The organism is Clostridium sp. L2-50 (assembly GCF_000154245.1).
In the GTDB taxonomy this organism is placed as follows: domain Bacteria; phylum Bacillota; class Clostridia; order Lachnospirales; family Lachnospiraceae; genus Coprococcus.
Genome location: NZ_DS480327.1, coordinates 1 through 57,671 on the forward strand (window position 1 = coordinate 1; position 57,671 = coordinate 57,671).

Consider the following 57,671-nt stretch of genomic DNA (forward strand, 5'->3'; position numbering starts at 1 on the left):
CAACAAAGAAGGTTAGTGAATATCTTGGATATGGATAGAAAGTATGCGTCGTATGTAAGAAATATGATGGTAAGCTGGAGTATATCGTAGAACCCGGAGTGGGTGATTACAGATATATACTTACAGCAAAAAGATGAAATATAAAAAATATGCTTAGAAACAAAAAGTCCTATGATCTGTTGCGTGATTGTGTAAGCCGGTTAGCAGACCATAGGATTCTTTTTCCTTGGTTTGTAGGTTTGTCAAACATATGTTACACAGATGCCAGATAATCCTTTAGTACAAGATTTGCTGAAAGTTATTGAAAATTACTGAGTTTTGCTGAGTTTTAGAATTTGCAGTTGAGGCTTTATGTAAAATGTGATAGACTTAAAAAAGTCATGCTAATTATATGAAGGAGGCATTAATGATGGCAGAAGAATCAATCGGGAAAAATTTTATTGAACAGATTATTGATAAAGATATAGCGGAGGGCAAGGTAACGAAGGTAGTCACAAGATTTCCTCCGGAACCGAATGGATATTTGCATATAGGACATGCCAAATCCATATTATTGAACTATGGTCTTGCACAGGAATATGGCGGACAGTTTAATCTGAGATTTGACGATACAAATCCAACAAAGGAAAAGACAGAATTTGTAGAATCCATATTAGATGATGTAAGATGGCTGGGTGCCGATTTCGGAGACAGAGTATTCTTTGCATCCAATTATTTTGACCAGATGTATGAAGCAGCAGTCAAATTGATCAAGAAAGGCAAGGCATTTGTATGTGATCTGACAGCAGATGAGATCCGCGAATACAGAGGAACTCTGACAGAGCCGGGTAAAAACAGCCCATACAGAGACAGAAGTATTGAAGAAAATCTTGCATTATTTGAAGCAATGAAGAACGGAGAGTTCCCGGATGGAAGCAAGGTGCTTCGTGCAAAGATCGATATGGCTTCACCGAATATTAATATGCGCGATCCTGTTATCTATCGTGTTGCCCGTATGACACATCATAATACAGGGGATAAGTGGTGTATTTATCCAATGTATGATTTTGCTCATCCGATTGAGGATGCGATTGAAGGTGTAACGCATTCTATCTGTACACTGGAATTTGAGGATCACAGACCTTTATATGATTGGGTAGTACGGGAACTGGAATATGAGAATCCACCAAAGCAGATCGAATTTGCAAAGTTATATCTGACAAATGTAGTTACAGGTAAGAGATATATTAAGAAGCTGGTAGAGGATGGTATCGTAGATGGCTGGGATGATCCAAGACTTGTATCGATCGCAGCACTCAGAAGACGAGGATTTACTGCTTCTTCTATTAAGAAGTTTATGGAGTTGGTTGGTATCTCAAAGAGCCAGAGCTCTGTTGATTATGCGATGCTTGAGTATTGTCTGCGTGATGATCTGAAGCTTACAGCAAACCGTTATATGGCAGTCCTGAATCCGATCAAGCTGGTGATCGATAATTATCCGGAGGATCAGGTAGAATATCTGCCGGTTGAAAATAATCAGGAAAATGAGGAAGCAGGCTCCAGAGAAGTTGCATTCAGCAAATATCTCTATATTGAAAGAGATGATTTCATGGAAGAACCGCCTAAGAAATATTTCCGTCTGTTCCCTGGCAATGAGGTACGTCTGAAGAATGCATATTTTGTAACCTGTACAGGATATGAGAAGGATGAAGATGGAAATGTAACAGTTGTTCACTGTACTTATGATCCTGCAACCAAGAGTGGTTCAGGATTCGAAGGAAGAAAGGTAAAAGGAACGATACATTGGGTATCAGCAGAAAGTGCAATTGATGCTGAGGTTCGTTTATATGAGAATATCGTGGATGAAGAAAAAGGTAAGTTGAATGAGGATGGTACTTTGAATCTGAACCCAAATTCATTGACCGTATTACAGGGATGTAAGCTCGAGAAAGCATTTGAAGATGCAAAACCTGGTGAAGCATTCCAGTTCCTTCGTAATGGATTTTTCTGTGTAGATTCCAAAGACTCTACTAAGGAGCATCCTGTATATAACCGTATTGTTTCATTAAAGAGTTCCTATAAGCCGGGAAAATAATATTTAGCCTATTAAAAGTATGAAAAATGATATATCAGAATTAGAAAACAGAAAATTATATATCCTGATCTCCAAGACACACACAGTTCCTGCAAGAATCATCAAATTCTGGACAAAAGAGCCATATGCACATGCATCCATTGCATTGGATCTGGAGCTTCGGGAGATGTACAGCTTCGCCAGAAAGGGAATCTATAATCCGTTCAACTGTGGATTCATTATAGAAGATATTGATACCGGAATATTTGGCAGAGATGTTGAAACAAGCTGTGTTGTTCTGGAACTGACCGTGACAGATAAGCAGTACAGACATGTACTGCAGGAGCTTGCGGCATTTAAAGCAAATGCTGATCTCTATCGGTATAATTTTTGGGGACTTTATGGTGTTATACGAAATAAGGCGATTGAGAGGAAATATAATTATTTCTGTTCCCAGTTCGTGGCAAGTGTGTTAGAATGTTCTGGTATACATATTCTCGATAAACAACCGGGGCTTGTAAGGCCGGATGATTTTCGGAAGAGCAGTAATGTTAAGGTGATTTACAAAGGCCTGCTCAGAAGATATCGTGAATACCTGTGGACACATGATCTGGCACAGGCATTTGGCGGTCATGTAACCAAACAGGCAATGTAAAAAAAGTGACAATATTGCTGTGAATTTTATACTATATAAAAAATACTGTGTACATTACACTCACTATTATGAAGCAAACCTGCCCGAACGCCAGTCCTTAGTGAGCCATATAATACGGCGAACTTAGTACTGCTGCGTTGAGGGTAGAGCGAAAGCGTTTTGCGGAATAATATGTGAAGTGCAATGTACACAGTATTTTTGTGTGTATCCTATGTTTATCAGGCAGTAATATTGTCGCTTTTTATTCTACAAATGTATGATTAGCCTTGATTATGCCGCGAGGTAGGGCATCCTTTGAGTTCTTCCATGGTTCATTCTTGAATCGATAGTCGAATTTATCGATGAACCATCCGATATCTCCGTTGACACGTTCCATGTTTTCAAAATATAAGTGATTCAAAGCTTCTATGAATTCTTCACATTGGTTTTTGGACAGCTTTGTGACAGAGGTATCGTAGAGGATACCGTAGTGGTAAGTACAGAAGCCCTTGCTGCTTTTGAAGGTATCCTTGAATTCAGGATCTTTTTTCCACATATGAAAGATCGTATCGACATAGCGGTCAAAGGTACGATTCATACGGTCACAGATAAAGCAGGAGCTTTCCAGTTCTTTGATATATGCACCGACACCGGAAAAATTTGACTGCTTGGAAAAAAGTCCTGGTTTTGCAGGAGTTCCTTTTTCTGATAAAGCTTTCAGATCCCGGATCGTTTTATCAGTGTGTGTCTTTAACATCAGGGCAAGTCCCAGACGATTCTTTTCTTTATATAACATGCCGATGTGATGGGAGCAGAAGCCCATTTTATCTGTCATAGCACGATTATCGTCTTCCATATAGCTTGGTCCCATCGTATATTCGATGGCATGTTCCTCCAGCGTTTTCTGCATCTGACAGAGAGGACATTCACAGTCTGCATGAAAGGCATCGTTGACAGGTATTGTGTATAATTGTTCAGCCATAGTATTCTCCATTTCTATATATCATTTGGATAGCAGCCTTTGAACAGGCGTTATCCTGTATCATGTCAGAAATCATCGGTTTGATTCCTGTATTAGAAGCATATCATGCAACACCTGAATTTACAAATCAAAATCGCCGGTTTTCGTTCTGAATTCAGGGTATATTTCATATAATGTAAGAGACCTTGTCCATTTAATATATTTTTTATCATTTTAGGGGTTGATTTTTTCCACAAAATGAATACAATAATAATTGTGTTAGCACTCGAGAGATATGAGTGCTAGGAACTGCCGGAGTACATAAGGCAGATAAGAACGGATTTAATATGTTAGGAGGAATATATATTATGAAATTAGTACCATTAGGAGACAGAGTTGTATTAAAACAGTCCGTAGCAGAAGAGACAACAAAATCAGGTATTGTATTACCGGGACAGGCAAAAGAGAAGCCACAGTATGCAGATGTTGTAGAAGTTGGTCCCGGAGCTGTTGTCGATGGCGTTAAGGTTCCTATGGAAGTAAAGGCAGGAGACAGAGTTATTTATTCTAAATACGCAGGAACAGAAGTTAAGCTCGGTGATGATGAATATATCATCGTAAAACAGAGTGACATTCTTGCAGTTGTAAGCGAATAATCAGATAGCAGAAAAACAGTTGGAGGTAGAAAGAAATGGCAAAGGAAATTAAATACGGAGCAGAAGCCAGAAAGGCTCTTGAAGCAGGCGTAAATCAGTTAGCAGATACAGTAAGAGTAACACTTGGACCAAAAGGAAGAAACGTAGTTCTTGCAAAGTCATATGGTTCACCACTTATCACAAATGATGGTGTTACAATTGCAAAGGATATAGAGCTGGAAGATGCATTTGAGAACATGGGTGCTCAGATCGTTAAGGAAGTAGCAACAAAGACAAATGATGTTGCAGGTGATGGTACTACAACAGCTACTGTTCTTGCTCAGGCAATGATCAATGAAGGTATGAAAAACCTTGCAGCAGGAGCAAATCCAATCATCCTTAGAAAGGGTATGAAGAAGGCTTGTGACAAGGCTGTAGAAGCAATCTCAGAGATGAGCCAGACAATCAACGGCAAAGAGCAGATCGCAAGAGTTGCATCTATATCAGCGGGTGATGATGAAGTAGGGCAGATGGTTGCAGATGCTATGGAAAAGGTATCAAACGATGGTGTTATCACGATTGAAGAGTCCAAGTCCATGAAGACAGAGCTTGACCTCGTAGAAGGTATGCAGTTCGACAGAGGATATATTTCAGCTTACATGTCAACTGATATGGAGAAGATGGTTGCAGAACTTGATAATCCATACATCCTGATCACAGATAAGAAGATCTCAAATATTCAGGATATCCTTCCGGTACTTGAGCAGATCGTACAGGGTGGTCAGAAGCTTTTGATCATTGCGGAAGATGTAGAAGGCGAAGCACTTACAACATTGATCGTAAACAAGTTAAGAGGTACATTCCAGGTTGTAGCTGTTAAGGCTCCTGGTTATGGTGACAGAAGAAAAGAAATGTTACAGGATATCGCTATTCTTACAAATGGTAAGGTTATCTCTGAAGAACTCGGTTATGACTTAAAGGATACAACATTAGATGACCTTGGCCGTGCTAAGAGCGTAAAGGTAACAAAAGAGAATACAGTTATCGTAGATGGATTCGGAACAAAGGAAGATATCCAGGGCAGAGTAAATGTTATCAAGGCTCAGCTTGAGGAGACAACATCTGAATTTGATAAAGAGAAGCTTCAGGAAAGACTTGCAAAGCTTGCAGGTGGTGTAGCAGTTATCCGTGTTGGTGCAGCTACTGAGACAGAGATGAAGGAAGCTAAGCTCCGTATGGAAGATGCATTAAATGCTACCAGAGCTGCTGTAGAAGAAGGCATCATCGCAGGTGGTGGATCAGCATATATTCATGCAGCTAAGAAGGTTGCAGAACTGGTTGCAGACCTTGAAGGCGATGAGAAGACAGGTGCTAAGGTAGTTCTTAAGGCTATGGAAGCTCCGTTATTCCACATTTCAGCAAATGCCGGTCTGGAAGGATCTGTTATCATCAATAAGATCAAAGAATCACAGCCGGGTATCGGTTTTGATGCATACAATGAGAAGTATGTAGATATGATCGAAGCAGGTATCATCGATCCTGTTAAGGTTACAAGAAGTGCTTTACAGAACGCAACATCCGTAGCATCTACATTACTGACAACAGAATCTGTTGTAGCTGATATTAAGGAAGATGCTCCAGCTATGCCGGCAGGTGCAGGTATGGGCGGCGGAATGGGTATGATGTAAAAATAAAATATCACTCATAAAGTTCAAATAGAGAATAAAAAGGAAGATAGTATTGTTTATTATCGTGTAAGATACATGATAGTGACAGGCTATCTTTCTTTTTTTATACACGCATAGACCATATTTCCAGACCTAGTGAAACATTTCATGCCGTTTTTCAGACATTTCGTGCATAGAATCCGGTAAGGAGAAATGATTATGGTACAATACCAGAAAATAACTTATTTGGAACAACATAATGAGATATGCAGATATAATTATACTATATGTTGTATTATGTGTTGTATTCAGATGAATGAAAGGGGATAAGAAAATATGGTAAGACGACTAAAAGAAAACAAAGTTACAGGCATCCTGACGGCCTTGCTGGTTGGCATTGTTATGTTTGTTGGCATGGGAACAATGAAAGTAAATGCAACAGAATACAGGTCAGAAACGATTGATCCTACGACTCTACAGGTAGGGGATACGGTTTATGTAGGAGCTGAGTTATCTCCAGACAAACAGATAGTAGTTTGCAAGCAATGTCATATGATCTGGATAACATACGGTGGCTCTTCGCAATATGGAATTGGAGACAGAATCAATTCTATTGTAATGAGATCAGATGCACACAAAGATCATGCCGGTTATGTTGGATATAGTGAGTTTAATTTTTACTTCACAGGAGAATATTTACCTAGTAATACTCCATATACAGTTATGGGAAATTCAAATCTTGGATATACGATTAAATATAATACAAATGGTGGTAGTGCAATAGCAGATGCTGTTAAACAGACACATATACCGAGTATATTTCCAACGACGACCAGAATAGGATATATGTTAGAGGGCTGGTACACAGATGAGGAATGTACACAGGCAGCTCAGCGAGAACTTTCAATATTTGAAGATATAACATTATATGCAAAATGGATAGAAATAGGTGCACATGAGCATACATTTTCTGATAATTGGAGTAGTAATGCTTATGGACACTGGCATGCGGCAACCTGTGAACACAGTAATTTGGAGGAAAATTATCAGAAACATTCATATGGAACCACAGGTGAAGACAGATATACATGCTTAATCTGTAAGTACGTAGATGCAGACAAGAAAGCTGCGGCTGAGGTTGTAGATGCATCAAAGATAGTATTAAAAGCAGATGAAGTGCAGGTTGGGGACAAGATTTATTTTGGTAATCAGCTATCACCTAATAAATGGATCACTGTATGTAAGAAGTGTCATATGATCTGGATCACATCTGCTGATTCTGATCCGGATGATATAAGCGTTGGAATCGGTGTTGGAAGCCAGAAGTGTTACGAAGTTGAGCAGACGGATGAACATAAAGACCATAAAGATGATGTTGGATATGCAGATTTTAATTGGTATACAACAAATTCAAACAGTCCATTAGAGAGAAATGTTCCATATACAGTTATCGAGAATGATAACCTTGGATATAAGATTACATATAACACAAATGGCGGAAGTGAAGTAACTGAAGCCGTACATCAGAAGAAGCTCCCGGATGTGCTTCCAACAACAAGTAAAGCTGAATATGAATTTGCAGGCTGGTACACAGACGAGGCACTCACAAAGGCGGCTGTGCCGGGCAAAGCTTTAACAGGAAATACAATTCTTTATGCAAAGTGGACAGTGAAGCAGTCTACGCCATCAGATCCAGAGCCTTCAAAGCCAGTAGTAAAAGCAAAACGGACAAAAGTAAATGATCAGGCATTAAGCTCCAAGTTCAGTATCACTACAGGAAAGACGATAAAAGTAACGTGGGGTAAGGTTGCAAAAGCAGATGGATATGATGTATATATGGCATATTGTAAGAAGGGAAAATACACCGTTGTTAAGTCTGTAAAAGCTGCAAAGACCTTATCTGTGACGATCAATAAGCTGAACAAGAAGGCTGTAAATCAGAAAGATAATGTAAAATGTTATGTAGTTGCATATAAGAAGGTTGACGGCAAGAAAGTGACCATTGGAAAATCCATTACAGGTCATGCGGTTGGCAAGAAGAATACGACTGTAACAGATGTCAAGAAGATTCAGATAAAGAAATCTGCTTACAGCCTGAAAAAGGGAAAAACAGCTAAGATAAAAGCAACTATTGTTAAAAAGAATAATAAACTTCCACTTTTTGGTCATACAGCAAAATTCAGATATGACACATCAAATAAAAAGGTAGCAACTGTATCCAAAGATGGCAAGATCACAGCAAAAGGAAAAGGCACCTGTTATGTATATATCTATGCAGTAAATGGATGCGCTAAGAAAGTAAAGGTAACAGTTAAATAAAAGTAAATAGAAAGAAGTTATAAATTCGGCAGTGGCTTGGATGGACAGTAGTCTGAGACCACTGCTGATAAATGTTTCTGATAAATATTTCTAAAATAAGATGTTGACACACATGGATACATTTGATAATATTTATCGAGTAACTTAATATTCCATGAGGGAGTAGTTAGCGCGAAAGTGTGATTTGTCAACATTCTGATTATAATAAGAGAGTATAATCTGGCAAATCTTAAATAATGAGACTCATGTATATCGATTAACAGCTTGTGTAATATACACCGGCGGATAATTGATATACATGAGTCTTTTTTAATCTGTCGGACATACTTTATAGTAGCAGACAGTTCGGCTGACATCACTGGTATGGATAGAGAAAAAGGAGAACAATATGGAAAAATTCATTAACAATGCCCCGTTTGCTCTTGTAATTGTAATTCTTGTGATCGGTTTTGTACTGCTGATCAAAGGAGCGGATTTTTTTGTAGAGGGAAGCTCGAGTGTAGCAAAGAGACTGCATGTTCCATCTATAATTATTGGACTTACAATTGTTGCGATGGGAACATCACTTCCGGAAACAGCGGTCAGTGTATCAGCATCAATAGCAGGCAATAATGAACTTGCAGTTAGTAATGTAGTTGGTTCTAATATTTTTAATCTGATGGTTGTTATCGGAGTATGTGCAATATTAGCCACAGTAAATGTTGCAGGAGAAACGATAAAGAGAGATATTCCGCTTTCGCTTATATGTGCCGGACTCTTAATGCTTTTAGGAATAATCGGCCTTGGAGACAAAACAGGCATGACGTTGGGACATATGGATGGTGCTATATTTATTGGTTTATTTGCAGGATACATTTTTTACATGATCAGGATTGCATTAAAGGCCAACAAAGAAGGAAAGAAAGTTGAGATTGAAGGTGGCTCGGATGAGGAAATTAAGCTTGTATCCGTTCCGGTCAGTATTCTGTTTATCGTTGGCGGAGCAATAGCGATTGCAGTCGGAGGGGATGTGACCGTTGATGCGGCATCAAGAATTGCAAGTGATCTCGGAATGAGTCAGACACTGATCGGACTTACAATCGTTTCGATAGGCACGTCACTCCCGGAGCTTGTGACCTCAATTGTTGCAGCCAGAAAGAATGAAGTTGATATGGCGCTTGGTAATGCGATCGGTTCAAATATATTTAACATACTTATGGTACTTGGTATTGCATCAGTGATCAGTCCGATCAGTATAATCAGAGAGAATATTATTGATCTGTGTGTACTGGTTGCATTTACTGTGTGTGTATGGATATTTGCAGGGACAAAGAAGAAAATCGGAAGAATCGAAGGTTTGTGTATGGTTGCTCTCTATGCAGTATATGCAGTTTATATTGTAATAAGATAAATGTGGGTATAGCAAATGATATTATTTTTAAAGGTATTTTTTACGGAATTCATAGCGGAGATGGGAGATAAGACACAGCTTATGTTGATTGCTCTTACGTCTAAGTACAAATTAAAAGATATCATATTAGGAACTGCTGCCGCAATTCTTGTACTGAATGGTCTGGCGGTTCTTGCAGGTGGACTTGTCAGCGAATTTGTTCCGGAATGGCTCATTAAGAATATTGCAGCACTTGCATTTCTTTACTTCGCAGCATCAACGGTTTCCGATGGCGACGAAGAGGAAGAAGAAAACGGAAGATCAAAGATCAAGTTTGCGCCATTGGCTGTTTTCTGTACTTTTTTTGTAGCTGAGCTTGGAGATAAGACTCAGCTTACCGCTATAACATTTGGTGCAAATGAAGGTATGGGGGCAGCACTTATTGTATGGATCGGTTGTTCGCTCGGACTATTTGCAGCGGACATTCTTGGAATGCTGATCGGTTACCTCTTAAAGAGCAAAACTCCGGATGGACTGCTTAACACACTGGCATTTGTGATATTCTCGATATTTGGTGTGTATACACTTTATCAGGGCCTTAAGCTCATCTCTTCAAGTGTCTGCCGGATTCCGGTACTGCTGATACTTATAGCTGTAGTCGTTGTATTTGCGGGCTTATGTGCATTCCTTTTCGTACGGCGAAAAAAGAAAAAAAGGGAAAAAATACAGGAAACGAATAGAATACAAATCTCATTTCATTAAATAAATAGTCTGGATGTCAACGATAAGATTAACAATTCTGATAGATTATTGCGGTGAAATAGTAGAAATAGTGCCATTTTTGTTTGATATTATACAAGAAACACATAAAGATATATCGTATTATTGATAATATATGTTATATTTGTATGTAAGGAGAAAACATGATGGTTGAAAGGAAAACATTATCGCAATTATCTGTGCCAATATGCCTGGAAACTTTATTCTATATGCTTTCAGGGATGGTTGATACACTTATGTTATCATCTGTAAGTGATCAGGCTGTGGGAGCAGTGGGAACAGCAAATACTTATATAGGTGTTTTCATTGTTATGTTTGGAGTGATATCATCGGGTATGATAGCTGTTATGTCACAAAATATAGGAGCGGGAAGACCCGGGATAGCATATCAGGCCAGACAGCTTGGACTTATGTTTAATGCGTTCATAGGTATTCTGATGTCTGTTGTTCTTGCAATTTTTTCCGGCAGAATACTTAAAATAGTAAGTATTGCTTCTGCTTTGTTTGAACCGGCTGAAACATACCTCAAAATTGTTGGTGGAACATGTTTTTTAAATGCGCTTATTCCTATTTTTTCCAGCTATTTGAGAGTATTTGGATATACAAAGCATTCCTTGATAGGAACTATTGTTGGAAATGTTCTTAATATAATACTAAATTCGGTATTCTTATTTGTATTTAACTGGGGAGTAGTGGGAGTTGCCGTTGCCACGGTTATTTCAAGGGTTGTAAATCTTGTTATTGTAGCGGTGATGGGCGCTGTACTTATAAAAGCAAAACAAAGTCCTGATCGTATTGTGCCGCGAAAGATATTTGCGCAGATTGTTAAAATAGGTTTTCCTTCCGCATTTGAAACAGCACTTTATAATATAGCAATGACATTTATAGTGCGTTTTATGAATCAGATGGATGCGAACGGAATGAATGTCACAGCTCGTTCGTATGCTATGCAGATAGCAAATTTCTCATATTGTGCAGGAGCTGCACTGGCACAGGCTAATGCTATTATGACAGGCTGGAGAATCGGAGCAAAGGAGTTTGAAGAATGTGACAGGGGTATAAAAAAAGCAGAGATATATGGCCTTGTAATAGCCACATGCTTCTCTGTGACATTTGCACTGTCCGGACACATTATAGTGCATATATTTACGGATGATGCACAGATGATAAGTCTTGTTGTAAAATTGTTAATAATAGATATATTCCTTGAACTTGGAAGGGTGACAAATCTTGTGTATAGTCAGGCGTTAAAAACCAGTGGAGATGCAGTTTTTCCGGTTATAATGGGTGCAATTTTCATGTATCTGTTTGCGGTTGGTGGTACATATTTTCTTGGAATACATTTGGGCTTTCTGGCGGTAGGAGCATATATTGCCATGGCAGGTGATGAATGTGCGAGAGCTGTTGGAATGGTGCTTCGATGGAAAAGCGGAAAATGGAAAAGTAAGAGTCTTATAGAATTATAGGAGAGATTATGTATTTTGAATTAAAGGAAAATAAACCACATGGTACAAAGGATGATCCGTTCAGTACATATCACATAGAGAATGCGGGGCAGTCCTTTCAGATACCGGTACATTGGCATGATGAATTCGAAATTATATATGTAAAAAGTGGCTTTTTGACTGTAAATATATCAGGAGAGAACTATATCGGGAAACCCGGGGATGCCTTCGTTGTATCACCGGGCAATCTGCATTTTATGGGTTCAAAGACCGGTACTGTAGATTATTTTACTTTTCTTTTCCCATTGAAATATATATCTTTTTATACAGATGATATACTAGATGATAGATTACTTGAACCATTAGACAGTGGCCGTCTGATGATAAGTCCCAGTGTAAAAGATACGATAAAAGAATTGTGTGAGCAGTTAATTGAGATATATGAAGCAAAAAAGAGTGAAAGAGAGTTGAACATAACGACGCAGATAAAGACCAAAATAATTCTTTTACAATTTATTCTTGAAATGTGGGAAAAAGGATTTATAGTAGAAAATAACACAAGTGGTAGAAACATTGTAGAAAAAGAAATGGTCTCGTATATACAGCAGAATTTTACAGGAAAAATATCATTAAAGGAATTTGGGGAGCAATTTCATCTTTCTGAAAAATATATATCCAGATATTTTAAGGAGCATTTTCATATTACACTTTCACAATATGTGGCGTATTTACGATTAGAGTATGCAAAACAGCTGTTGCAAGACACCGATATTTCTGTTACAGAGGCAGCAATGCGGAGTGGTTATCAAAATATAAGCTATTTTATCAGAAGTTTTAAAAAAACATACGGAGTTTCTCCGTTAAAATACAGAAAAAAGCAAGTTGACTGTATGCAATAACATTGTATTGGCCGCGTTAGCTCTGATTTTGTAACGTTTTACGTTTTATGGAGGAAAATGATAATGTCAAAAGATGAATATTTAATTACAGATGCCCCTATAAAAGCACTGACTGTATTTGCAATGCCTATGATTCTGGGCAGCTTCTTTCAACAGGTATACAATATGGCAGATTCAATCATTGTTGGTCAGTATGTCGGTGCTCCTGCACTTGCGGCAGTTGGCGCATGTGCCGCACTGACAAATGTTTTTATCTGTATAGCACTTGGTGCCGGGGTAGGGGCGGGAGTGCTCGTAAGTCGTTATTTTGGTGCCCAAAATTATAGCAAAATGAAAACAATTGTATCAACATCCTTGATCAGCTTTTTGATTTTAAGCGTACTTTTGGGTATTTTCGGTTTTTGTTTTTCTCGTTTTATGATGACTTCATTACAAACACCTGCTGATATACTGGAGGAAGCAGTGTTGTACCTTCGCGTTTATTTTGTGGGATTTCCGTTTCTGTTTATGTATAACATTCTTTCAACGATGTTTAACTCAATCGGTGAATCGAAGATTCCGTTAGGCCTTTTGATAGTTTCTTCTATTTTGAATATTTTTATGGACATTTGGCTGGTAGCCGGTCTTGGTCTGGGTGTGTTCGGTGCCGCTCTCGCAACTCTTATTGCACAGGGAATTTCCGCCGTGTTCTCGCTTTTGATTTTCTTTAGCCGGATGCGTCGATATAAAAGTCCCTTTAACTGGTTTGACAGGCAGGAACTATCTTCTATGCTTCAAATTGCCGTTCCGTCTGTTCTGCAGCAGTCTACAGTGTCAATTGGTATGATGATCGTTCAGGCTGTTGTAAATCCATTCGGCACGCAGGCTCTTGCAGGTTATGCAGCAACGATGAGAGTAGAGAATGTTTTTTCATTGATATTCGTATCCATTGGTAATGCAGTTTCACCATATGTTTCCCAGAACTATGGTGCAAAGAAAATTGAACGTATCAAAAAAGGATATCATGCTGCGTTGGTGTTGGATGTATGTTTTGCAGTGCTTGCTTTTGTAGTCATTGAAACACTGCACACACAAATTTCTTCGCTATTTCTTGGTAAAGATGGAACTGCTTTGGCGTATCAGGTGTCTGGCGATTATATGAGATGGCTTGGTTATTTTTTCATTTTTATGGGTATTAAGATGGCAACTGACGGAGTCCTTCGCGGACTTGGGATTATGCGTCCGTTTCTCATTGCAAATATGGTAAACCTTGCGATACGATTGTCGGTTGCATTGATTTTTGCACCCCGTTTCGGTATTGCGTTTGTCTGGCTTGCTGTACCGGCCGGCTGGTTTGCAAACTTTCTGATTTCGTATGTGGCACTTAGAAAAAGCTCGATTATTCAACTAAAATTATACAGCAATTAATAAGGGAAAGAAGTTGGAATGATATAAAAGAATTTGAGTGATTAAAATCGATTTACGCGTTTGTAAGAGATGAAATTTTGAAATGTTTATAAACAATCGGTAGATGCTGTTGGATAGATTGTTAAGGGAGGTAGGAAATGAACAAGATTATATACAGAAAGACTACAAATGCTGATATGAAAATTCTGATGAAGCTGAGACTTGAAATGCTTAGAGAAGTGAATGGCTTGTCCGGTGAGTATGAATATGACGAGAATTTTATCTCTGAGAGCAGAAGATATTTTGAGTCAGGGGAACAGACTACAGTTATTGCGTCTGATGGAGAAACTCTTGTAGGCTGTGCAAGCTTATCCTATACATGGATTATGCCAACCTTTTCGCATCCAACAGGTAATCGGGCGCATTTAATGAATGTCTATACTCGCGCAGATTATAGAAGAAGAGGAATTTCTAAGAAAATGGTTGAGATTTTGATTGATGAGGCAAAAGAAAATGGTGTGACAGAAATAAGCCTGGATGCAACCGAGATGGGAAGACCTTTGTATGAATCGTTAGGGTTTAAAGCATCTGATTCATGTATGGTGATGGATTTGGAGGGGTGATATGGATGAAGATTATAGAGATCACAGAAAATAAAAAACAATATCTTGATTTGCTGTTATTGGCAGATGAACAGGAAACTATGATAGACCGTTATCTTTATAAAGGCAAAATGTATGTATTAGATGATAATGGGATTAAATGTGAGTGTGTCGTTACCGATGAAGGAAATGGTGTGCTTGAAATAAAAAATATTGCAACTGTTCCGGAATATCAAGGAAAGGGATATGCAAAAGCTTTAATTGATTTTATTGTTGAGAGATACGGAAAGCAATATGCTATTTTGCAAGTGGGAACAGGGGATAGCCCGCTTACAATACCCTTTTATGAAAAGTGTGGTTTTATCCGTTCACATAGCGTACCACATTTTTTTACAGATAATTACGACCATCCAATATATGAAGATGGAGTACAATTGGTGGATATGATATATTTGCGAAGACGGTTATAAAGAAAATTGTGATTTGTTAGTTTATACACAGATGCATTAATGTTGTTAGATCAATATGATCATCAATCAATAGAAAAGACAGAAGGTAATAAATCGATCTATAAAATAGGAGGTGTCAATATGATAGAAACAGAAAGACTTATTCTAAGGGAATATACAATGGGGGACTTTGAAGCATTATATGAAATTGTTTCTGATCCAGAGACAATGCAGCATTATCCAGCACCTTTTGATGTTGAAAGAACAAAAGGATGGATTTCTTGGAATTTGGAAAATTATGAAAAATATGGTTTTGGGCTATGGGCGGTTGTGTTAAAAAAAACAGGCGAATTTATCGGTGATTGTGGAATTACTATTCAAAATATTGATGGAGAAATGCTTCCGGAAATAGGATATCATATTTACAAAAAATATTGGCGTAAGGGGTTTGGAAAAGAGGCTGCAATCGCAGTCCGTGATTGGGCATTTGAACATACGGACTATGACATTATTTATTCTTATATGAAATATACAAATGTTGGTTCTTATAATACAGCTATAGCGAATGGGATGAAAAGGGTTAAAGTATATGATGACTCTAAAAACACAATATCATATGCTTATGCAATTACAAAAGCGGAATGGGAAAAATTAAGATAGTTCCCTAGTTGTGAATAACAATATTTAAAGAACAGTATTGGAGGAAAATATCTTATGTTAAATTTAATAGTGAAATATAATGAATTAACAGCAGAACAATTTATTGAATTGTGGGAAACGGTATGGGGAGATGGACCGTCTCTTGAACAGACAAGGTTAGCAATGAAACATACTTTATTCAGAGTTTCTGTATGGGATGGAGATTTCATTGTTGCTATGGCAAGAATGAATGGTGATATGGGACTTAATTACTATATTAAGGATGTTGTTGTCAGACCTGAATATCAGGGAAAAGGTATCGGAAAGATGTTAATAAATGAATTAAGAAGATTCATAAATGACAATGGAGTTAAAGGTACAGACATTTTTGTGGAATTATGTGCAGTCCCTGATAAGATTCCATTTTATGAAAAGTTTGGGTTTGAGGCAAATGAGGCACAAAGATTGAAAAAATATCATCATGTAGAGTAAAGATAAATCTCAATTAGTTTTATTGCTTTTTTCTTGATAATTACATATAATGTAAACGAGCAAGTACACTTGCTTGATTTAAGTGCGTTGCTACTTTGAGTGCAAACCTTTAATTTAAGTGCTTTGCAGCTTAAAATGCGAATTGTTAATTTCAGGGAGATAAGATGATTAGCTCCCTGTTTTGCTATACTATGGAGATAGAAATGAAAAATAAATCGGTGGATGCATTCTATACGGCTGAGATTTTGGCACTTGTAGTTGCTTTGATTTTCTTTGTGGCGGGTATGACGCAGGTGGTCGGATATGCCTGTAAGAAGAATCATACAACAGGAACTGTAACATATCAAAGTTCTCGGCAGAGCTCCAATCATGTCAAGGTACATAGCGGAAATGATGTCAGAAATTATAAATCACGTTATGGGAAAGGCATCCGGTCAACTTATACGGTGCTGCAGATTAAGTCGAATTCGCCTGTCAATGGTGCCGATGTGTTCTGGTATGAGGGAAATTGCAGCACTCTGGGCAGTAAGAATGTTTATATAGGCTATAATGATAATTCCATGTCGGTCTTATCACAGTTTGAACTGGTAATGACGATCATAAGCGGTGCATTTTTATTATTACATGCAGTTTCAGCACGGTTGCTCAGTAAGAAAAATCCATATGGCGGGAAGCTTTTCTGGTTTTTTAAATTTTGACCAACCCTGCCGGAAGTCATTTTATATTATGACAGAATTAAGTTGATAAAACAGAAAAATTAGAAATTTTAGAGGTATAAAGAATGATAAATTTAGTAGCACTTCCGTGTTTATGTGTAGATGTTTTTGATGGAACTGATGAACTATATGCTGGCGGTGAAGCCCTTAATTTTGCAGTCCATGCATCAAAATTTGAGGAGTTCAATGTTTCAATATTGGGTGCGGTTGGACAGGATTCTTACGCAAAATTTATTATGGATTCTATTTCTGATAAGAGAATAGATGTAAGCCACGTAAGAGTAGAAAAGGATAAAGTAACAGCGAATAATCGTACATATCTTACAGCCGACGGTGACAGATATTACAAAGATGATTCATGGACGGGTGATATTGTTGATAAAATGATATTGAACCATGATGAATTGGAGTTTATCAAAAAATCAGATGTTGTATTTGTACATTTTTGGGCAGGCTGTTTTGGACAAATTATAGATTTAAAAAAGAATAACAATTTCAGATTGGCAGTGGATTTTGTAGAATATCGTAATTTTAAAGAAATGGAAAAATATGCACCATATATAGATTATTTCATGATTAGTGGAGAGAAATCAATTCTCCCAATATTTGAAGCGTTTTCAGAGAAGTATAAAGGGCTATTTAATGTGTCTTTAGCTGATAAAGGAAGTGTTACATATCATAATGGTGAAAAGTATTTTGTTCAAGCTAATAAAGTTAAAGAAGTAATTGATACTACAGGTTGTGGAGATAGTTACCATGCAGGCTTTGTATGTTCACATTTGATAAATGGGAATATTTATGAGGCTATGAGAGTTGGGACAGAATTAGCAACAGAGACGCTGTCTCATTATGGTGGATTTTAAGAGAAAGAGAGTTTTTTGGAGTTCCTGAATTTCAATGATGGTTGGAATAGTATTGGATAATCTGTTACGGTGAAAAGAAATATCGAAAACCATTAATAATAATGGGAGCCAGACAAGTGGGAAAAACTTGGTTGATGAAGGAATTTGGAAAGAATTATTATGAGAAAACAGCATATATTTCTTTTTATAACAACCAACGGATGAATGCGGTATAAATTATTTATGCTGGATGTCGGATTACTGGGGGCATTAAGTGAGTTGCCGGCGACATCTATATTGGAAGAAAATGATATTTTTATGGAATTCAAGGGTAATCTCACAGAGCAATATATGTTGCAGCAGATGATTTCAGATACACCGTATACGCTGTATGTCGAACAATACAGATTACAGCGTCTGACATGGGAGTTAAATTATATACGGATTTTGGATTTGTACATAATGGTAACTTTATGCAATATAAACTTTAACGGTTATAGTATTTCTGATTGAAAAGGGCAGAAAACAGCAAGGTTGGGCTTAGCACCATAGGAGTAGGATAATATGATGGAAACCAGAAGTCGAAGAGGGATACTTATAATTGTTTCAGTTGCAATCGTTGTATTGCTTATAATAATCAGCGGCAGATATTTATTTTTGCATAATAAAAGTTATAAAAATCAGGCAATAGAACGCGGAGATGCAATATATTTAAATGAAATCAAATATTCTCCGATATCGTCATCTGATTTGAATGAATATACTATTTCAAATGTTCTGATTTGTAAAACTGATACGGGGATGAAATTATATGAAATAAATGAATATCCTGATTATGAATATATTGCAGGATATCATGCATGGAACGGTGAAATTTATAAAAAAGACGAAACAGATTGACCATTTAGAACAAAAAACGTAACAAATTTATGACCAGTGATGAAAAATGTAATATCACAGATTTATAAGGTAAGAAAAAATGTAAAAAATAGAACTGATAAGGTAAGAAAAAATGTTAGAATAACGGTAGAATAGACAATAAAAAATGTGATATACTATCTGCGAAAGGATGGTGTGACAATGCTTCGATTTGCAATGGATAATCTGTTACAGTGGAAAGAAAAGAAAAATAGAAAACCGTTAATAATAATGGGAGCCAGACAGGTGGGAAAAACTTGGTTGATGAAGGAATTTGGAAAGAATTGTTATGAGAAAACAGCATATATTTCTTTTTATAACAACCAACGTATGAATGCAGTGTTTGAAAATGATTTTGATATTGAACGAATCATAATGAATTTAAATATTGAGTCAGGAGTAACAATTACTCCAGGGAATACATTGATTATTCTTGATGAGGTTCAGAACACACCAAAAGCTTTAGAATCCTTGAAATATTTCTGTGAAGAAGCACCAGAATATCATATTATAGCAGCAGGGTCATTGCTTGGAGTGGCAATTCATGAGGGTGTGTCGTATCCGGTTGGTAAAGTAGATCTGTTGGATTTATATCCGCTTAATTTTAGAGAGTTTTTATATGCTATGGAGGAAAAAAAACTTGCAGATGCATTAAAGACAAAAGACTTTTCCATTATTGATAATTTTTCTGACAAATACCTTTTCTGGTTAAAAAACTATTATTATACAGGAGGAATGCCTGCGGTTGTTGATGCTTTTCGGCTAGACAAAGATTATACAGAAGTAAGGCAGATTCAAAGCGATATATTAAGACAATATGAGGGAGATTTTGGAAAGCATATTGAAAGCAAGGTACTGCCAAGAATCAGAATGGTTTGGAATTCTATTCCAATGCAGTTGGCAAAAGAAAATAAAAAATTCTTTTTTGGTCAAATAAAAAAGGGGGCTCGTAGCAGCGAGTTTGAAATAGCAATTCAATGGCTGATTGATTGTGGACTGATTTATAAAGTTAATCGTGTAAATGAACCACATATACCTCTGAAAGCATATCAAAGCATGAATGCGTATAAATTGTTTATGCTGGATGTCGGATTGCTGGGGGCATTAAGTGAGTTACCGGCGACATCTATATTGGAAGGAAATGATATTTTTATGGAATTCAAGGGTGCTCTCACAGAGCAATATGTATTGCAGCAGCTGATTTCTGATACGCCGTACACACCATATTATTATGGAACTGAGAAAGCTACGTTTGAACAGGATTTTTTGATCCAGAAAGAAGATGCAATTATACCTATTGAAGTAAAAGCAGAAACGAATATAAGGTCGCAGAGTTTAAAAGCGTATTATGATAAATTCCATCCCGAGAAAGCTGTACGTTTTTCGACTCTAAAGTATATGGATCAGGAATGGATGGTAAATATACCATTGTATGCGGTATGTAATTTATAAATATCAGTTTGTATAAGGGGATCGTGAAAATGGATATTAGATATAAAAGACTTACAGAAAAAGAACTGAATACGTTTATTCACATGAGGATAAACCAGCTTAGAGAAGAAGGTGCTAAAGAAAAGATAGATTTGGTTCCTGCATTGAAGGAATATTATACTCGACATATGGCGGACGGAACATTTGTATCTTGGCTTGCCCTTGATGAGGAAAATATTATTGGAACAAGCGGGATGTCATTTGTGGAGAAGCCTCCCTATTTTGGATGCCCAAGTGGAAAGATAGGATTGTTGTCCAGTATGTTTACTGATCCGAAATATAGAAGAAGAGGTATTGCAAAGGAGCTGCTATCCCGCGTTATAGATGACGCCAGGGAATATGGCTGTGGAACAATACAGATTACGGCGTCTGATATGGGAGTTAAATTATATACGGATTTTGGATTTGTACATAATGGTAACTTCATGCAATATAAACTTTAACGGCTATAGTATTTCTGATTGAAAAGGGCAGAAAACAGAGGGATTATTTGATAAATTAAAAAGAGAAAAAAACAATTTGACGATTGGTGCGATCATAGGCAAAGAGTATGAGCAGCAGTATTTTGATGACTATTCCTATTTTTGTGATTTTATCAGTGAAAAATTAACGGAACAACCTATTTTTTCAGAAGTCGAGAAACAAGAAATTAATTTAATAATGGCTTACATAAAAGAATGTGGAACATACGCCCAAAAATTCTACAGCGGAAAAAAATCAGAGAACAATGTGGATATGGAGAAGATTGCATATGTGAATGATAATTTGTACGATAGAATCTGCGATAAAATAGGACGCCTACATAAAGAAAATGGGGAGCCGATGCCATACGAGAAAAATGACGATATTGTGAGATGATTTCAAGAAGAGTGTTGGAGAAAAAGCTTTTATAAAAAGCTTGGCTTTGAGGCAAATACGGAGGTAATGTTATTATGATCTTGTGCTTTTCCGGAACTGGTAATAGTCGTTATATAGCAAAGAAAATTGCAGATGAATTGCAGGACGAGATTGTAGATATGAATGCAAAAATCAAGGCAACAGATTATTCGCCAATGAAAACAGGCAGAAATATAATCGTAGTGGTTCCAACTTATGCGTGGCGTATTCCACAAATTGTATCGGAGTGGCTTTGTAAAACGGAACTGCTTTCTGCAGAACGCATTTGGTTCGTGATGGACTGTGGAGGCGAGATTGGGAATGCAGCGAAATATAATCGGCGCCTTGCGGAGCAAAAACATTTATGGTATATGGGTACAGCTCAGGTTATTATGCCGGAAAATTATATTGTTATGTTTGGTGCACCGAAAGCAGAAGAAGCAAGAAAGATTGTTAGAAATGCGGAACCTACTATTATGGATATAATTGCGCACATTAAGGCAGAGCAGCCGTTCGCTGTACCAAGAAACAATCTTTATGACCGGTTAATGAGTGGTCCGGTAAATCCGATTTTTTATCATTTCTTTGTGAAATCTGATGCATTTCGTACGGATGCTACCTGTGTCGGTTGTGGTCAATGTGTTAAGAACTGTCCATTGAACAACATTACGCTTAAGGACAGAAAGCCTGTATGGGGAAAGCAATGCACTCATTGTATGGCTTGTATTTGTTATTGCCCTACAGAAGCTATTGAGTATGGAAAAAAGAGTGTTGGAAAGCCGCGTTATCATTTCGAACAATTAGAGAGCAGATGATTTATAAATCTCTGTACGGAAATTAGAAATTGATAATTTGAAAAATTTCCAGTTTGAAGGAGCAACGGTATATGAAGTATTTATATTTGCATGGATTAGGACAAAAACCAGACAGTTGGACTAGAGTAATAAAAGAAACGAAAGTGTCGGAAAGTAGTGTCAATTTGAGTTTGGCAGGGATGCTAGAGGGAAAATCTGTTACATATAAGGAATTATATTCAGCATTCTCAGGAGAATGCGACAGGGAGAACGAAGGAATTGTCTTATGCGGGCTTTCTCTAGGTGCTGTTTTGGCGCTTAATTACGCGATAGACCATCCAGATAAAGTAAGGGCGCTCGTATTAATTGCAGCACAATATAAAATGCCAAAAAACTTATTGAAAGTTCAGAATATATTGTTTCATCTTATGCCGAATTCGGCATTCAGTAAAATGGGTTTCAAAAAAGCGGATGTTATCAGCCTGTGCGGGACGATGGCTGAATTGGATTTCAGTGACTCCCTGCATAAGGTGTCTTGCCCAGTATTGCTCATTTGTGGAGAGAAGGACACTGCAAACAAAAAAACTTCAAAAGAACTTTGCCAATATTTGAACAACGCCTGTTTCCATGAACTTGTGAAAACAGGTCATGAAGCAAACATAGAAGCTCCGGAAGAGTTGGCGATCGTGTTGCAGAGATTTTATGATAATTAACATTCCCGGAACATGGTTCGGAGTTTGATATGAAATCATAGGGAATTAAAACTTAGTGAAAAAGTGCAGTAAGTTTTAATTTGAAGAGGCAAATCTGTGGAAAAAGTTATCTTCTGTTTTATTTGTTTCGTGACTATCTTATAGCAAGAAGATATTATATTCAGTCTGCATTATCCGTAAGTGATCCTGATAAGATGGGACTACAGACAAACTTCTGTATAGATGCAACTGTGAAATCTGCTTTTGAAAGAGGTTATAAAGTAATTGTTCCACAAGGGGCAAATTCAACATTTGATAACGATTATATGACTGGAGAAGAAACATATAAATATTACAATGATATGATGTGGCCAAAGAGATTTGCTACATGTGTATCTGTTGATGAAGCAATTAAATTGATGGAAAGTTAAATCGGAATTTTAAGAATTGTCTAGGAGGTATGATTTATGAAAAAAACACATTTAATAATTGTAAATATAATTCTTTTACTGTGGTATTTTCTTTCAATGATAGGATTGAAGATTGGAGACAAATACTTGGTAACAGGTGCATTTGAGGAAGATTGGCTATTTATGCTTATTCCGACAATTACATTCGTTTTAATGTTAGTTACAAAAAATGTTGGAAGGAATATACATTTGATATGGTTGGCAGGGTGGTTTGTCACTCAGTTCTTAAGTCATGAATGGTATACTTTATTTGGAAGAGGATTTATGGGAGAAATGGACAAGAAGATTGCCTATTTTTCAGAATGCATTCAATTAATAAATGTGGATGGAAGATATGTTCCTGATGTATATCATATTGTATTACATATTTTGATAATTATTGCATTTGTTGTGACCTTGCTTTATAGAGAAGAAAAAACATTAGTTGACGAAGTGTGAAAATTCCAGTTTTGGTAACTGGTAAATAGAAATTTGTGAAGGAAGGTACAATGGATAAGAAACGACTAACAAAATATTTGATAATCACATTTCTCATCACCTGGGTTTGCTGGTGGGGAGATGCTCTGCTGGTTAAAGTCACATCTTTAACTGAGTCAAACGTGTTTCCGATGATTATTTTTACAATTGGAGGATTTGGACCGACAATTGCCGCCTGTATCTGCATGGAAGGTGGTTTTACGCGAAAGAATTTAAGGCGGTTCCTGTTTAACAATACAAAAAAGAACTGGCTGACAATTCTTGTTGCAGTTATAGTTGAAACAATAGTATTCTTCATTTGTTCAGATGGACTGCTGTCCTCAATCCCCAGATCGCCGATAGCTGCGGTTGTGGTATTCATCATATTTATACAGACTGCACTCCTGTATGGTGGCAACGAAGAACTTGGCTGGCGAGGTACTATGTTGCCGATTCTGGAGAAGAAAGTTTCTGCACCTTTAGCAACATTGATCGTTGGAATCGTATGGATCATTTGGCATATTCCGCTCTGGTTCATAGAAGGCAATTCACATCAGAGCATGTCATTTATCTGGTTCGCGGTCTTAGGATTGGCGCTCAGCTATTGGTTATCTATGGTTTATGATATCACTAGAGCTGTCATGTTCTGTATGATCCTACACGGATGGACAAACACATTGATGGGAGTGGTAGATATCAATCAAGGTCCGTTATATTATGTGTTACTGGTTGTAATGACAGCAGCCTCAATGTTAATAAGTATCCGGATTCGTAAAAAATAAAGGAACGTTCATTCATAACTTCCAGTTGTACGCCCAGCCGATGGTGTGGCACTGCGGAGTCAGAGAACCAATTATGTTTTACATTGTGAATATTTAAGCTGGTATGCAAAAGGGTAGGAAGCGTTGCAGTCTTTATGTCAATTGGTTATTCCATATTGGGGATAGATGCAGGAATCATCAGGCACTTGATTAAAGGAGATACAGTATGAAAAAGATATTAAGAAATATTCTAAGAGTAATATTGATTGTAATCACGGTTATTGCATTATTCGTGATAATATCATTGGTTCGCCATAAAGTATGCAGTTCAAGAGAAAAGGATTTATTAACTCCGTTAGGTGAACTGGTAGAAGTCAACGGGCACAAGATGAGCGTATATACAGAGGGGGATGGTGATAAAACGCTTGTGTTCATGTCCGGAGGTGGAACCTGCTCGCCAATATTGGATTTTAAGTCTTTGTATTCGCTGCTTAGCAATGATTATAAAATCGTTGTAGTGGAAAAATTCGGTTATGGCTTTAGTGATGTTGTAGACGAAAACAGGGATATCGATACGATGTTAAGCGAAACAAGGATGGCACTTGATAAAGCCGGAATAAAAGGCCCATATGTGCTTTGCCCCCATTCAATGTCCGGACTTGAGGCTTTATACTGGGCACAGAAGTATCCGGAAGAAGTTGAGGCTATTGTTGGTTTGGATATGGCAGTACCAGACTATTATGATGAAATGAACATTAATATTCCTATTATGAAATTAGGGCAGTATGGTGCGGCACTTGGAATCACCAGATGGATACCGAGCCTTGCCGAGAGCGATGCAATCAAAGCCGGAACATTGTCTGAAAAGGAAAAAGAGATTTACAGAGCAGTATTTTATCAAAAAACTGCAACTGTAACGATGATCGATGAAGTAAAAGCTGTAAAACAGAATGCAAATATTGTAAAAGAAAACGGAATTCCGCAGGTGCCGATGTTATTGTTTATTTCTGACGGCTCCGGTGGAACCGGTTTTACAAAAGAAAAGTGGAGAAGTATTCCCGAAAATTATATTTCAGGTTGCGACAATGCAGGTTATATTGAATTAGATTGTCCGCATTATGTCCACGACTACAAATATGATGAGATAAGTAAAGAAATCAGGAAGTTTATTCAGTGAATGGAACAGGTGGTACATATGACTGTGTTGCTTTAATGGCATATTATGTCATTTGCAAATCAGTGACAAATCTTTACGAGATAGAAGAGATAAATGAGAACTTATGGAGGATGGAAAATGGTAAAACCTATTGTAAAAGATATTCTTTTTCTGGGACAGAAATCCGTTCCGGCAACACAGCTTGATATGAATGTGGTAAATGATCTTCGGGATACATTAGCTGCAAATCGTGAGCGTTGTGTCGGAATGGAAGCAAATATGATCGGGTATAAGAAAAATATGATTATTGTAAGTGCCGGACCTGTAGATATGATTATGATCAATCCGGTGATCTGTTCTAAGATCGGACGTTATGAAACAGAAGAAGGTTGTCTGTCATTAGAGGGAAAACGAAAAACAACGCGGTATAAGAAGATAGAGGTAGAGTTTCAGGATGCTGGTTTTGTAAAAAGAAAGATGGCATTTGAGGGATTTGTGGCACAGATTATTCAGCATGAGGTGGATCACTGTAATGGGATAGTGATATAACAGGAGACAAACATGGAAAAAGACTCAGGCAAATGGATCATGTATGGTGTAGACTGGGATGATCCGGAGTGTATTCATACAGTAGATGAGGCAATAGAATATATAAATGAGATTGGCTTCCTACCGCTTTTTAGAAATGATATACCGGGATTTTCGCTGGAAGAACGAACCGTGCCGGAGTACTGGTGGTGTGAGGATGTTGACAGAGATCCATGGATGTGGCGGGCGGTTATCGCAAGAAGACATGACATCGTATATGGCAAGTTTTTTAATAAAAAGGCAGGTTTTATATCGAGAAAATGGCTTCCTGTATTTGCCAATTACAGACGGGATGGATATGATTTTGATGCGCTGTATGAGGATGGAAAAGCCCCGAATAAGCATAAAAAGATCATGGATCATTTTATGGAAGCACATGTAGATACAGAACTGTATTCCAACGAACTGAAGAAAATGGCAGGGTATGGAAAAGACGGCGAAAAGGGATTTGATGGAGCTGTCACCAATCTTATGATGCAGATGTATCTTTGTAATTGCGACTTCAGAAAACGTGTAAATAAAAAAGGACTGGAGTATGGTTGGGATGTGGCGGTTTACTCGTCTCCGGAACATATCTATGGATATGATTATGTAACATCCTGTTACAAGGATGATCCGCAGGAGTCGTGGAATACGATCATCCGACACATGCATGATATTTATCCGATCGCAACAGATGCACAGATAAAAAAGCTTTTGAAATAGAATCAAAGAAATTTATTATATTTAATTAAATTTATCTTATGTGCAGGATAGGAGCACATATGACAGGCAGGAAACAGCAGGTTGCTTTTTATAAAACAGATTCTCCTGTATGATATGAATAAAGGAGGACGAGTCATGGAAACAAAAAATATTATTTTTGAACTTCGTACAAAGAGAGGCATGTCACAGGATGAACTGGCTGAGAAAATAATGGTGACGAGACAGGCTGTATCACGTTGGGAGAATGGAGAGACAATTCCTAACACAGATACTTTAAAGCTTTTATCGAAGGAATTTGATGTATCGATCAATACACTACTGGGAGAGCCTAGAAAACTTATCTGCCAGTGCTGCGGAATGCCGCTTGAGGATGACACAATCATAGGACATAATAGTGATGGTTCATTGAATGAGGACTATTGTAAGTGGTGTTATGCGGATGGAACATATACCTATAGTGATATGGATGAATTGATAGATGTCTGTGTTAAACATATGGTAGACGAAAATGTTACAGAGAATCAGGCGCGTGTTTATATGAAGAAACTTCTTCCAAAATTGGATTACTGGAAAAGATATGAAGAACTGAGTGACAATGGTCAGTTTGATCAATTCAAGAAGGAGCTGATCAGAGAAATTAATGATCTTCATGTAGAAGGTCTGCCTGAGGTAAAAAGACTGAATGCCCTTGTTGGAGAATATGTGAATTTAGAATACAGGCTTCCGAATGGAGAAAAAGTGAAATTCCTGGATGGCCGGAAAACATATTTAGGCAATCAGCTTGAATGTGAATTTGGTGGAGACAGATACTTTGGAGTTCTTGCAGATATGGATTTTATTCTGATTTCAACATATGAAGCTCAGGGCAAAGATCCGGAACTGATAATTTACAAAAAAAGATAATTGCTTGACAAATCATCTTTTTGTGCTATACTTCATGCCAACAGAATAGTAAAAAATAAGTACGCAAGGGTGTGTTACATCGGTTGCGTACTTTTTTGTTTTATGAAATACAAGGGAGGTGGAAACTGGTGAAGACCCTTGAAACAAATGACTGGCTGGTCATGAACAGTATCATATACAAGATTTACACAACCGGTGATTTTGATGCCATGCGGACACAGTTTCTGGAACAGATCAAGACCGTCATAGATTTTGATAGTGCAGATTTTTATCTGGCATCATCAAATGAGAAAGAAAATCTGGAACGTCCGGTATTCCTCAACTGTGATGAAGACTTGTCAGATATTTATGAGAATATGGATTACAGCCGTGGTATTATGTTCAGTGGCAGGAGTATGGTATACCGGGAAACTGATATCATATCTGATGAGAAAAGAGTTCAAACAGAATATTATCAAAGAGTATATAAGCCAAATAACTGGCATTATGCGTTACAAATGATATTTGGACGGAACAAACATTTTCTGGGCGTAGTGACACTATATAGGACGATTGGTAAAGAGGACTTTACATATGAAGATGTATTCCTGATGGATATGCTTAAGGATCATATGGCATACCGGTTGTCACAGGACAGAAACAATCAGATGACCAGTCAGGAGAAACTGACGCTGACACAGGCAGTAAAGACCTATGATCTGACGAAGCGGGAGCAGACCATATTGCAGCTTTTGCTGCAGGGAATGGAGAATACGGAGATCTGTGACCATTTATCCATAACGGTAAATACACTAAAGAAGCATATTTTAAATATTTACCGGAAACTGGGAATTCGAAACCGTGTTCAGATGTTTAAACTGATTAAAGAAAAAGAGTAGTTAGTACTATAAAAGTAGTAGAAAAATGGTAATCCTGTTCTATTGAAGAATTAATTTGAAAGTAGTATATTTTCGTTAACAAGCAAAGGAGCTGTTCAGAGATGAACGGCTCTTTTTTGTTATATTAGTTGTATGTTGCAGATTGGAGGAAGAAAGAATGAAAGAAATCATATTAATAATCAGACCAGAAAAGCTGGAAGTATTAAAAAGCATATTGGATGAGAAGAATTGTGGTGGTATGACGATCTCAACCGTTATGGGATGCGGAACACAGAAAGGAACTGTTGAGGGCGTAAATGAGATTAAAGGCTTTAAAACTACGATCAATCTTCTTCCAAAAGTAAGAGTTGAAGTAGTAGTTGAAGATTCCAAGGTAGAACAGATTATTCTGGATGTCAGAGAAAAGGTAGCTACCGGACATGTCGGAGATGGTAAGATCTTCATTCGAAATATCGAAGAGGCTATACGAATCCGTACCGGTGAACGAGGAGAAAAAGCATTATAGAGAAATTTGAAAAAGAGGTGATATGATTTGGCAAATGTTATAGTTGATATCAAAGACGTAAATAAAATATACGGAACAAATCATGTTGTAAAAGATCTGAATCTACAGGTAGAGGAAGGCGAGTTCCTGACATTGCTTGGATCATCCGGATGCGGCAAGACGACAACGCTTCGTATGATCGCAGGATTTGAAGAACCGACGACAGGCTCCATTCAGGTAGAAGGTGAGCCGATTGAAGATAAAGAGCCATTTGAGAGAAATGTAAACACTGTCTTTCAGAGTTACGCTTTATTTCCACATAAGACCATATATGACAACGTAGCATATGGTCTTAAGATGAAAAAGGTTCCAAAGAAAGAGATCAAAGAACGGGTAGCGGAGATGTTAGAGATGGTTCAGTTATCCGGATTTGAGAAACGGTATCCAAGTCAGTTGTCCGGTGGACAGAAGCAGCGAGTTGCGATTGCAAGAGCGTTGATCAATCGTCCGAAGGTTCTGCTGTTGGATGAGCCGCTTGGTGCATTGGATCTGAAGCTTAGAAAACAGATGCAGCTGGAACTGAAACGGCTGCAGAAGAAATTACATATCACATTTATCTATGTTACACATGATCAGGAAGAAGCGCTTACGATGAGCGACAGGATAGCTATTATGCATGATGGTGTCATGGATCAGATCGGATCACCGACAGACATCTATGAAAGACCGGCAACCAAGTTCGTAGCAACCTTCATCGGAGAGACAAATGTATTTGACGGAACGATCAAATCGATCGCAAACGGAAAAGCGGTTATAGGAATTGAAAATGGAGATGTAACAACCTCCGGCTCCGTGACCGAGACAGAGGAAAAGAACACCGGATTTTCAGTTGGTGAATTTGTAACCGTTTCTGTTCGACCGGAAAAGCTTCATTTTTCGGCGGAACCGGTAGAGGGCTTCAGTGTACCGGCACTGGTCAAGGATTATATCTATGTTGGTTCAGTCGTTAAATGTCTGGCGGTTCTTCCAAATGGAAATGAAGTAAAGATGGAACGTCTGGCAGGCGAAGAACTTCCAAAATCCGGTGACAAAGTATTTATCTGCTGGAATCCGGAGGATGCGGTATTGATCCACAGTCTGGATAACAGCTTCTATCAGAGTATGGAAAATATAACACTGGCATAAGGAGGTGTTTGATATGAATAAAAAGAGATTCAGAGAAAAGACACTTCCGGCAACGATCATGGTAGGGCCGGTGACCTTATGGCTGATCCTGTTGGTAGCGGTTCCACTCATCTATATACTGGTCATGAGTTTTTGCAGTATCGATCAGTATTACAATGTAACATTTCAGTTCACATTCGATAATTACAAACATCTGGCGGACAGTTCTTATATTAAGATCTATGTTCAGTCACTTGTGATCGCATTACTTACAACCGTGATCTGTATCGTGCTTGCATATCCGTTTACCTATATTATTGCAAGGACAAAGAGCAGATCAAAGAATCTGTTATATATGCTGGTTATCATTCCATTCTGGACGAATTCACTGATCCGTATCTATGGATGGAAGACATTCCTTGGTTCATCCGGCTGGTTGAATACCGTGCTTATGAAGCTACATCTGATATCAGAGCCATTGAACCTCTTATATAATCAGGGAACTACCGTATTTGGTATGGTGTACTGCCTGTTCCCATTTATGGTACTTCCGCTTTATACCGCGATCGGCAAGCTGGATCATACTTTACTGGAGGCTTCCTCTGATCTTGGAGCTAAGGGCTGGCGGACTTTCTTTGAAGTGATCCTGCCACTGACAGCCAGCGGAATCTTTTCCGGTTGTATCATGGTATTTATCCCATGTCTTGGATATTTCTTTGTATCGAATATCTTAGGTGGTGGAAATGCAGATGTTATTGGTAACCTGATCGAGCGTCAGTTCAAGAGTGGAAATAACTGGCCGCTTGGTGCAGCCTTATCCATCATATTAATTGTTATCACATTGATCCTCGTCAAACTGTACCAGAAGACAGGCGGCGATATGGATAGTCTGGGGGTGTAAACGATGAGCAGAAAAGCAAAAGTAAGAACAAAGAGTATTCTTTCAAAGATCTTTTGTTCTCTGATTTATATTGTATTGTTTATGCCGATTGCAGTTGTTGTAGTGAATTCTTTTAATGCAACGACATCAAAACCATATCTGACCTGGAAGGGGTTTACATTTGACTGGTATGTGAAATTGTTTGAAAATCAGTCGCTTCTTACATCCTTTGGCAATACGATGATCATAGCATTGGTCACAACTGTACTTTCAACGATTATAGGTACGCTCGGTGCGATCGGAATGTACAAATATAAATTCAAAGGAAAAGGGATCATAGACGGACTTTTATATATCCCGGTCGTTATTCCTGAGATTGTAATGGGTATATCCTTACTTACGGTATTCGCAAAGGTCTCGATCCCAAGAGGTATGCTTACATTGATCATTGCACATATCACCTTCTGTGTGCCATATGTTATCTTCAATGTCAGGGCAAGATTATCCGGCTATGATATTTCGATTGAAGAAGCAAGTATGGATCTGGGAGCTAACCGCATTCGTACATTCTGGGAGATCACACTTCCGGTTTTAAGACCCGGCATTACAGCCGGTGCATTACTGGCATTTACGTTATCGATTGATGACGTTATCATAAGCTACTTTGTAAATGGTAATACGATGACTTATCCGTTACAGGTTATGGCAAGTATTAAGAGTGGAGTAGCACCTGATGTAAATGCATTATCAGCGCTGATCTTAGCAGGCACGATCATCTTTGTTGTCCTGACTCAGGGAAATCTGTTTAAGAAGAAAAAACAGTAGCTGTATAGAATGAAACAGTAAACAATTTATAGAAGTAACCGAACAAGGTTCAAGAGTAGAAGGGAGACATAATTATGAAGAAAAACAGAAAAAGAGCAGTAAGTATTGCATTATCACTTGTTCTTGCAATGACAGCAGTAAATATCACAGGCTGTGGTAAGAAAGCAGACAGTACAAACGGAGAGTTAAACCTGTTCATTTGGACAGAGTATGTACCGGATGAAGTAATTAAGGATTTTGAAAAAGAATATGGAATTAAAGTAAATGTATCAACATTCTCATCCAATGAGGATATGCTTGCAAAGGTAAAATCAGAGGATGAAGGAACTTATGATATCGTACAGCCGAGTGACTATATGGTAGAATCCATGATCGCTCAGGGAATGCTTGAGAAGTTGGATCAGGATGCACTTACCAATCTGTCAAATATTGGTAGTCAGTATCTGGATCCTACATATGATCCGGGCAATGTCTACTCCGTTCCTTATCAGGGTGGTGTGGCAGCGATCGCAGTCAACACCGACAAGGTATCAACAGATATTAAGGGATATGCAGATCTCTTTGATCCTTCATTAAAAGGACAGATCGTAGCACTGGATGACTACAGAGCAGTTATCGGTATGACGGAGAGAAGCATGGGACTCAGCATGAATGAAACAGATACAGCAAAGCTTGCCGAGGTTGAAACGAAGCTTCTGACATTAAAGGATAATATCGCAGTATATGACAGTGACAGTCCAAAGTCATCTCTGATCAGCGGAGATTGTAATATTGGTTACTGCTGGTCTGCTGAAGTAGCGCTTGCTATGGATGAGAACCCTTCGATCAAGATTGTATTTCCTGAAGAGGGCGCATATAAATTCATTGATAACTGGGCAATCGCAAAGGGTGCCAAGAACTATGATAATGCAATGAAATTCATCAACTATATGTGTGATCCGGATGTTGCTACAAAGGTTATGGCGGAATACCCATATCTGAATGCAAATGCAACTGCAGTGGAGGCAAATGAAGATTACAAGAATAATGAAGCAAAGAATGTACCGGCTGAGGTATTTGAAAAAGGTGAATTTGTTGGAAATCTTGATACAGATACATTGACTGTTTACAACGATATGTGGAACAAATTAAAGCAGTAATACAAAACGGCAAAAGGCAGACAAAGAAAGTTGATCAGGAGGAGTAAGATATATGGAACCAAAAAAGATGTATATTGATGGTGAGTGGGTAACAGGAAGTATGGAAAAGCCGTTTGATGTTATCAATCCGGCAACCGGAGAAGTGATCGCACAGGTCTATGAAAGCAGTGTAGAAGATACCAAACGTGCGATCGCTGCGGCAAAGAAATCATTTTACCAGACAAGAGAGTGGCGTGATATGGATTCCCAGACCAGAAGTGATATGATTCTAAAGATCGCAGATCTGATCGACAAATATGCCGATGAACTGGCAATGCTGGATACTCTGGATAATGGTAAGCCTCTTCGTGAAGCAGAAGGAGATATCAGTGATGGTATTCATTGCTTCCGTTATTACGCAGGCCTTTGCAAGACTCCGCATGGTGGTGTATATGAGGTAAATGATGGATTTGGTAAGATGCATTCATATGAGACCAGAGAGCCGGTCGGTGTCTGTGCGCAGATCACTCCATGGAATTATCCGTTTCTGATGTCTGTCTGGAAACTGGCTCCTGCACTTGCAGCAGGAAACAGTATCGTGTTTAAACCAAGTCCAAAGGCTCCGCTTTCAACAATCCGGTTATTCGAGATCTTTGAAGAAGCAGGACTTCCGAAGGGCTGCGTCAATCTGTTACAGGGTGATGCTGAGATCGGAACGGAAATGGGCGAGAATACCGATGTTGATATGATCACATTTACTGGAAGTACCAGAGTCGGTCAGAGTCTGATGAAAGCAGCCGCTACAAATGTGAAGAAGATCGGACTGGAGCTTGGTGGTAAATCACCAAATGTCATTTTCGCAGATGCAGATCTGGATGGCGCTGTAGAGTGGGCAATGATCGGTATTTTCTTCAATCAGGGCGAGGTATGTTCCGCAGGATCCAGAATCATCATAGAAGAAAGCATCCATGATGAGTTTGTTGCCAGATTAAAGAAAAAGGCGGAAGCCATGACGATCGGCAATCCGGTGAACAATCCGGATATCGGACCAGTCATTACGGAAAAGGATATGGAGAAAGTTCTGTCTTACATAAAGAGTGGTATCGAGGAAGGCGCAACACTTGTAACAGGTGGTGAGCGCTATACAGAAGGAGAATGTGCAAAGGGCTACTTTGTACGTCCAACGATCTTTGATAATTGTACTTCGGATATGAAGATTGTCCGTGAGGAGATCTTTGGTCCCGTTGTCAGCATCCAGACCTTTAAGACAGAGGAAGAAGCGATTGCGATGGCAAATGATACTGTATATGGTCTTGCCGGAGCTGTATTTACTTCCGATATAACCAGAGCACATCGTGTGATCAGTGAGCTTCGCGCAGGTATCACATGGATCAACTGCTACAACCCAACCTTCAATGAAGCACCTTGGGGCGGCTATAAGATGAGCGGTATTGGCAGAGAGCTTGGCGTTCATGGTATCGAGGAATATCAGGAGGTTAAGCAGATCAATATCAATCTGAACCCGGGTATTGTAGGCTGGTATGAACACTAGATAAAACAGACCGTTCACTTTCTGAAAAATGAAGGTGGGCGGTTTTTTAATGCGTTTCAAATACCGAATGATTTGGCGAATAACAGAAATAGGGTAGAAAATGATACTTCGATAGAGGTATGACGATGAAATTACAAGTCAGTTATATGAGCTAAATATACTTATATTTAATTATATATAATAGATAAATGGTAGATAAATGGTATAAATTAGTAATTGAAAAAGAGCATGAGATACGATAATATACAGACATAGAAGCAAAGGAGCTTGTGGACAGGTCACAGGCTCCTTTTTTTCAGTTTAAAGATGAATATATTTTAAGGAGGATTTTAATATGAGTTATGAACAGGTAAGTAAGGATTTGGAAAAGGTAATTGGTTATATCCATTCAGATGAATTAACAGACGATGAAAAGAAATTAATGACAGAACAGACATTAGATTATTTTGATAATTATGTAAGCCCGGGCTGGTTAAAATACAGAAAGTCAGTATCTACCAACTCAGCAGTGCTTGAGTGGAAAGATCATGACGGTGTATGTGATGGCTTATATGGTGAAGAATTCATTGACTGTCTTGGTGGTTTCGGTATTTATACATGTGGTCATAGAAATCCGGAGATCCTTGATACCGTAAAGGCACAGCTTGATCATCAGGCGCTTCATTCACAGGAGCTGTTGGATCCGCTTCGTGGATATCTTGCAAAGGCAGTTGCAGATATCACACCGGGTGATCTTCAGTATTGTTTCTTTACAAATGGTGGTGCAGAGGCAGTCGAAATGGCATTGAAGCTTGCCAGAATCGCAACAGGCGGAAGATGGTATATCTCAACCGTTGGTGCATTCCATGGTAAATCAATGGGTGCAATCTCAATGGGTGGTAAGAATACATACAGAGTTCCATATACACCTATGGTACAGCAGGTACAGCATGTAGAATATGGTAATGCAGAGGATGCAAGAAAGGCAATCCGTAACCTGATCGCTGTTGGTGAAAAGGTTGCAGCCATGATCGTTGAACCAATTCAGGGCGAGGCTGGTGTTATCGTTCCACCGGAAGGATATCTGACAGAGTTAAGACAGATCTGTGATGAGTATGGTGTAGCGTTGATCTTTGATGAGATCCAGACAGGTATGGGTCGTACCGGTACAATGTGGAGATGCGAAGCAGAAGGCGTAACACCGGATATCATGACATTCGGTAAAGCATTTGGTGGTGGTATTATGCCAATCACAGGTATTATCTGTAAGCCATCCATGTGGGTACAGCAGTTGATCGACAACCCATGGTTACTTGGTTCTCCTACATTTGGTGGTAACCCTGTATGTTGTTCGGCAGCGATCGCAACGATCAAATACATGATTGATAATGATATTCCAGGACAGTGTGCAAGCAAAGGTAAGATCTTAAAGGCAGGACTTGAAAGTCTGAAGGCAAAATATCCTGAGATCATCGATGATGTCAGAGGCGTAGGTCTGATGCTTGCTGTTGAGTTTGTTACATCTGATATCGGTTACAGCATCGCAAAGGGCTTGTTCTCAAGAGGTGTTATGACAGCCGGAACACTTGTAAACTCCAAGTGTATCCGTTTCGAGCCGACAGCGGTTATTACAGAGGAACAGATCGCAGCCGTTATCGAGCGTATGGATGCGGCACTTGCTGATACGAAGAAAGAATATAATCTGTAAATTCATCGGTATATCATGATGGAAAATCATCTGACCATAGTATAGGCAATGATTTTTCGGATGAATAGAATGTGCAAAGTACATATAAGACTACCGTTTATTCGGATACAGATTTGATCGTCAGTTGAAACTGCTATGATCAGACTGCCGGATGGACGGTAGTTTTGTTTTATAGAAATATTTATCCTGTAAAGCAATTTTGTTCTGGGGTAAAAGAGTCGAAGCGGCTCTTTGTATTTATACATAAATAGGGTATAATAAAGCTATTCATTCTATATGGGGAGGTATATACAGATGAGAAAATTAAAGATCACATTTAACGCACCGGTGACGCTGGGCTTTGTATTTATTTGTTTTGTTGTAACGCTGCTTGGGGTACTGACCGGTGGCGGAAGTACCCGGTTATTATTTATGACATATCATTCATCGCTTACAAATCCACTCACATATCTGCGATTCTTTACACATGTATTCGGGCATGCAGGATGGAGTCATTTTATCGGAAATGCCTCCTATCTGTTATTGCTTGGACCGATGTTAGAAGAAAAATATGGTTCGAAAGAAATGTTGGAAGTGATCGGTGTAACAGCACTTGCGACCGGTATTGTGAATTACATCTTTTTCTGGAATGTAGCACTTTGTGGAGCGAGTGGTGTCGTATTTGCATTTATCGTGCTGGCGTCCTTTACCGGATTCCGAGCAGGCGAAATTCCGTTATCCTTTATTCTGGTTGCGATCATCTTTATCGGACAGCAGGTATATGAAGGTATCGCAGTACAGGACAATATCTCGAATATGGCACATATCGTTGGCGGTATTGTGGGTGCAGTTGTCGGATATAATCTGAACCGAAAATAAACGGTGTGATATTTGCAAGGGAGGACTTCTCAAATGAATCGAACATGTGAAATACATGACACCATATTGCAGGATGATCTGAAATTGAGAGAAAGACCGCTTAAGGTTCTGGCGGCTGTTGATTCTTTTAAGGGCAGTATGACATCTGTTCAGGCAGGCATGGCGGTTAAAAAAAGGTCTGGAGAAAAATTATAAGAATTGTGAGATCGAAGTGGTTCCGGTTGCAGATGGCGGAGAGGGAACCATGGATGCGATCGCCTATGGAAAATCGAACATGAAACGTCATACAGTTAATGTAACAGGACCGCTTGGACAGGTCGTAAAGGCTTCTTATATCAGTTATGATGAAGCAGGAGAAAAAGTAGCATTGATCGAGATGGCAGAGGCAGCAGGACTTCCGCTTGTACCGGAGTCAGCCAGAAATCCGATGCATACAACTACATATGGAGTAGGCGAGATGATAAAGGATGCCATGCTGCATGGATGCCGGAGCTTTATTATAGGGATTGGCGGAAGCGCAACAAATGATGCCGGGATCGGAATGCTTCAGGCACTTGGATGCCATTTTCTTGACGAACATGGAAACGAAGTTTGCTATGGAGCAGAAGGACTTTCAAAAGTATGCGAGATTCACACAGAGGATATGTTACCGGAGCTTTCAGCATGTTCATTTCAGATTGCCTGTGACGTTACAAATCCGCTGGTTGGCGAGAATGGATGCAGCTATATCTTTGCACCGCAAAAGGGAGCAGATGCTCAGATGGTAGAGAACATGGAGAAATCCATGGTGCGTTATGCAGATCTGGTGGAACAGCAGAACTGGTCAGGCTGTAAGCAGGATAAAGTGCAAATGAATACAGACCCGGAGAAATGTCAGATGGACAGCATAATAAATCGTATGACACCGGGAGCAGGTGCAGCAGGCGGTCTTGGATATGCATTTCTAATGTTCCTGCATGCAAGATTACGACCGGGAATTGATATAGTATTTGATGAGATCCATTTAAAAGAAAGAATAAAAAATGTCGCTCTGGTTATTACCGGAGAGGGCAGGATGGATGCACAGACGTTAATGGGAAAAACTCCGGCAGGCGTAGCAAAACTTGCAAAAGCACAGAAGAAAAAAGTGGTTGCATTTGCTGGCTGCTTCGGGGAAGGCATCGAACAATGTATGGAGAGCGGCTTGTTTGATGCGTGTTATTCCATAACCGACGGACTGTCCGAAGAGGAACGAGGGAGAGCCATGCAGACAGAATGTGCCATGCAGAATATGGAACGAGCTGTGAGAGAGAAACTATAGCAAATAAGAAAGCCTGAATAGAGCAGTAAACTCTATTTGGGCTTTTTATGTAAGAACATTTAAAAGTCATATCACACTGTTAATATAGGCGTAAGGAGGTAAGAAATATGACATATCAGATACTGATGATTGAAGATGATGAACAGATCTGCGAAGTGGTGAAAGATTACTTTACCAGAGAAAGTGAAAATGAGATCGTGGTACGGACGGCACAGAACGGACAGGACGGGCTGGATTTATTTGAGACGGAACGGGTGGATCTTGTATTGTTAGACATCATGCTTCCGGGAATGGACGGCTTTGCGATCTGCCGGGAGATGCGCAGGACGAGCATGGTTCCGATCCTGTTTTTAACAGCCAGAAGTTCCGAACGGGATATCCTGCTTGGATATGATCTCGGCTGTGACGATTATATCATCAAACCATTTTCCCTTGTGACCTTATATGCGAAATGCAAGGCACTGATCAGACGATCAAAGGATATCAGCAGAACCGGAGAACTGGTCTGCGGCAGGATACATATGAAGCCGTCGGAGTACAGGGTTCTTGTGGATTCTCAGGAAATTGAACTTGCGCCGAAAGAGTTTGCATTGTTACGGATGCTGCTCGAGAACAAAAACAAAACTGTGGCAAGGGAACGACTGCTGATCGGGGTATGGGGCTATGATTATGATGGCAGTGATCGTTGCGTGGATAATCACATTCGAAAGATCCGAAAACATCTTGGAAGTGCAGGAAAGCAGATTAAAACAGTGATAGGAAATGGATATCAGATACGGGGTGATGACGATGAAAAAGAACAAAAACAATAAAAAAAGAAATGCCATATTGTCGGAGCGGCAGAAAAGAAAAAGACAAAAGGTAAGAAGAAAATGGATATGGATTTCATCTGGCATTATAGCAGTCAGCATAATGTTGTATCTGCTGGTGATCGGTTATTACAGAAATCAGGTCAATCTGGAATTAAAAGAATATTTTCAGGTGTCAACAAATAGTGTCAGTGCAAGTTTGGCTGAATGTCAGGAAGATATTGCAGGTATGACAGATATAGAGGAAGCCCGTAATAGAATACAGGAGATCTTTGCGGAGGAAAATACACCATATTTTTTGACAGCAGTTTACAGGCGGCATTTGGAAAGCTCAGATGCAGTAGACAATATAGAAGAAAAAGACGATGTAAATGTTGCAGATGAAAATCAAGAAACAGAAACTACGAAGCATACAGACGAAAATGATACAGAAAAATTAGAACAACAGGTACAGGATATAGAGGATGATATGGAGCAGATGCAGTCCGAAGTACAGATGTATTCACCGATTATGCCTTCTTTCCGGCAGGTGGTTCAAAATGCTGATGCAGGGGAATTTGCATGGAGTCTTCATGGCAGAGTAGATGATGCCAATCAGTATAGTAAGACGAGCAGGTATTTGTTGGATAAGATGGAGACCCTCGGAACATATCCGGAAGATACAACAGAGAGTATAAGTGGTTATCTGGGTGAAAACTATTATTTTAAAAGTCAATATATCGTTTTTGACAATGATATATACTATATCGTATCCGCTATGTATGCAGATCCATTTGGCTGGCATACAGAAGGCATCTGGTTATTTTATGGAGGGCTTGCAGTTGTATTTCTCATTATAATTGCAACGATCCTGACTGCGTTTATATCCTGTAGACGGACATTTTCACAGATGGAAGATGCAGAGAGAAAAGAAACGGTTATTACAGCACTTGCACATGATGTAAAAAGTCCATTGATGGCAATTTCCGGGTATGCAGAGAATCTGAAACAGTTAAACCAGACAGGAGAGTGCCGGCATTACATAGATGTTATTTTGGAAAATACATCTTACATGAATGAACTTTTATGTCAGTTAAGCGAGTATATCAAGCTTGGTAAAATGGAAGCGTTACAGACAGAGTCTGTAAGCATCGAACAGATATGGGAGCCGTTACAGGAACGGTATCAGAATCTTCTGGATGAAAAAGGTCTGGAGGTAAGAATGTCAGGAAACTGTACGGTAAAAGGTGATCCGCTGATGCTTTCCCATATGTTAGAGAATCTGTTTGTAAATGCAATTAAGTATTCACTGAAAGGAAGTGTGATCCGGCTGGTATTAAAGGAAGATCATCTGATCCTTAGCAATCCGATGGAACAGTCGATTGCAACCGATCCGGAGGAGTTATGGAAGCCATTTGTAAAGGGAGACGAAACAAGAACCGGCAGAAGCGGAAGCGGAATCGGATTGAGCATCGTGCAGGAAATCATGCAGATATTCGGCTACCACGGAAGTTTAAAAACAGAAGACGGTGAATTTGAAGTAACAATTTATTTTTAAATAGAGAGTAGAAATTTTAAATAGTAGATTGACAGTGGTCTTACTATTATGTAACAAGCCTATCTGAATGTCTTGTGTAATAATAGGTAAGACCACTGTCAATCTGTTGTGTATAGTTTGTGTTCAAATACGCCAGAATCGCATTGCAAACACATGGAAAATAGGCTATATTTATGGGTGGTACTGTTAGTTTTATGTAACAGGAAGTAAGAGGAAATTTGTATGAATGAAAACGAGATTTCAGAAATGATCGAGCTTGCGATGCAGGCAAGAACAAAGGCATATGCACCATATTCGAATTTTCAGGTGGGAGCCTGTATAAAGATGGAGAATGGAAGTTATTATACAGGATGCAATATAGAAAATGCTTCCTATGGGGCAACAAACTGTGCGGAACGGACGGCTGTTTTTAAGGCAGTCAGTGAAGGATGCAGGAAACTGTCTGCGATCGTGATCGTTGGCGGACTAAAGAACGGAGAATGTGACTATACTTATCCATGTGGGATATGCAGACAGGTCATTGCCGAATTTGCCGAACAAGACTGCGTGATCGTTGTAGCAAAGAACAAACAGGAATATCGGATGTATTCGGTAGAAGAGCTGCTTCCGGAGACATTCCATTTGAATAAAGAAGAATAAAGGAGACATCAGATTGAGAGACTTAAAAGAATTAACAGGGTATGATATCATAACAGAAGAAAAAATCCCTGAAGTAAACGGAACAGGTTATATCTTAAGCCACAAGAAGACAAAGGCCAGAGTGCTTGTAATTGCAAATGATGATGAGAACAAGGTGTTTAATATCGGATTCCGGACACCACCGTATGATGATTCCGGTATTCCGCATATTCTGGAACATTCGGTATTATGCGGTTCCAGAAAATATCCGGTAAAAGACCCGTTTGTAGAACTGGCAAAGGGGTCATTAAATACATTCTTAAATGCAATGACATATTCTGATAAGACAGTATATCCGGTTGCAAGCTGTAACGAAAAGGATTTTGAAAATCTTATGGATGTCTATCTGGATGCGGTATTCTATCCGAATATTTATGAACATACAGAGATCATGCGTCAGGAAGGCTGGCATTATGAACTTGAAACTGTAGAAGGGGAACTGAGCTATAATGGTGTTGTGTTTAATGAGATGAAGGGGGCATTTTCATCTCCGGAACAGCAGATGTATTCAAAGATTGAAAAACTTCTTCTTGCTGACACACCATACAAGAATGAATCCGGTGGTGATCCTGCAGCGATTCCAACATTAAGTCAGGAACGTTTTCTTGATTTTCACAGAAAGTATTATCATCCGTCAAACAGTTATATTTATCTGTATGGTGATCTTGATATGTATAAGGAATTGGACTATATCGATAAGGAGTATCTCTCGAGCTTTGATTATAGAGAGATTGATTCTACGATCGCTGTGCAGACAGCCTATGAACAGATGAAGGATGAGAGCTGCTTTTATTCGATCGCAGAAAATGAGAGCGAAGAAAATCAGACATTTTTAACCTATAATATGGTAGTTGGCAGCAGCCTTGATAAGAAGCAGTCCGTTGCCATGAATATACTGGAATACGCAATTATGGACGCTCCGGGCGCACCATTGAAGAAAGCATTAGTAGATGCAGGGATCGGAGAGGACGTCTTTGCTTCCTTTGATGATGGGATCCGGCAGACAATCTTTTCAATCGTAGCAAGAAATGCAAATATGTCCGATAAGGAACGTTTTGTGTCTGTGATCAGGGATACACTGACCGATCTTTCCGGGCATGGAGAAGAAGGAAAGGCGATCGATCGGACTTCGATTGAGGCTGCGATCAATAATTTTGAGTTTAAACATAAGGAAGCAAACTTCGGCAGATTTCCGAAGGGGCTTATGATGGGTCTGGATGCATTTAATACATGGCTGTATGATGATGCATCTGCACTTGAAATGTTTAAGTTAAATGAAGTATATGATGAATTGAAAGAAAGTCTGAAAACCGGATATTTTGAAGAACTGATCTGGGAAAAGCTGGTTCAGAATACCTTTGGTATGATTTTTGTTATGAAGCCGAAGAAGGGGCTTGATAAGGAGAATGATGCAGCAGAGAAGCAGAAGCTTGCAGACTATAAGGCCTCTCTTACGGAAAATGAGCTTGAACAGGTTGTATCAGATACAAAGGAATTAAAATTATATCAGGAGACACCATCTCCGGCAGAGGATATGGAGAAGGTTCCGTTGCTTAGTATTTCTGATATCAGAAAAGAGATCCATCCGTTAAAGAACCGTGAGGACAGCATTTATGGTATGCCATTAATAAGTCATGATATCTTTACTAACGGAATTGGTTATCTGGAGTTTATATTTGATATCAATGATCTGGATGCAGAGTTTGTTCCATATGTAGAGCTGCTCACCAGCATTTTCAAATATGTGGATACAGAGCATTACACATATAGTGAACTGTCCAATCAGATCAATTTCCATACCGGTGGTATCGGATTTTCTACAGGAGCCATGTATAAGGATGGCGGGAAGGATCATCTTTCATTCTTCTCCGTTAAGACAAAGGCCATGTATGACAAGCTTGGAGAAGGTCTGAAGCTGATCGAGGAGATCCTGTTCACATCGAAGCTTTCGGATAAGAAGAGATTGAAAGAGATTATATCGGAAGAAAAGGCCGGACTTAAGACTGATCTGATATCCTCAGGGCATATCACATCTGCAACACGCGCGATGTCTTATGTCTCAGATGTGATGGCATTTAAGGATATGACAGAGGGAATCGGATATTATGATTTCTTACAGGAGTTGGATCAGGATTTTGAGCAGAATGCAGATGCAATCATTGAGAAGCTGCAGACAACGCTTGCCGAGATCCTTAGAAAAGGAGCGGTAACAATCTCTTATACCGGTGACAATGATATCAAGGAATTATTGGGCGCAGATATTGAAGCGTTTGCAAGAAAGTTGTCGACCAGACCTGCTTTTGCAGAAAAACGTGTGATGAAAAAAGCTGTTAAGAACGAAGCCTTTAAGACAGCAAGCCAGGTACAGTATGCGGCTCTCGCAGGAAATTATAAAGAAAAAGGATTTGAATATACCGGAGCACTGGAAGTCCTACAGGTGATCTTCTCCTATGGATATCTCTGGGAGAATATCCGTGTAAAGGGTGGGGCATATGGAGCTATGTGTTCATTTGCCAGATCAGGAATGGGATATTTTACATCCTACAGAGATCCGAACCTGATGGAGACATATGATATCTATAAGAAGGCAGCAGACTATGTAGCAGGCTTTGATGCAAGCGACAGAGATATGACCAAATATTTGATTGGTGCGATCGCGAAGTTAGATTCTCCAATGACACCATCAGCAGAAGGAGCATTTAGCCAGACCTGTTACTTTGCAGGTATTACAGATGAGCAGCTTCAGAAAGAACGTGATCAGGTGCTTACTGCAAATGTAGAAACGATTCGTTCACTGGCACCTGTGATCCGGGCGATCACAGATGGCGGGGTTATCTGTGCGATCGGTGGGGAAGATAAGATCGAACAGAATCGGGCAAAGTTTAAAGAAGTAAAAGATCTATAGTTTTTACAGAAGTAACGAAAGAAGATATAAGTATATAGATTTGTAAATAGTTCTCCGGCAGGTTACAGGATTCTGTGCCGAATGGAGAACATGAATACATACAGAGTATGGAAGGAGAAGTATGAACGATACATACAAATCAGGATTTGTTGCGATCATAGGAAGACCAAATGTAGGTAAATCCACACTGATGAATCAGTTGATCGGACAGAAGATCGCGATAACGAGCAGTAAGGCGCAGACAACAAGAAACCGTATTCAGACCGTGTATACCTCGGATGAAGGACAGATTGTTTTCCTCGATACACCTGGAATCAACAGGGCCAAGAACAAGCTTGGTGAATATATGTTAAAGGTGGCAGAGGGAACATTAAATGAAGTAGATGTCGTTATGTGGATTGTTGAAGCAACGACATTTATCGGAGCAGGAGAACGGTATATCATTGAACAGTTAGAACGTGTTAAGACTCCGATCATCATTGTGGTAAATAAGATCGATGCGGTAAGTGAAGAAGAAGTATTCAAGGCGATCTCGACCTATAAGGATGCCTGCAGTCATGCGGAGATCGTTCCGGTATCGGCATTAAAGGGAAAGAACAAAGATGAACTGATAAAGACGCTGTTCAAATACCTTCCATACGGACCACAGTTCTATGATGAAGACACGATCACCGATCAGCCGGAGCGACAGATCGTATCCGAACTGATCCGGGAGCAGGCTTTAAGACTTCTGGATAAAGAGATTCCACACGGAATCGCGGTTGTTATTGATTCGATGAAGGAACGTCCGAATGGACGGCTTATGGATATAGATGCAACAATCATCTGTGAGCGGGATTCCCATAAGGGTATTATTATCGGAAAACAGGGCGCAATGCTGAAAAAGATCGGCAGCAATGCAAGGTATGGCATTGAACAGCTATTAGATACACATGTGAATCTGAAGCTTTGGGTAAAGGTGAAGAAGGATTGGCGGGATACCGATACCCTTCTTCGAAATTATGGTTATAAGATGGATGAATCATGAAGGATGAGATAGTATTAAACGGAATCGTGCTTTCCTCCGGTCTTCAGGGAGAATATGACAGACGGCTTGTTATACTGACCAGAGAGCAGGGGAAGATCACAGCATTTGCAAAGGGAGTCCGACGACCAAGCAGCCAGTTGATCTCAAAGACGCAGCTGTTTGTCATGGGAGCATTTACTGTATATCCGGGAAGAAATGCATATACACTTATCAACGTAGATGCAAAGGAATATTTTCATGAACTGACCTTTGATATGAACAAATACTGTTACGGATCTTACTTTTGTGAGATGATGTCATATTTTACAAGAGAAGGTGACCGGTCGGCAGATTATCTGAATCTGCTGTTTGTCAGCCTGAATGCATTAAAAAAAGGACTGCTGCCGGTGAAACTGATCCGTTGTGTATATGAACTGAAGATCATGGATATCTTTGGACAGGGCCTGCAGAGCTTTCACTGCCCAATCTGTGGAAGCGACAGGCTGACACGGATATTTGATCCCTTATCCGGTGGAATCCTGTGTGAGAACTGCCGGAGCAAGGCTAAGAAAAGTATCCATATATCAGAGGACGCCAGATATGTGCTTCAGTATATTAATGGAGCAACGCTTGGAAATCTGTATAATTTCACGGTTTCAGACAGCGTGCTGGAAGAACTTATGATGATCACAAAGGAATTTCTGGCGGTATATGTAGACCGGAAATTCAATTCTGTAGAAATAATTGAATCCCTGTCTTGAAAAAAACAGGGAGAGAAGGTACAATAACGTACAAATATAAAGATGAAATATAAATGGAGGACATTATGGAAAAGACATTAGACAAGATCGTTGCTTTAGCAAAGAACAGAGGTTTTGTATATCCGGGTTCAGAGATTTATGGTGGACTTGCAAATACATGGGATTACGGTAACCTTGGTGTTGAGTTAAAGAACAATGTAAAAAAGGCTTGGTGGAAAAAGTTCATACAGGAGAATCCATATAATGTAGGTGTTGACTGTGCGATCCTGATGAACCCACAGACATGGGTAGCATCCGGACATCTTGGCGGTTTTGCAGATCCTTTGATGGACTGTAAAGAGTGCCATGAAAGATTCCGTGCAGACAAACTGATCGAAGACTACATGGCAGAGAATAACATGGAGATCGAAGGTTCCGTTGATGGCTGGTCAAATGAAGAAATGGAGAGCTTTATTGAAGAAAAGAATATCTGCTGTCCTTCATGCGGAAAACATAATTTTACAGGTATCAGACAGTTTAACCTGATGTTCAAGACATTCCAGGGTGTAACAGAGGATGCAAAGAACACAGTATATTTAAGACCTGAGACAGCACAGGGTATCTTTGTAAACTTCAAGAATGTACAGAGAACATCCAGAAAGAAGATCCCGTTTGGTATCGGACAGATCGGTAAGTCATTCCGTAACGAGATCACACCGGGTAACTTTACGTTCCGTACCAGAGAGTTTGAGCAGATGGAGCTGGAATTCTTCTGTGAACCGGGAACAGACCTTGAATGGTTTGATTACTGGAGAAGCTTCTGTATCAACTGGCTAAAAGACCTTGGTATCAAGGATGAAGAGATGCGTGCTCGTGATCATTCACCGGAAGAGCTTTGCTTCTACAGCAAGGGAACAACAGATATAGAGTTCTTATTCCCATTTGGATGGGGCGAGCTTTGGGGTATCGCAGACAGAACGGATTATGATCTGACCCAACATCAGACTGTATCCGGCGAACCAATGGATTATTTTGATGATGAGAAGAAAGAGAAATACATTCCATATGTTATCGAACCATCACTTGGTGCTGATCGTGTAACACTTGCATTCCTTTGTGCTGCATATGATGAAGAAAATATCGGAACAGAGGAGAAGCCGGATGTAAGAACTGTATTACATTTCCATCCTGCACTTGCACCTGTTAAGATCGGTGTCCTTCCACTGAGCAAGAAACTTGGCGAGGAAGCAGAAAAGGTATATGCTGAATTATGCAAATACTACAACTGTGAATACGACGACAGAGGAAATATCGGTAAGCGTTACAGAAGACAGGATGAGATCGGAACTCCGTTCTGTGTAACTTATGATTTTGATTCAGAAGAAGATGGTGCTGTAACTGTCCGTGACAGAGATACCATGGAGCAGGAAAGAGTAAAGATCGAAGATCTGAAGGCATATTTTGAGAAGAAATTCGAATATTAATCAGACGAAATGAATCAATATCTCAGATAGAGTATCTGGTTGATCGAATCTGTAAAATAAAAGGGACATTTGTCGGAAAAGAACATTATCCGGCGGATGTCTCTTTCTTTTTGAAAAAGATTCCGGAATATGCGGTTAAAAAGAGAAAAAAATTGAAAAAAGTGGTTTAATATTATTAGGTCATATGATATAATCACGTCAGAGTGGTGGGAAAATTCTGCCCTAAAGCAGGCTTTTTTCAGCATATATTTAATTAGATACGTAGGAGGTAATAAACAAATGGCAAACAAGTGGGTTTATATGTTTAGCGAAGGCGACATGACCATGCGTAATCTTCTCGGTGGTAAGGGTGCAAACCTTGCAGAGATGACAACAATTGGTCTTCCAGTTCCACAGGGTTTCACAATCACAACAGAGGCTTGTACTCAGTACTATGAAGATGGTCGTAAGATCAACGACGAGATCATGGCACAGGCTATGGAAGGTGTTAAGAAGATGGAGGAGATCAACGGCAAGAAGTTCGGAGATCTTGAGAATCCATTATTAGTATCAGTTCGTTCAGGTGCTAGAGCATCTATGCCGGGTATGATGGATACAATCCTTAACCTTGGTTTAAATGACGAAGTTGTTGCTGCAATGATCGCACACAACCCAGATCCAGCATTCGAGCGTTTCGTATATGATTCTTACAGACGTTTCATTCAGATGTTCTCAGACGTTGTTATGGAAGTTGGTAAGAAGTACTTTGAGCAGCTCATCGATAAGATGAAAGAAGAGAAGGGTGTTAAGTTCGACGTAGAACTTACAGCAGCTGATCTTAAGACTCTTGCAGAGCAGTTCAAGGCTGAATACAAGAACCAGTTAGGAACAGATTTCCCTTCAGACCCAGTTGAGCAGTTAAAGTTAGCTATCGAAGCTGTATTCCGTTCATGGGACAACCCACGTGCAAACGTATACAGAAGAGATAACGATATCCCTTATTCATGGGGTACAGCAGTTAACGTAATGCCTATGGTATTCGGTAACTTAAATAATGAATCTGGTACAGGTGTTGCATTTACTCGTGACCCTGCAACAGGTGAGAAGAAGCTTATGGGTGAGTTCCTTATCAATGCACAGGGCGAAGACGTAGTTGCCGGTGTTCGTACACCAATGCCAATCGCTCAGATGGAGCAGGAATTCCCAGAAGCATATGCAGAATTCCTTAAGGTATGTGAGACTCTTGAGAATCACTACCATGATATGCAGGATATGGAGTTCACAGTTGAGAACAAGAAGCTTTACATGCTTCAGTGTAGAAATGGTAAGAGAACAGCTCAGGCAGCTCTTCAGATCGCTTGTGACCTTGTTGATGAAGGACATAAGACAGAGGAAGAAGCAGTTGCAATGATCGATCCTCGTAACCTTGATACACTTCTTCACCCACAGTTTGATGCAGCAGCTCTTAAAGCAGCTACACCAATGGGCAAGGGCCTTGGTGCTTCACCGGGTGCTGCTTGTGGTAAGATCGTATTTACAGCTGACGATGCAGAAGCATGGGCAGCTAAGGGCGAGAAGGTTGTTCTTGTACGTCTTGAGACATCACCAGAAGATATCACAGGTATGAAGTCAGCACAGGGTATCTTAACAGTTCGTGGTGGTATGACATCACATGCTGCTGTAGTTGCTCGTGGTATGGGTACTTGTTGTGTATCAGGTTGTGGCGATATCATTATGGATGAAGAGAACAAGAAGTTCACACTTGCAGGCAAAGAGTTCCATGAGGGAGATTTCATCTCAATCGATGGTACAACAGGTAACATTTACGATGGAGTTATTAAGACAGTTGATGCTTCAATCGCAGGTACATTCGGTCGTGTTATGGCATGGGCTGATAAGTACAGAACACTTAAGGTTAGAACAAATGCTGATACACCAGCAGATGCTAAGAAGGCTCGTGAGCTTGGTGCAGAAGGTATCGGTCTTTGCCGTACAGAGCATATGTTCTTTGATCCAGAAAGAATCGCAGCATTCCGTGAGATGATCTGCTCAGATACAGTAGAAGAAAGAGAAGAAGCTCTTAATAAGATCCTTCCATATCAGCAGGGAGATTTCAAGGCTCTTTACGAAGCACTTGAAGGTAACCCAGTTACTATCAGATTCCTGGATCCACCTCTTCATGAGTTCGTTCCTACAGAGGAAGCAGATATTGAGAAGCTTGCAAAGGCTAAGAATAAGTCAGTAGAAGAGATCAAGGCACTCTGCAACTCACTTCATGAGTTCAACCCTATGATGGGTCACAGAGGATGTCGTCTTGCTGTAACATATCCAGAAATCGCTAAGATGCAGACAAAGGCTGTTATCCGTGCAGCTATCGAAGTTCAGAAAGAGCATCCAGATTGGAATGTTGAGCCAGAAATCATGATTCCACTTGTATGTGAAGTTAAAGAGCTTAAGTATGTTAAGAAGACAGTTGTTGAGACTGCTGATGCAGAGATCGCTGCTGCAGGCGTAGATCTGAAGTACGAAGTTGGTACAATGATCGAGATCCCTAGAGCGGCTCTTACAGCTGATGAGATCGCTAAGGAAGCTGACTTCTTCTGCTTCGGTACTAACGACCTTACACAGATGACATTTGGTTTCTCAAGAGATGATGCAGGTAAGTTCTTAAATGCTTACTATGATGCTAAGATCTTTGAGAATGATCCATTTGCTAAGCTTGACCAGACTGGTGTTGGTAAGCTCATGGATATGGCTGTTAAACTTGGCAAGCCGGTTAATCCAAAGCTTCATATCGGTATCTGTGGTGAGCACGGTGGAGATCCTTCATCCGTTGAATTCTGCCACAAGATCGGTCTTGATTATGTATCATGTTCACCATTCCGTGTACCTATCGCTAGACTTGCTGCTGCTCAGGCTGCAATCGCTAACAATGCAGGAAAGTAGATTACAACTATATGTACTTCACGGAATTTCTGATTACCAGAGCTGATGTTAATGATTTCATGACACATCGTCCGGAGTACACGAAAGCGAACCGTTTTAAGGATTTCGTTTGTAAAATCTATCTTTGATAATTAGGGGAAAATTCCAAATATTGGGTTTTCCCCTTTTTTATTGGGTTTTCTAAGGATTCTATCTCTTACTAAGAGGTAGAGTCCTTTTATTTTATACAAAATTCCTAAAGGAGGTTCGAGGTTATGAACAACACATGGTATTTGAATCAGTAGATCACAGGACATTTTACAGAGAAAAATTAGCGAGAGCGAGATACAGAGACAGTTATCACAAGTCACTCATTTATATCCTTGGCATATCTGAGGACACGAGACGGCATTGCGATGAAATCTACGTGAAGAAAGTACTGAATTTATGGTATGTTAGATTGTCATTTAACTTTTTATTATGGCTTATAAGGAAACAAAGAGCAATACCTTCTACTGCAAAGCATTTGATTTAGGATGGTATGGGTGATATAATCTGAAATGTAAATATTTTGTTTAGTTATAGGGGATTGATGGGAGTGCTTAGAGTAGGAATTTGTGATGATGGGTCGGCAATCTGTTCGGAAATTGAAAGGATCGTTAAAGAATATGGGAAGAAGCATGACTTGAGACTTGATACAGAGATATGGAGTACGGGAGAGGCACTGGTGGATTATCTTGAGGATGGAAATGCGATTGATTTATTATTCTTGGATATTGATTTGATTACGACCAGCGGTGTAGATATAGGACAGTATATTCGGCATAGACTGAATAATTATAGCATGAAGATTGTGTTTATATCTGCAAATACAACATATGCAATGAGCCTGTTTGATATAATGCCGATGAATTTTCTTGTGAAGCCGCTTGTAAAATCTAAGGTAGAGGAATGTCTTGATTTGGCTGTTATGTTTCTCGTAAAAGAAGAGAAGGTGTTTCAATGTAAAGTGGCTGGTAAAACTCATTATATACCATTTAGATCTATCCTTTATTTTGAAAGTGATGGCAGAAAAATCAGACTTGTCACGGAGAAAAAACAAAAAAATGGTGGCTTAGATACAAAAGTGGATGTGTATGAATATTACAGAAAGATAAAAGAGGTTGCTCAGGAAATTCTGTCGGACGAATCTTTCTTGCAAGTTCATAGGTCTTATATCGTCCAGATTGCTTACATACAAAAATATGAATATACACAGATACTAATGATGGACGGTACACAGATCCCTGTTAGTCAAAATTTTCGGAAAGAAGTACGGAGCAAGATGCTGGAGAGGGGATGAAGAAAAATGTACACGGCAGTATATTTAATGTGCAACATGTTCAGAATATATCTGATTAAGCATCTTACAGACATGTTTTTTCAGGGAGAGAATCCGGATAAGAAACATGTTGTAGGAGTATGTATTGTTTTTTATGCGGTAAACAGCGCGTTGTTTATCTGTCTTAATATATCATTGATTAATCTTATATGTAATGTTCTCGGCATAGGTGCGCTCGTGTGCGTGTATTCCAGAAACAGAAAATATGTGATTTTTATTATTGTAATACTTACTATTGTGTGCATGGGCTGTGATATGCTTGCTACAAGTCTGCTGACTCCGGCATACAAATCAGGAGATGCACTGGATATGCTGACATTCGTCATGGTCGATATGATTATGTTTGTGTTTATGTGTCTTCTGAGAAGGATAATGCAGAGCCGGAATGAGCAACAGATAGTGCCGAGCGTGGCTCTGATAATTGTGCCGATTATCAGTATATGTATACTTTTGTATATGGCTTACATGAAGCATTATATATCAGGCGACTTTATAGCAGTAGGATTGGGACTTTTATGTATAAATTTCTTGGTGCTGTATTTGTATAATATGCTTCTTGAATCCGCTCAGGAAAAATATGAGAACCAAATTCTCAGGCAGTATGTCAAGGAATATTCAAACCAGTTGGACATTATTCTTGAATCAGAACAAAAAGTAAGACGCATGCGCCATGATATCAGGAATCATTTGTCAGAGATACAGCTTCTGACCATGCAGAATAAGCGCGATGAGGTTTTAAAATACATAGAAAGCATGACGGACTATATGCAGAATTCAAGGGCAATTTCAGAATCTGGCAATATTGAGACAGACAGCCTTTTGAATTATATGCTTGGGTTGGCAAAGAAGGACGGAATTCATGTTGAAACGGACATATGTCTGCCGGAAGAATTGCGTAATTCGTTTGAGTTCAACATTGTTCTGGGCAATCTGCTTGACAATGCAGTCAGGGCGGCAAAGTCCAGTGAAGAAAAATACCTCTATGTTAGAATCAATATGGACAAAGGGACATTGAGGATTCTGGTAAAGAACAGCTACAGCGGTAAACTGCGTAAATCAGGGAGACATTTCCTTACCACCAAAGATGATTCGTATAATCATGGCATGGGTTTACAGAGTGTACAGGATGTTGTGAATCAAAATAATGGTGAGATACAGTTTGAAGCTACTGAAAATACTTTCATAGTCAGAGTTATATTGTTCAATTAACAATGATGTCTGCCAAGCTGCTTGGGGTTATGCCTGCAGCTTCTCTTAATTTCTTGATACGCTCAGGTATGTCAATGACTATTTTGTTTCTATAAAAGGTATGATTATGCTGTGTAAGGTTTCATGTCATTTCCTAGTATATTCTGTTAATTGTTTTCTTTTGAATTCTCCGCAGAAAAATAATGGACGAGACGGAGAATAATATCTACGCCTTCTGGACTTACTCCTGATATTTCAATTAGCTGCAATTCATTTCTTCCAAGTAAATAGTCTGTAGATACATGAAAAAAATCAGCCAAATCAACAAGAGTGTCTATAGAGGGTTTTGATGTACCCATTTTCCATGCGTTTACTGCTGAGCGAGATATGTTAAGTGCGCTTGCCAAATTACTCTGGGTTATACCGATGACTTCTCTCAATTCCCTGATACGTTCAGATATGTCCATTACCATTTTTATTCCTCACAAAAAATACGATTATGTCATGTTACATGTTTGTCCTTTCATTAGTATATTCAATTCAAAGTCAACTATAATTATCTTATTTGATAGTTACAAATGACAAAAAGAACCGGATTTTGGCAAAAAAACACGAGTTATGACAAAAAAGCTGTTAGTTATGACATATGGCGAATTTTAAGAAAAAAATGTGCTATGATTTAGACGGCTAATATCAAAATAGCAAAATATATCACAGGAGGGATGCAGTATGAACAAGGCAAAGAAGCTCGTAAACAAGATGGCAAAGAAATCGGCGGAGAAAGCAGCTAACTCAGCTTGCTGTTTCTGGGCATATCAGCCGAAAGAGCCAAAGGCAGTCAAGAAGCTGCGCAAATTCTAAGAGCCGATGAAGACATTGCAGGAATATGTAACCAACGAATATGACTCCGATGAGGAGAAGGAGATCATAGCCTATGGGCTTGAGCGTATCAGGGAGAACGTGCTTGCCTTTGGATTTACAGTTCTTGTCGGCTTCTGCTACGGTGATGTCCTCTCGGGCGTTCTGCTGTGGGTGTTTCTTTATCCCATAAGGAGCAGCGCGGGAGGATATCATGCGCAGACCAGATGGGGCTGCAGAGTTATGTCGGTTTCGCTTCTGCTTGCAGCTTATACTGCGGTATATGCCGTAAACAGGCTGGCATACGGACAGATGATACTGCTTGGGCTTCTGCTCTGCGCGGTGCTGACTCTATGGCTGCTTGCTCCGATTGGCACGGAGAATAAGCCTCTCGATGATATCGAGCATAGAATTTATCAAAAAAGGACAAGGATTATAGTTCTGGTTGAAACGATATTAGCCGTGTTTACACTGTATGAGGGAATATCGGTCATATATCTGCCGATAGTTATGGCATTTTTAATTTCATCAGCACTGCTTGTGATGGGATGTATTAAGCTGAGAAAAAATAAGGGAAAGTAAACATCAATTATATATTTTGCAACAAATGAAAGGAAAAAAATCATGTTAAAGGGGAAAATATCTTTATGGAATAGAAGTGGAATATTCTCTTCTATGTTGGCATTGCTTTTGTGTATTGCCATGTGTTTTGAATGTGTGCCATTTTATACTGTGGCGGCGGAAGAGACTGAGGAAACTGGTACATATAAAACAAAGGCGATAAGCTGGCTTGTCGGCGAGAAAGACGATGTGAGCGGCTGGGGTGATACAGACCTGATAAATGATACAGCCAACGCTCTGACTATACTCGGAAGAGAAGGAAAGCCGACAGACAGCACTTTCCTTGAGAAATGGAAAGGCAGCCATAAGGATATGAATACCGATGAGATGGTGCATATCGCGCGGGCAGAGTATATGTCCGCAGATTCAAAAGAGGTAGAATCACTGCTTTCTGATATCATGTCCCGCCAGAATCCTGACGGGGGTTTCGGTCTTACAGAAGAATATGAGAGCGATGTCTATGACACCGTGCTTGCACTTTCGGCGGTATGCGCTCAGGCTGTGGCTACACCGACGGATGCGACCGCAGATTACAGCAACGCGGCAGGAGACGCAGCATTCTACCTTGCGGGGAAACAGAAAAGCGACGGAGGGTATGCGTACACGGATGCATCTGACAGCTCACCGTATTTGACGGCGTATGCGGGAATGATTCTCTCCATGTGCGGGTGTGATGATTTACCGGCGTGGACTGCACTTGACGCATACTGTCAGGACAGATTCACAGGGGAACTTTCCGAGGATACATTTGCCGAACAGGCAGTACTTGCCATGTATATGTACAGAAGAGAACTGATACAGGATGCGGATGCTTTCGAGGAGAAGCTTCATTCCGTACAGGGAAGCGACGGAAGCGTGTACGGGGATATCACGGACACGATATGGTACATACTTCTGCTTGACGAGATAGACAGTTATCATACACTGCGCCTTAGCATTACGAACGTGGAGACTGAGACTGATACATATGTGCTGGAAGCCGGAGAGACACAGAGTCTGTCGCTTCATACTGACATATCATATGATACCAATCAGAATGTGACCATGAATGTGCGGTATACCATCACAGAGGACGGAGAAGCGACAGCATCTGTCACAAAGGAGATGGAACTGTCTGCCTCGAATACGAAAGCTTCGCTTGATTCGGCACTTGAGGCAACGGCTCAGGAGGGGAAAGAATATATCCTGAAAACAGAGATTGTGTCGGTGGATGACGAGGCAGAGGTGCTTGCATCAGATGAGATTAAGTTCTCCGTACATGTGACTGAGAGACAAAAGCTCACACTCACTGCTGATGTGACGACAGGAATCGGGTATTCAGTTAATCTGTCATGGAATGATATAAGCAATGATGACGATACTTACAGATATCGTGTATTCAGGAAGATGAATGGCGGCGAATGGGAGACGCGTTCCACGTGGGACGGCTCGGAGAAGGTGAGGGTTCTCAATATCTATCCGTGCTATGCCGCGCAGAATTATTTGAAGAACTGGATGGAGCAGACAGTGAGCGACACGGGTGAGCCTGCCGGCAAAGGGCTGTTTGTCATAGACACGGTATACATAGGGAGTTATAATTCGGACCCGGATAAATATTTGAAGGACGAAAACGGAGATTACAAGTACGACGTGCTGATGTTTGGAACATACGATTCAAATGCCGGACAGGATCTCTCGGAAAAAGGATATGAGGCGACAAAGGCTTTTATTGATACAGGACGCGGAGCCATGTTTGGTCATGATACACTGGCTCGTATATCAAGCTGTTATCATCCCAATTTTGCAAGATTCGCAGATGATCTCGGCATTAAAGTTGCAACATGGTGCAGTTATACGCCGAGCAGCACAGTGAGGGTTGTAAACTCGGGTATGCTCACAAGTTATCCGTGGAAACTGTCAGGAACATTACAGATACCGAGTGCACATACTCTCGGACAGTATTCGGGTGGAGCGCTTTCTTCAACAGTCTGGATGGAATTTGGAACGTGGTACAGCACAGATTCGGAGACAGGAGCAACCACAGCTGCCTATCTCGTGACAAACAACCAGCTTGCCATGATACAGACAGGACACAGCAACGGTCAGGCGACTGATGATGAGAGAAAAGTTTTTGCGAACACACTGTTTTATCTGAAGCAGCTTACAAGCGAAACATCGGCAAAGGACAACTCGTTCTATGATGAGGCGGCACCGACACAGCCGGATATAACTGAGAGTGAAACCGGAACATTTATATGCAAATCCGAGGATATGGGAACTGACTATCAGTACTATGTGGAGGCTGTAAGCTCAGGGCACGGAGAAAACGTGGAATCAAACATAGTGGATGCCACGGCACTGTCCGGCATGAGAGGATTTATTACCGGCATAAGTGATTCGACAGAACCTATGGACGAGCTGAGAAAAAAGACAGATGAAGGAAAGCCGGCGGCTGAGGTGTCGGAAGCTTCTGACGGCACACTGAAAATTGATTTAAGCGAATATGATTTAACCGCATATGAGCCGGGGCAGACGGTGTATCTGCACATATGCGCGGTGGACAATGCGGGCAACATAAGTGATGAGACAGTCATCAGCATAGAGATACCAAAGGGGAAGGAATATCTGAGTCTGGATCAGGCGCTTATCGCAACAGATGGAGAAGTGCAGCTCTATTGCTGCGAGGCGGATATTACAGGCGATATATATGGGGCAGAGACGTTCAGGTTTCAGGGAAGCACGATACATCTTAACGGGACGGCATCATCGGCAGGGAGCCTCTCCATAGCGGGCGGAGTGCTGGATATCGCGGGTATGCAGGAGAACGTACAGCCTCTGGATGTTCCGGATTATACACAGGACATAAAGGATGATATGGAACTTGAGGGAGCTCCTCTCACGGAGATTGCAGTGTACAACAGCACGGATATAATCGTTCCGACGATATGCCTGAAAACTACAGGCGCGTGGTGTAACAGCGTGACGCTTTCGGCAAGCTTGATGTCCGGCGGTGACATATCTTTCAATGCAAACACGATACATTGCGGCGCGGAGGATGAGCCTGTCGTGCTGTGCTCGGAAAAGGGAGACATAAAAATACAGGCTACGGCATTTGAGGGAGAGGGACTGATATACGC

Annotated in this window: 58 protein-coding genes (1 of these 58 running past the window's edge); 56 read left to right on the forward strand and 2 right to left on the reverse strand. The window is 39.8% G+C overall.

The genetic code is table 11. The features are described 5' to 3' along the window. Positions 1-409 precede the first annotated feature (409 nt). The gene (locus CLOL250_RS11890; RefSeq protein ID WP_044946142.1) at positions 410-2,074 is read left to right on the forward strand and encodes a glutamine--tRNA ligase/YqeY domain fusion protein; all 1,665 of its coding nucleotides are present in this window, start codon (positions 410-412) and stop codon (positions 2,072-2,074) included. A 19-nt stretch (positions 2,075-2,093) separates the two neighbouring features. Further along, entirely contained in the window at positions 2,094-2,708 is a 615-nt protein-coding gene (locus tag CLOL250_RS11895) for a hypothetical protein (RefSeq protein ID WP_008402787.1), read from the forward strand. Between the two features lie 241 nt (positions 2,709-2,949). Here the strand turns inward: CLOL250_RS11895 and CLOL250_RS11900 are convergent, their stop codons facing one another. Further along, complete coding sequence (locus tag CLOL250_RS11900) at positions 2,950-3,669, reverse strand: DUF6062 family protein (protein ID WP_044946144.1); 720 nt, start codon at positions 3,667-3,669, stop codon at positions 2,950-2,952. A gap of 347 nt (positions 3,670-4,016) precedes the next feature. Here CLOL250_RS11900 and CLOL250_RS11905 point away from each other — a divergent pair, with 347 nt between their 5' ends. The 51 genes from CLOL250_RS11905 (at position 4,017) to CLOL250_RS12140 (ending at position 53,097) form a co-directional block, all read left to right on the forward strand. Next, positions 4,017-4,304: a co-chaperone GroES gene (locus CLOL250_RS11905; protein ID WP_021943267.1), complete on the forward strand. Its 288-nt coding sequence runs from the start codon at positions 4,017-4,019 to the stop codon at positions 4,302-4,304. Between the two features lie 35 nt (positions 4,305-4,339). After that, positions 4,340-5,971, forward strand: a complete 1,632-nt coding sequence (groL, locus tag CLOL250_RS11910) for a chaperonin GroEL (protein WP_008402791.1) — start codon at positions 4,340-4,342, stop codon at positions 5,969-5,971. A 315-nt stretch (positions 5,972-6,286) separates the two neighbouring features. Continuing rightward, positions 6,287-8,269 (forward strand): InlB B-repeat-containing protein, encoded by a 1,983-nt coding sequence (locus CLOL250_RS13480; RefSeq protein WP_008402792.1) that lies wholly within the window; start codon positions 6,287-6,289, stop codon positions 8,267-8,269. Positions 8,270-8,657: 388 nt separating this feature from the next. Further along, positions 8,658-9,659: a calcium/sodium antiporter gene (locus CLOL250_RS11920; protein WP_008402794.1), complete on the forward strand. Its 1,002-nt coding sequence runs from the start codon at positions 8,658-8,660 to the stop codon at positions 9,657-9,659. 15 nt (positions 9,660-9,674) lie between these two features. After that, positions 9,675-10,400, forward strand: a complete 726-nt coding sequence (locus tag CLOL250_RS11925) for a TMEM165/GDT1 family protein (RefSeq protein ID WP_008402796.1) — start codon at positions 9,675-9,677, stop codon at positions 10,398-10,400. A 164-nt stretch (positions 10,401-10,564) separates the two neighbouring features. Further along, positions 10,565-11,884, forward strand: a complete 1,320-nt coding sequence (locus CLOL250_RS11930) for an MATE family efflux transporter (RefSeq protein ID WP_342413226.1) — start codon at positions 10,565-10,567, stop codon at positions 11,882-11,884. 8 nt (positions 11,885-11,892) lie between these two features. Continuing rightward, positions 11,893-12,762: an AraC family transcriptional regulator gene (locus CLOL250_RS11935; RefSeq protein ID WP_008402798.1), complete on the forward strand. Its 870-nt coding sequence runs from the start codon at positions 11,893-11,895 to the stop codon at positions 12,760-12,762. A 57-nt stretch (positions 12,763-12,819) separates the two neighbouring features. Further along, positions 12,820-14,169, forward strand: a complete 1,350-nt coding sequence (locus CLOL250_RS11940) for an MATE family efflux transporter (protein ID WP_008402799.1) — start codon at positions 12,820-12,822, stop codon at positions 14,167-14,169. Between the two features lie 137 nt (positions 14,170-14,306). Beyond that, a complete protein-coding gene (locus CLOL250_RS11945; protein ID WP_008402800.1) occupies positions 14,307-14,771 on the forward strand; it encodes a GNAT family N-acetyltransferase in 465 nt (154 codons plus the stop codon). Positions 14,772-14,776: 5 nt separating this feature from the next. Continuing rightward, on the forward strand, positions 14,777-15,220 hold the full coding sequence (locus CLOL250_RS11950; RefSeq protein ID WP_044946149.1) for a GNAT family N-acetyltransferase: 444 nt from the start codon (positions 14,777-14,779) through the stop codon (positions 15,218-15,220). Positions 15,221-15,340: 120 nt separating this feature from the next. Next, complete coding sequence (locus CLOL250_RS11955) at positions 15,341-15,859, forward strand: GNAT family N-acetyltransferase (RefSeq protein WP_044946151.1); 519 nt, start codon at positions 15,341-15,343, stop codon at positions 15,857-15,859. 54 nt (positions 15,860-15,913) lie between these two features. Beyond that, on the forward strand, positions 15,914-16,330 hold the full coding sequence (locus tag CLOL250_RS11960) for a GNAT family N-acetyltransferase (protein ID WP_008402803.1): 417 nt from the start codon (positions 15,914-15,916) through the stop codon (positions 16,328-16,330). Positions 16,331-16,533: 203 nt separating this feature from the next. Beyond that, the gene (locus CLOL250_RS11965; RefSeq protein WP_243104433.1) at positions 16,534-17,028 is read left to right on the forward strand and encodes a hypothetical protein; all 495 of its coding nucleotides are present in this window, start codon (positions 16,534-16,536) and stop codon (positions 17,026-17,028) included. A gap of 83 nt (positions 17,029-17,111) precedes the next feature. Next, the gene (locus CLOL250_RS11970) at positions 17,112-17,909 is read left to right on the forward strand and encodes a PfkB family carbohydrate kinase (RefSeq protein WP_008402805.1); all 798 of its coding nucleotides are present in this window, start codon (positions 17,112-17,114) and stop codon (positions 17,907-17,909) included. Positions 17,910-18,004: 95 nt separating this feature from the next. Further along, positions 18,005-18,124 (forward strand): AAA family ATPase, encoded by a 120-nt coding sequence (locus tag CLOL250_RS13825; protein WP_446714957.1) that lies wholly within the window; start codon positions 18,005-18,007, stop codon positions 18,122-18,124. A gap of 7 nt (positions 18,125-18,131) precedes the next feature. Continuing rightward, the gene (locus CLOL250_RS14425; RefSeq protein WP_443829612.1) at positions 18,132-18,401 is read left to right on the forward strand and encodes a hypothetical protein; all 270 of its coding nucleotides are present in this window, start codon (positions 18,132-18,134) and stop codon (positions 18,399-18,401) included. A 51-nt stretch (positions 18,402-18,452) separates the two neighbouring features. Beyond that, positions 18,453-18,788: a hypothetical protein gene (locus CLOL250_RS11980; protein WP_008402808.1), complete on the forward strand. Its 336-nt coding sequence runs from the start codon at positions 18,453-18,455 to the stop codon at positions 18,786-18,788. 180 nt (positions 18,789-18,968) lie between these two features. Beyond that, positions 18,969-20,258, forward strand: coding sequence for an ATP-binding protein (locus tag CLOL250_RS11985; RefSeq protein ID WP_008402809.1), 1,290 nt, complete (start codon positions 18,969-18,971; stop codon positions 20,256-20,258). A 29-nt stretch (positions 20,259-20,287) separates the two neighbouring features. Continuing rightward, on the forward strand, positions 20,288-20,740 hold the full coding sequence (locus CLOL250_RS11990) for a GNAT family N-acetyltransferase (protein WP_008402810.1): 453 nt from the start codon (positions 20,288-20,290) through the stop codon (positions 20,738-20,740). A gap of 76 nt (positions 20,741-20,816) precedes the next feature. Beyond that, positions 20,817-21,155, forward strand: coding sequence for a hypothetical protein (locus CLOL250_RS11995; RefSeq protein ID WP_008402811.1), 339 nt, complete (start codon positions 20,817-20,819; stop codon positions 21,153-21,155). Between the two features lie 74 nt (positions 21,156-21,229). Next, positions 21,230-21,988, forward strand: a complete 759-nt coding sequence (locus tag CLOL250_RS12000) for an EFR1 family ferrodoxin (protein WP_008402812.1) — start codon at positions 21,230-21,232, stop codon at positions 21,986-21,988. A gap of 71 nt (positions 21,989-22,059) precedes the next feature. Next, positions 22,060-22,680: an alpha/beta fold hydrolase gene (locus tag CLOL250_RS12005; protein ID WP_008402813.1), complete on the forward strand. Its 621-nt coding sequence runs from the start codon at positions 22,060-22,062 to the stop codon at positions 22,678-22,680. Positions 22,681-22,760: 80 nt separating this feature from the next. Continuing rightward, positions 22,761-23,090: an isochorismatase family protein gene (locus CLOL250_RS12010; RefSeq protein WP_243863357.1), complete on the forward strand. Its 330-nt coding sequence runs from the start codon at positions 22,761-22,763 to the stop codon at positions 23,088-23,090. A gap of 36 nt (positions 23,091-23,126) precedes the next feature. Then, positions 23,127-23,567: a hypothetical protein gene (locus CLOL250_RS12015; protein ID WP_008402815.1), complete on the forward strand. Its 441-nt coding sequence runs from the start codon at positions 23,127-23,129 to the stop codon at positions 23,565-23,567. Positions 23,568-23,737: 170 nt separating this feature from the next. Beyond that, on the forward strand, positions 23,738-24,367 hold the full coding sequence (locus CLOL250_RS12020; protein WP_274922289.1) for a CPBP family intramembrane glutamic endopeptidase: 630 nt from the start codon (positions 23,738-23,740) through the stop codon (positions 24,365-24,367). 205 nt (positions 24,368-24,572) lie between these two features. Further along, a complete protein-coding gene (locus CLOL250_RS12025) occupies positions 24,573-25,523 on the forward strand; it encodes an alpha/beta hydrolase (RefSeq protein ID WP_008402817.1) in 951 nt (316 codons plus the stop codon). 117 nt (positions 25,524-25,640) lie between these two features. Continuing rightward, positions 25,641-26,051: a peptide deformylase gene (locus CLOL250_RS12030; RefSeq protein ID WP_044946156.1), complete on the forward strand. Its 411-nt coding sequence runs from the start codon at positions 25,641-25,643 to the stop codon at positions 26,049-26,051. Between the two features lie 12 nt (positions 26,052-26,063). Continuing rightward, on the forward strand, positions 26,064-26,795 hold the full coding sequence (locus CLOL250_RS12035) for an AlkZ-related protein (RefSeq protein WP_008402820.1): 732 nt from the start codon (positions 26,064-26,066) through the stop codon (positions 26,793-26,795). A 135-nt stretch (positions 26,796-26,930) separates the two neighbouring features. Further along, positions 26,931-27,698: a zinc ribbon domain-containing protein gene (locus CLOL250_RS12040; protein WP_044946158.1), complete on the forward strand. Its 768-nt coding sequence runs from the start codon at positions 26,931-26,933 to the stop codon at positions 27,696-27,698. A 128-nt stretch (positions 27,699-27,826) separates the two neighbouring features. Beyond that, complete coding sequence (locus CLOL250_RS12045; RefSeq protein ID WP_021943723.1) at positions 27,827-28,576, forward strand: response regulator transcription factor; 750 nt, start codon at positions 27,827-27,829, stop codon at positions 28,574-28,576. A gap of 157 nt (positions 28,577-28,733) precedes the next feature. Then, positions 28,734-29,081 carry a P-II family nitrogen regulator gene (locus CLOL250_RS12050; protein ID WP_008402823.1) on the forward strand — a complete coding sequence of 116 codons (348 nt, stop codon included), beginning with the start codon at positions 28,734-28,736 and terminating at the stop codon, positions 29,079-29,081. Between the two features lie 27 nt (positions 29,082-29,108). Next, complete coding sequence (locus CLOL250_RS12055; RefSeq protein WP_008402824.1) at positions 29,109-30,245, forward strand: ABC transporter ATP-binding protein; 1,137 nt, start codon at positions 29,109-29,111, stop codon at positions 30,243-30,245. 13 nt (positions 30,246-30,258) lie between these two features. Next, positions 30,259-31,125 (forward strand): ABC transporter permease, encoded by an 867-nt coding sequence (locus tag CLOL250_RS12060; protein WP_008402825.1) that lies wholly within the window; start codon positions 30,259-30,261, stop codon positions 31,123-31,125. A gap of 3 nt (positions 31,126-31,128) precedes the next feature. Beyond that, positions 31,129-31,929, forward strand: a complete 801-nt coding sequence (locus tag CLOL250_RS12065) for an ABC transporter permease (protein WP_008402826.1) — start codon at positions 31,129-31,131, stop codon at positions 31,927-31,929. 74 nt (positions 31,930-32,003) lie between these two features. Then, entirely contained in the window at positions 32,004-33,068 is a 1,065-nt protein-coding gene (locus CLOL250_RS12070) for an ABC transporter substrate-binding protein (RefSeq protein WP_008402827.1), read from the forward strand. Between the two features lie 52 nt (positions 33,069-33,120). After that, on the forward strand, positions 33,121-34,599 hold the full coding sequence (locus CLOL250_RS12075; protein WP_008402828.1) for an aldehyde dehydrogenase family protein: 1,479 nt from the start codon (positions 33,121-33,123) through the stop codon (positions 34,597-34,599). Between the two features lie 334 nt (positions 34,600-34,933). After that, positions 34,934-36,286 (forward strand): putrescine aminotransferase, encoded by a 1,353-nt coding sequence (locus CLOL250_RS12080; protein ID WP_008402829.1) that lies wholly within the window; start codon positions 34,934-34,936, stop codon positions 36,284-36,286. Positions 36,287-36,580: 294 nt separating this feature from the next. Beyond that, complete coding sequence (locus CLOL250_RS12085) at positions 36,581-37,144, forward strand: rhomboid family intramembrane serine protease (RefSeq protein WP_117807660.1); 564 nt, start codon at positions 36,581-36,583, stop codon at positions 37,142-37,144. Positions 37,145-37,177: 33 nt separating this feature from the next. Next, positions 37,178-37,339: a hypothetical protein gene (locus CLOL250_RS14340; protein WP_008402831.1), complete on the forward strand. Its 162-nt coding sequence runs from the start codon at positions 37,178-37,180 to the stop codon at positions 37,337-37,339. Between the two features lie 16 nt (positions 37,340-37,355). After that, complete coding sequence (locus tag CLOL250_RS12090; RefSeq protein WP_008402832.1) at positions 37,356-38,444, forward strand: glycerate kinase family protein; 1,089 nt, start codon at positions 37,356-37,358, stop codon at positions 38,442-38,444. A gap of 107 nt (positions 38,445-38,551) precedes the next feature. Then, positions 38,552-39,256 carry a response regulator transcription factor gene (locus CLOL250_RS12095; RefSeq protein WP_008402833.1) on the forward strand — a complete coding sequence of 235 codons (705 nt, stop codon included), beginning with the start codon at positions 38,552-38,554 and terminating at the stop codon, positions 39,254-39,256. Then, entirely contained in the window at positions 39,234-40,790 is a 1,557-nt protein-coding gene (locus CLOL250_RS12100; RefSeq protein ID WP_008402835.1) for a sensor histidine kinase, read from the forward strand. The genes CLOL250_RS12095 and CLOL250_RS12100 overlap by 23 nt, the downstream gene beginning before the upstream one ends. Positions 40,791-41,012: 222 nt before the next feature. After that, complete coding sequence (locus tag CLOL250_RS12105; protein ID WP_008402836.1) at positions 41,013-41,429, forward strand: cytidine deaminase; 417 nt, start codon at positions 41,013-41,015, stop codon at positions 41,427-41,429. A 13-nt stretch (positions 41,430-41,442) separates the two neighbouring features. Further along, on the forward strand, positions 41,443-44,373 hold the full coding sequence (locus tag CLOL250_RS12110; protein ID WP_008402837.1) for an insulinase family protein: 2,931 nt from the start codon (positions 41,443-41,445) through the stop codon (positions 44,371-44,373). A 121-nt stretch (positions 44,374-44,494) separates the two neighbouring features. Beyond that, a complete protein-coding gene (era, locus tag CLOL250_RS12115) occupies positions 44,495-45,400 on the forward strand; it encodes a GTPase Era (protein ID WP_008402838.1) in 906 nt (301 codons plus the stop codon). Continuing rightward, the gene (gene recO, locus CLOL250_RS12120) at positions 45,397-46,140 is read left to right on the forward strand and encodes a DNA repair protein RecO (RefSeq protein WP_008402839.1); all 744 of its coding nucleotides are present in this window, start codon (positions 45,397-45,399) and stop codon (positions 46,138-46,140) included. Before era ends, recO begins: the two co-directional genes overlap by 4 nt. A 65-nt stretch (positions 46,141-46,205) precedes the next feature. Then, entirely contained in the window at positions 46,206-47,603 is a 1,398-nt protein-coding gene (locus CLOL250_RS12125) for a glycine--tRNA ligase (protein ID WP_044946160.1), read from the forward strand. Positions 47,604-47,882: 279 nt separating this feature from the next. Further along, a complete protein-coding gene (gene ppdK / locus CLOL250_RS12130; RefSeq protein WP_008402841.1) occupies positions 47,883-50,528 on the forward strand; it encodes a pyruvate, phosphate dikinase in 2,646 nt (881 codons plus the stop codon). A 265-nt stretch (positions 50,529-50,793) separates the two neighbouring features. Beyond that, positions 50,794-51,042: a DUF6075 family protein gene (locus tag CLOL250_RS14265; RefSeq protein ID WP_119963204.1), complete on the forward strand. Its 249-nt coding sequence runs from the start codon at positions 50,794-50,796 to the stop codon at positions 51,040-51,042. A 63-nt stretch (positions 51,043-51,105) separates the two neighbouring features. Continuing rightward, positions 51,106-51,849 carry a LytR/AlgR family response regulator transcription factor gene (locus CLOL250_RS12135; protein ID WP_161117333.1) on the forward strand — a complete coding sequence of 248 codons (744 nt, stop codon included), beginning with the start codon at positions 51,106-51,108 and terminating at the stop codon, positions 51,847-51,849. 246 nt (positions 51,850-52,095) lie between these two features. Then, the gene (locus tag CLOL250_RS12140; protein WP_161117334.1) at positions 52,096-53,097 is read left to right on the forward strand and encodes a sensor histidine kinase; all 1,002 of its coding nucleotides are present in this window, start codon (positions 52,096-52,098) and stop codon (positions 53,095-53,097) included. Between the two features lie 146 nt (positions 53,098-53,243). Here the strand turns inward: CLOL250_RS12140 and CLOL250_RS12145 are convergent, their stop codons facing one another. Continuing rightward, positions 53,244-53,549 carry a helix-turn-helix domain-containing protein gene (locus CLOL250_RS12145; protein ID WP_008402846.1) on the reverse strand — a complete coding sequence of 102 codons (306 nt, stop codon included), beginning with the start codon at positions 53,547-53,549 and terminating at the stop codon, positions 53,244-53,246. Positions 53,550-53,805: 256 nt separating this feature from the next. Here CLOL250_RS12145 and CLOL250_RS13835 point away from each other — a divergent pair, with 256 nt between their 5' ends. The 3 genes from CLOL250_RS13835 to CLOL250_RS12155 form a co-directional block, all read left to right on the forward strand. Beyond that, positions 53,806-53,937: a cyclic lactone autoinducer peptide gene (locus CLOL250_RS13835; protein WP_008402847.1), complete on the forward strand. Its 132-nt coding sequence runs from the start codon at positions 53,806-53,808 to the stop codon at positions 53,935-53,937. A 6-nt stretch (positions 53,938-53,943) separates the two neighbouring features. Further along, complete coding sequence (locus tag CLOL250_RS12150; protein ID WP_008402849.1) at positions 53,944-54,516, forward strand: accessory gene regulator B family protein; 573 nt, start codon at positions 53,944-53,946, stop codon at positions 54,514-54,516. Positions 54,517-54,609: 93 nt separating this feature from the next. Further along, on the forward strand, positions 54,610-57,671 hold the 5' portion of the coding sequence (locus CLOL250_RS12155) for a prenyltransferase/squalene oxidase repeat-containing protein (RefSeq protein ID WP_044946165.1). The gene runs 118 nt beyond the window's last position; only the first 3,062 of its 3,180 coding nucleotides appear in the window; its start codon is at positions 54,610-54,612; its stop codon lies off the right edge, out of view.

Bases quoted from the DNA above. Each gene is read 5' to 3' on its own strand.
- CLOL250_RS11985 (WP_008402809.1), top strand. From the start codon at position 18,969: ATGCTTCGATTTGCAATGGATAATCTGTTACAGTGGAAAGAAAAGAAA.
- CLOL250_RS12145 (WP_008402846.1), bottom strand. From the start codon at position 53,549: ATGGTAATGGACATATCTGAACGTATCAGGGAATTGAGAGAAGTCATC.
- CLOL250_RS11925 (WP_008402796.1), top strand. From the start codon at position 9,675: ATGATATTATTTTTAAAGGTATTTTTTACGGAATTCATAGCGGAGATG.
- CLOL250_RS13480 (WP_008402792.1), top strand. From the start codon at position 6,287: ATGGTAAGACGACTAAAAGAAAACAAAGTTACAGGCATCCTGACGGCC.
- CLOL250_RS11955 (WP_044946151.1), top strand. From the start codon at position 15,341: ATGATAGAAACAGAAAGACTTATTCTAAGGGAATATACAATGGGGGAC.
- era (WP_008402838.1), top strand. From the start codon at position 44,495: ATGAACGATACATACAAATCAGGATTTGTTGCGATCATAGGAAGACCA.
- CLOL250_RS11890 (WP_044946142.1), top strand. From the start codon at position 410: ATGGCAGAAGAATCAATCGGGAAAAATTTTATTGAACAGATTATTGAT.
- CLOL250_RS11950 (WP_044946149.1), top strand. From the start codon at position 14,777: ATGAAGATTATAGAGATCACAGAAAATAAAAAACAATATCTTGATTTG.
- CLOL250_RS11900 (WP_044946144.1), bottom strand. From the start codon at position 3,669: ATGGCTGAACAATTATACACAATACCTGTCAACGATGCCTTTCATGCA.
- CLOL250_RS11970 (WP_008402805.1), top strand. From the start codon at position 17,112: ATGATAAATTTAGTAGCACTTCCGTGTTTATGTGTAGATGTTTTTGAT.
- CLOL250_RS14265 (WP_119963204.1), top strand. From the start codon at position 50,794: ATGGTATTTGAATCAGTAGATCACAGGACATTTTACAGAGAAAAATTA.
- CLOL250_RS12070 (WP_008402827.1), top strand. From the start codon at position 32,004: ATGAAGAAAAACAGAAAAAGAGCAGTAAGTATTGCATTATCACTTGTT.
- CLOL250_RS11965 (WP_243104433.1), top strand. From the start codon at position 16,534: ATGAAAAATAAATCGGTGGATGCATTCTATACGGCTGAGATTTTGGCA.
- CLOL250_RS11940 (WP_008402799.1), top strand. From the start codon at position 12,820: ATGATAATGTCAAAAGATGAATATTTAATTACAGATGCCCCTATAAAA.
- CLOL250_RS11905 (WP_021943267.1), top strand. From the start codon at position 4,017: ATGAAATTAGTACCATTAGGAGACAGAGTTGTATTAAAACAGTCCGTA.
- CLOL250_RS11960 (WP_008402803.1), top strand. From the start codon at position 15,914: ATGTTAAATTTAATAGTGAAATATAATGAATTAACAGCAGAACAATTT.
- CLOL250_RS12030 (WP_044946156.1), top strand. From the start codon at position 25,641: ATGGTAAAACCTATTGTAAAAGATATTCTTTTTCTGGGACAGAAATCC.
- CLOL250_RS11895 (WP_008402787.1), top strand. From the start codon at position 2,094: ATGAAAAATGATATATCAGAATTAGAAAACAGAAAATTATATATCCTG.
- CLOL250_RS12005 (WP_008402813.1), top strand. From the start codon at position 22,060: ATGAAGTATTTATATTTGCATGGATTAGGACAAAAACCAGACAGTTGG.
- CLOL250_RS12095 (WP_008402833.1), top strand. From the start codon at position 38,552: ATGACATATCAGATACTGATGATTGAAGATGATGAACAGATCTGCGAA.
- CLOL250_RS12100 (WP_008402835.1), top strand. From the start codon at position 39,234: ATGAAAAAGAACAAAAACAATAAAAAAAGAAATGCCATATTGTCGGAG.
- CLOL250_RS12020 (WP_274922289.1), top strand. From the start codon at position 23,738: ATGATTATTTTTACAATTGGAGGATTTGGACCGACAATTGCCGCCTGT.
- CLOL250_RS11920 (WP_008402794.1), top strand. From the start codon at position 8,658: ATGGAAAAATTCATTAACAATGCCCCGTTTGCTCTTGTAATTGTAATT.
- CLOL250_RS12040 (WP_044946158.1), top strand. From the start codon at position 26,931: ATGGAAACAAAAAATATTATTTTTGAACTTCGTACAAAGAGAGGCATG.
- CLOL250_RS13835 (WP_008402847.1), top strand. From the start codon at position 53,806: ATGAACAAGGCAAAGAAGCTCGTAAACAAGATGGCAAAGAAATCGGCG.
- ppdK (WP_008402841.1), top strand. From the start codon at position 47,883: ATGGCAAACAAGTGGGTTTATATGTTTAGCGAAGGCGACATGACCATG.
- CLOL250_RS11935 (WP_008402798.1), top strand. From the start codon at position 11,893: ATGTATTTTGAATTAAAGGAAAATAAACCACATGGTACAAAGGATGAT.
- CLOL250_RS12000 (WP_008402812.1), top strand. From the start codon at position 21,230: ATGATCTTGTGCTTTTCCGGAACTGGTAATAGTCGTTATATAGCAAAG.
- CLOL250_RS11930 (WP_342413226.1), top strand. From the start codon at position 10,565: ATGGTTGAAAGGAAAACATTATCGCAATTATCTGTGCCAATATGCCTG.
- CLOL250_RS11980 (WP_008402808.1), top strand. From the start codon at position 18,453: ATGATGGAAACCAGAAGTCGAAGAGGGATACTTATAATTGTTTCAGTT.
- CLOL250_RS12075 (WP_008402828.1), top strand. From the start codon at position 33,121: ATGGAACCAAAAAAGATGTATATTGATGGTGAGTGGGTAACAGGAAGT.
- recO (WP_008402839.1), top strand. From the start codon at position 45,397: ATGAAGGATGAGATAGTATTAAACGGAATCGTGCTTTCCTCCGGTCTT.
- CLOL250_RS12150 (WP_008402849.1), top strand. From the start codon at position 53,944: ATGAAGACATTGCAGGAATATGTAACCAACGAATATGACTCCGATGAG.
- CLOL250_RS11990 (WP_008402810.1), top strand. From the start codon at position 20,288: ATGGATATTAGATATAAAAGACTTACAGAAAAAGAACTGAATACGTTT.
- CLOL250_RS12050 (WP_008402823.1), top strand. From the start codon at position 28,734: ATGAAAGAAATCATATTAATAATCAGACCAGAAAAGCTGGAAGTATTA.
- CLOL250_RS12125 (WP_044946160.1), top strand. From the start codon at position 46,206: ATGGAAAAGACATTAGACAAGATCGTTGCTTTAGCAAAGAACAGAGGT.
- CLOL250_RS14425 (WP_443829612.1), top strand. From the start codon at position 18,132: ATGCTGGATGTCGGATTACTGGGGGCATTAAGTGAGTTGCCGGCGACA.
- CLOL250_RS12085 (WP_117807660.1), top strand. From the start codon at position 36,581: ATGAGAAAATTAAAGATCACATTTAACGCACCGGTGACGCTGGGCTTT.
- CLOL250_RS12035 (WP_008402820.1), top strand. From the start codon at position 26,064: ATGGAAAAAGACTCAGGCAAATGGATCATGTATGGTGTAGACTGGGAT.
- CLOL250_RS12060 (WP_008402825.1), top strand. From the start codon at position 30,259: ATGAATAAAAAGAGATTCAGAGAAAAGACACTTCCGGCAACGATCATG.
- CLOL250_RS14340 (WP_008402831.1), top strand. From the start codon at position 37,178: ATGAATCGAACATGTGAAATACATGACACCATATTGCAGGATGATCTG.
- CLOL250_RS12025 (WP_008402817.1), top strand. From the start codon at position 24,573: ATGAAAAAGATATTAAGAAATATTCTAAGAGTAATATTGATTGTAATC.
- groL (WP_008402791.1), top strand. From the start codon at position 4,340: ATGGCAAAGGAAATTAAATACGGAGCAGAAGCCAGAAAGGCTCTTGAA.
- CLOL250_RS12065 (WP_008402826.1), top strand. From the start codon at position 31,129: ATGAGCAGAAAAGCAAAAGTAAGAACAAAGAGTATTCTTTCAAAGATC.
- CLOL250_RS12015 (WP_008402815.1), top strand. From the start codon at position 23,127: ATGAAAAAAACACATTTAATAATTGTAAATATAATTCTTTTACTGTGG.
- CLOL250_RS11945 (WP_008402800.1), top strand. From the start codon at position 14,307: ATGAACAAGATTATATACAGAAAGACTACAAATGCTGATATGAAAATT.
- CLOL250_RS12080 (WP_008402829.1), top strand. From the start codon at position 34,934: ATGAGTTATGAACAGGTAAGTAAGGATTTGGAAAAGGTAATTGGTTAT.
- CLOL250_RS12105 (WP_008402836.1), top strand. From the start codon at position 41,013: ATGAATGAAAACGAGATTTCAGAAATGATCGAGCTTGCGATGCAGGCA.